Consider the following 57671-nt stretch of genomic DNA (forward strand, 5'->3'; position numbering starts at 1 on the left):
GGCCGACCCCACCACCCCCACCTTTGAAACAGAAGAAATCCTGCCAACTACTTGACGCGGGACAGGTCGACGCCGATGGCGACGAGTTCGCCGATCTCGGGCGGTGACGGCAGTGCGGACACGTGGATCGACCAGCCGACGACGTCGACGAGATAGCCGTGATCGCGGCCGGCGCCTTGCACGCGCACCCGCCCCTTGAGGCGATACGCCCCGCGGGGCGGGTGCTCGAGCAGATCGACGAGCGCCGAGGGCGACACCGGCGCGCGCAGCGGCACGGAGGCGGAGCGTGCGTGCTCATGCGCGTGGTGGCCGGGGCCGTGGTGGGCCTCGCGAGTGATGCGCGCGAGCGGCAGCTCGTCGATCGGGTCGTCGCGATCGGCCACGTCGAACACGAGGGCCGGGTCGATCGCTCCGGCGCGCGCCGTGGTCAGGTGTGCGCGGGGATTGCGTGAGCGCACACGCCCGGCGATCCGCGCGATCGTCGATGCCCGCTCGGATGCCGGCAGCAGATCGGTCTTGCCGATCACCACGAGCGACGCGGTCGCGTAGCGCGCAGGCACATCGTCGCCGGAGTCGATCGTCGTGAAGTGGTTCGGGGCGTCGATCACGTCCACCACGCCGCCCGGGCGTACGCGGGCGACGCCGCTGAAGCGGATCAGCCGGGCGAGCGCGGCGGGCTCTGCGACGCCGCTGGCCTCCACGACGATGGCGTCCAGGCGCAGCCGCGGATGGGCCAGCCGGCCCAGCGCATCGTCGAGTCCGCCCGCGTCCGGCAGGCAGCAGACGCAGCCACCGGAGATCGCGGCCGCCTCATCGACCTGACCGGTCACGAGGGCGGCATCCACGTTGAGGGCGCCGAAGTCGTTCACGACAACGCCGAGGCGAGCGCCGGGCGTGCGCAGCAGGTGGTTGACGAGGCTCGTCTTCCCCGCGCCGAGGTGGCCTGTCACGGCGACGACGGGAACGCGGCCTGCCGCGGTGCCGGCGGGTTCGCGTGTGTGCGGCATCCGTCCTCCCGCACACACCCTATCGAGAATCGTTCTCGATAGGTGCTAGACCCACCCTTGCATCCAGTTGTGCAGGCGGTAGAAGTCGTAGGGCACCTGCGTCGCAGACCACAGCGGGTACCAGAACGCCGACAGCACGACCGCCGCGACGAGGAAGACGATCACGACCCGCTGTCCGGCCGTGCGGCGCTCGTGCAGCGCGTGGGCCGCGCCAGCGACCTCCCGCAGCGCGAAGGTGAGCGCCAGCAGCAGGAACGGCCAGATCACGATCGTGTAGAACTGGAACACCGTGCGCTCGGGGTACATCAGCCACGGCAGCCAGGTGGCTGCGATGCCGACCAGCACCACCGCGTAGCGCCAATCGCGAGCGACGGCGAAGCGGTAGACCAGGTACAGCGCGGCGATGACCGAGGCGAACCACAGCAGGGGGTTCGGCATGCTGTACAGCACCTGCAGGCAGCCGTTGTCGCCGCTGCAGCCGTTCTTGCCGTCAGGGCTGGAGAACGCGTACATGGACGTCGGACGCCAGAGGAACGGCCACGCCCACGCCGCACTGGAGTAGCTGTGCGGGGAGGTCATGCCCGCCATCGAGGCGTAGATGGTCTCGTGGTACTTCCACAGACTCTGCAGGGGAAGCGGCACCCAGGAGAAGAACCCCATCGCGGGGCTGATCTCGGCGACCTTGCGGTCGTAGCCGCCGTCACTGAAGAGCCATCCGGCCCACGACCCGAGGTACACGACGAAGGCGACCGGCACGAGCAGCACGAACGAGGCGAGTCCCTGCCGCACGGCATCCATCGGCCAGAAGGTGATGCCGAGTCGTCGACGTTCGAGGGCATCGGTGACGACGAGGTAGAGCCCGATGGCCGCGAGGACCCAGACCCCCGACCACTTCACCGCTGTCGCCGCGCCGGCGGCGGCCCCTGCGGCGATGATCCACGGACGGTTCCAGAGCACGGCGCCCCATGCGGGAGGCCCGTCATCCACCCCGCGTGCGACGATCGCGGCGGCGAGGCGGTCGAGGTGGCGTCGACGATCGAGAAGGGCGAACCAGAACGCCAGCAGGATGAAGAACGCCAGGAACACGTCGAGCAGCGCGACCCGGCTCATGACGATGCCGAGGCCGTCGATCGCGAGGAGGAAGGAGGCGACGGTCGCGAACACCGTCGAGTTCGTCAGCGTCTTCGCGACGAGGAAGAGCAGCAGCACGAGGGCTGTGCCGAACAGTGCGGTCATGGCTCGCCAGCCGAAGGAGCTGTCGGGTCCGAACAGCCACATGCCGAAGCCGATGAGATACTTGCCGAGCGGGGGATGGACGACGAAACTCGGATCGCTCGTGAAGATGTTCGTCTCGCCCGCCGCGAATCGTGCATCGGCGCCGTCGGGCCAGGTCGCCGCATAGCCGAGATTCCACTGGCTCCACGCGTCCTTCACGTAGTAGGTCTCGTCGAAGACCAGCACGTGCGGATGCCCGAGGTTCCAGAAGCGAAGGATGCCGGCGAGCAGCGTCACCGCCAGCGGAGCGAGCCATCCGTACAACCGCTGGAGTCGTGGATCGTCCGCGACGCGCTCGCGCCAACGGTCGTACGCAGACCGGCGCACGGGTGGCAGCAGCGGTGGGATCGGCTCGGCGGTGGTCGACACGGCCACCAGCCTAAGCTGAAGCGGTGATCATCCTCGGTGCGACTCCCATCGGCAATCTGGGCGACGCGTCGGCGCGGCTCGTCGCCGCCCTCGAGCAGGCGAGCGTCATCGCCGCCGAGGACACCCGCACGACACAACGGCTGCTGCAGGGGTTGGGCATCGCCAATCGTCCGCGGCTGGTCGCCCTTCACGACCACAACGAGAAGCAGCGTGCGGCCGAGCTCGTCGCCCGTGCGCGTGAGGAGGACCTGCTCGTTCTGAGCGATGCGGGGATGCCGACCGTGAGTGATCCGGGGTACGGCCTCGTCGCCGAGGCCGTCGCACAGGGCGTCGCGGTCACGGCACTGCCGGGACCGAGCGCCGTGGTCACGGCGCTCGCCGTGGCCGGGTTGCCCACCGATCGCTTCACCTTCGAGGGATTCCTGCCACGCAAGGCCGGCGAGCGTGCACGCGCTCTCGCTCTGCTGTCGAGCGAGCCGCGCACGATGGTCTTCTTCGAAGCGCCGTCGCGTCTGGCCGAGACGCTGCACGCCATGGCCGCCGCTTTCGGTGCCGATCGGCCCGCCGCCGTCTGCCGGGAACTCACCAAGCTGCACGAGGAGGTCGTCCGCGACGGTCTGGCAGCCCTCGCCGACTGGGCCCGCGAGGGGGTCCGCGGCGAGATCGTCGTCGTCGTCGGCGGAGCGCCGGCTCGCGACGTGTCGGCCGAGGACGCTGTCGCGCAGGTGCAGGCCCTCGTGGCCGACGGCGTCCGTTTGAAGGACGCCGCTGCCGAGGTCGCGGCAGCGACCGGCTTGTCCAGCCGCGACCTCTACCAGGCGGTGCTCGCCTCGCGGTGATGCCCGCTCAGACGGCGGGACCGCCCAACTGCGCGAAGGCCTCCGGCGTTGCGACGGACCGCTCCGCACGCGCGGGCGGAGCGGTGACGCCCGGCAGCGTCCAGACGGCGAAGCTCGCTCCTCTGCCGTGCAGGCGCACCGCGCCGTCATCCGCGACGAGTTCGACCGTCCCTGCCGCATAGCGCGCGGCCCTGGCCGTCGCCGCGCCGACCAGGGCCATGTTGAGACGGATCTCGACGTCGGTACGAGCGGCGAGGACCAGCACCGCCTCGTCCGCGTTCTCGCGGATGAACACGAGCGCATCGTCGTCCGCGTGCAACCAGCGCAGGCCGCCCGTCGAGAGCGCCGCGTGCGCGCGACGAAGGCCGATGAGCTCACGGTAGAGGCCGATGCGGGCGGCGATCTCGGGTTCGCCGATGTGCTCCCAGGGGAGTGGGGTGCGGCTCATCTCACCGTCCACGGCCTCGAGTCCGAACTCGTCGCCGGCGTAGACGACGGGGATGCCGGGCAGCGTCATCGACAGACCGACGGCGAGCGGGATCATCTCCGCCGCGGCGTAGGTGGCGAACCGGGCGGTGTCGTGGGTGTCGAGGGCCGACATCGTCCCGCGCTGCACACGCCACGGAATCTGGCTGGTGAAGAGCCGGAGCTGGCGCACGAACTGCTGCGCGGTGTACCGCGGCATCCCGGTGGGCAGTCCGAAGAACCACATCTCATCGCTGACGCGGCCGTCGAAGCCGCGGTGAGGGATGCGTCGGGGCTCCGCGAGCCACGACCACACGCCGCGAGTGAACGCCGGGTAGGTCATGCCGCCGTGCCAGGCATCTCCCTGCAGGTCGCTGGCGGCATCGTTCGTCGACTCGGCGAGCAGGAGCGTGTCGGGCGAGACCTCGATCATCGTCCGGCGCACCGTTTGGCGCACGACGGCGTTGAGGTCTTCGGCGCCGAGTCGACCGGTCATGTTGGCGACGTCGATGCGCCATCCGTCGATTCCGTACGGCTGCGCGAGCCAGCGGGCGACGACGGAGTCGGGTCCCTCGATGAACCGGCGCCGCAGTTCGGCGCTGTTCCAGTCGAATTTCGGCAGCGTCGCCGCATCCAGCCACGTCTCGTAGGTGGTGTGGGCCGCATCGTGGAAGTAGTAGAAGTCGGCTTCCGCCGCATCGGGCCGGCCGTACGCGTTGCGGAACCACTCATGGGCGACGCCGGAATGGTTGGTGGTGAGATCGCCGATCACGCGGATGCCGCGCGCGTGCGCTGCCTCGATGAGACGTCGGTAGGACTCGTCGCCGCCGAGGAGTTCGTCGACGTGATCGAAGCTGGCGGCGTCGTATCGGTGATTCGACTCCGCGGGGAAGATCGGCGTGTGGTACAGCGCGTTCACACCCAGATCGACGAGGTGGTCCAGCCGGTCCACGACGCCGTCGAGGTCTCCGCCGTAGAGCTGCCGGCTGCGACCCGGGTGGGAGGGATCCAGCGGGTCATCCCAGGCTGCGGGGATCGCCCACTGCGGAAGCGGGCGGTCGGCTGCGGCATCCGATCGCGCGAAACGATCGGGGAAGATCTGGTACAGCACGGTGTCGGCCATCCACGGCGGCGGCGGGTTGCCGGCGACGAGGGCGAAGTCCTGCGCGTCGAGGACGTCGACGTCGCTGAGCCCGCCCTGGTTGAGGATCTGCACCGTCGCGTCGCTGCGGACGAGATGGAAGCGGTAGCCGTGGCGCGGGTTGGCGACGACGATCCGCGCCGACCACCATTGCCACCCGTCCCGTTCGCCGTCGCACTCGGCCTCCACCCACGCCGGCTCGTGGTCGGGGTTGCTGCGCACCACGACCCGGTCGACTCCGCCGTAGGCGCGGGGCACGCGGAGGCGGACGGTCACCTCGTCGCCGAGAGCCGGATCGGGGTGCGAGACGTACAACGGCGAGCCGTCGTGGTGCGGGCAGGTGGGATCGATCATGAGAACCTCCGTGGAACGCCGACAACACGTCGGCACTGGTGCGACGTGGTTGCACGGACATCCGTGGCAGAGCCCTCTGATTGTGTGATGTGCGGCGCGGGTCGGGTCGTGCGCTACTTGACCGAGCCGGCCGTGAGGCCGCCGACGATGAAGCGCTGGAGGCCCAGGAACAGTGCCATCGGCAGGATCGCCGCGAGCACGGCGCCGGCAGCGAACACGCTCCAGTTGCGCGCCGTCTCCTGGGAGACGAACTGGTACAGCCCCACCGCCAGCGTCTGCTTGTCGGGATCGACGAGGACGACGGACGCGATGAGGAAGTCGTTCATGGTGCCGATGAACGACAACAGGCCGATCACAGCCAGCACGGGGGCGACCAGGCGCAGGATGATGGTGAAGAAGATGCGAGCGTGCCCGGCGCCGTCGATCTTCGCCGCCTCGTCGATCGAGGCCGGCACGGTGTTGAAGAAGCCGTACATGAGGAACGTGTTCACGCCCAGCGCGCCGCCGAGATAGACCATGATCAACCCGATCTGGGAGTTCAGACCCAGTGCCGGGAAGATGTCGCCGATCGCCGACATCAGCAGGAAGATGGCCACCACGGCGAGCAGCTGAGGGAACATCTGCACGAGCAGCAGCGTCAGCAGTCCGAAACGGCGGCCGGTGAAGCGCATGCGCGAGAAGGCGTAGGCGGCGAGCGCGCAGAGCACGACGGTGAAGAACGACGTCGTCAGCCCGATGAACACCGAATTGACGAACCAGTTGCCGTACGGGCGCAGCGGGTCTTGGAACAGGGCGATGTAACTGCCGATGTCGACCGTGGCGAACAGGCTGTTGGCCGTCAGCAGCGTCCCGCCCGGGTTGAGCGAGGCCGAGAGCACGTAGACGAGCGGGAACGCCGAGAAGACGAGCATCGCGAGGCCGACGAGGTGGCGCCAGCCGGTCTCGCGGAACCACCGGCCGAACCGGCGACGCGTCTCGTGGGCGACGGTCGGGCTCGGCGGGGTCGCTGCCGTGCCGGTGACGGGGAGGGTCTCAGCAGTGGTCATGTCAGTTCAGCTCCTCGAGCACCTTGGTCTGGCGGAAGCTGAGGTAGGAGATGACCGCCACCAGCACGAAGATGATGATCGAGAACGCGCTGGCCAGGCCGTAGTCGCGTTCGGCTCCCACGAAGGCCACCTTGTAGACCATCGAGATCAGAATGTCGCTCGCGCCGACGTTGATCGACGCGTCGGCGAAGCGCGGGCCGCCGCCGGTGAGCATGTAGATCAGATTGAAGTTGTTGAAGTTGAACGCGAACGAGGAGATCAGCAGCGGCGCCACCGACACCAGCAGCAACGGGAACTTGATGTGGCGGAAGATCTGCCATACACCGGCGCCGTCGACACGCCCCGCTTCCTGGATGTCGTCGGGGATCGCCTGGATGGCACCCGTCGTGACGAGGAACATGTAGGGGAAGCCGAGCCAGAGGTTCACGACGAGAATCGACACCTTCGCCAGCAGGGGATCCTGCAGCCAGGGGATCGACGCACCTCCGAGGATGGACTGGTTGATGAAGCCGAAGTCCTGGTTGAACATTCCCTGCCAGACCAGCGCCGACAGGAACGCAGGGAAGGCGTAGGGCAGGATCATGATGACCCGGTAGTACTTCTTGCTCTTCATCCGCGGATCGTTGAACACGATCGCGAGGAACAGGCCGAGCGCGAAGGTCGTCGCCACCGAGAGGATGGCGAACACGAACGTCCAGATGAGCACGGCGAGGAAGGGCCCACGGATCGACTCGGTGGAGAACGCCCGGACGAAGTTGTCGACGCCGACCCAGACCTGCCATCCCGTGGCGAGGGTCTGCCCATCTGCGGAGGCGAAGGAGCCGTTGCCGTTGTCCGTGTAGACGACGCCCGTCTGCGTGTTCGTCATGGTGCCTGCGGCGGCATCCCACACGAGCGTGGAGACGTACTGGTAGGCCGTCGAGCCGTCGCGGGTTTGGAGCGTGCCGTCGTTGGGATCGGTGGAGAACGGCACCGCCATCGACGAGATCGTCGCCTGGTTGGCCACGAGCTGAGCGAAGTTCAAGGTGGTGTACCCGGGAAGCGCCGCCGCGCGGCCGCCCGTGAACTCGGCATCCGATGCCGCCTCGAGCGGCTGGTCGGCGCTGCCGATCTCGGCGGTGCCGTCGGGAGTGGTCACGAGGAAGAAGAGGGCGCCGTCCTTCTCGAGGACCGACATGGGATAGGCGGCCGAGTCCTCGACGCGCTGCTGGTTCTGGATGAGCAGCGCGTTGACGGCGTCGTCCTTCGTCGACACGTGTCCCGAGCCGTAGTTCGTGAACGCGATGTAGATGCAGTACAGGACCACGAAGATCTGGAAGACGAAGAGGAAGACCAGGCCCGGCGTCAGGTACTTGGCAGGCAGAAGGCCCGGCTTCAGGTAGACGACGTTGATCGCGAGGATGCCGAGGGCAACGACCGCTGCGATGACGACGCTGTCCTTGGTCAGCAGGACGAGGATCGCATAGACGGCCATCGCGTCGATGACGCCCAGGCACACGATCTTGACCAGCCAGACCTTCCACCCGGCGCCTGCGGCTTCCGCCCAGGCCTCGGCGCGTCGGCGGCGCCGTGCCGCGGCGCGGTCTTCGGGCGCGCGCGTGGGCGGCGCGGCGATCGTGGGGCCAGTCATCTTCGACTCCTGTCGGAACGTGGGGGGATCGGGGTGCGGAGGGGTGAGCGTGAGCCCACCCCTCCGCACGGGGTCAACCGAGCTTGGCGGCGATCGAGTCGGCCATCTGGGTCCACTGGGCGGCGGGGTCGCCGCCGCCCTTGATCAGGGCGGCCTCCGTCTTGCCCCAGTCGTCCCACACCGAGCCCATCTGCGGGATCGACGGCATCGGCACCGCGTTCGCGCCGACCTCGGCGAAGCCGGCGACGATCGGGTCGGACTTGGCGGCGTCGAACGCGGCGGTCAGTGCCGGGGGACGCCCGCCGGCCTTGAAGAGAGCCGTCTGCACGTCGGCGGTGGCGATGTAGTTCACGAGGAACTCGTTCGCGATCAGCGCGTTGGCGCTCTTCGCGCTCACGAAGAACGTCTGCACGCCGGCGAAGGGCTGTGCGTCACCGCCGCCCGCCGTCGGAATCGCGTCGACCGCGACGTCGATGCCGGCCTTCTGGGCGTCGGCGACGTTCCACGGGCCGGTGAGGAAGTACGGCGACTTGCCGGCGTTGAAGGCTTCCTTGGCCAGGTCGCCGGAGAGGTTGAGGTTCAGCACCTTGGTGCCGGTGTCTCCCTGCGCGGTGAGCCACGCGGCGAACTTCTGCCCGCCCTCGTCGCCGATCGTCAGCTTGCTCGCGTCGTACGAACCATCGGCGTTGCGTCCGAAGACCGAGGTGCCGAAGGACGTCTGGAACGGGTACAGGTGGTACGGGTCGGACGCCTGCGGGTCCAGGCCCACGACGAACGGGTACTCCGTGCCGGCGGCGCGGCCCTTCGTGATCATCTCGTCGTAGGTGGCCGGGGTGGAGTCGGCCAGCGCGGTGTTGCGCAGCACGGCGATGTTCTCGATGGCGTACGGAAGGCCGTAGGTCTTGCCGTCGTAGGTGACCGCCTCGATGGCGACCTTCTCGAAGTCGGCTGCCTTGTCGCCCAGTTCGACCGGCGCCACGATTCCGTCCTTGACGAACGCGCCGATCCAATCGTGCCCGCCGATCGTGATGTCGGGTCCCTTGCCCGTAGGCACCTGTGCGGTGAACTCGTCGCGGATCTTGCCGTAGTCCTTGACGACGAGGTTGACCTTGACGCCCTTCTCCTGCTCGAACTTCTTCGCCACATCCTCGAGCGCTCGAGCACGGTCGGCGTCGACCCACACGGTCAGCTCGCCGCTGGTGGCGGCCTGTGCGTCGCCGCTGGTCGTCGGTTGTGCGGTCGTACTGCCGGAGCAGCCGGCGAGCGCCAGGATGCCGGACGCCACGAGCAGTCCGAGGGCGACGGCGCCCTTCTTCTTCACCTTCATCGGTGTGCCTCTCTCTGGGATCACAGGGGGAGAGGGGCCGTAGCTCGGCTGCTCCGCCGCCCTGTCGTGATGTCGCACCGGGTGCGAACGCCTCCATTGTGCGGTCGAAAAGCGCGCGATCACGGGTTCGTTATGGAACTGTGACCGGTTACAGTCATTGGACTGTGATCGGTTACAGTGAAGGGTGCTGTTGTGGCCGGATTCGTTGTAGACACCGGTAGAGTCGGCTCTCGTGACACCCAGCGATGTGCCGAAGAAGCCGACCATCCGCGACGTCGCCGCCGCGGCCGGCGTCTCGTACGGAACGGTCTCGCGCGTGCTCAACGGAGGGCACTGGGTGTCGCCCGAAGCCCGCGCCGCCGTCGATGCCGCGATCGTCTCCACGGGCTACACGACCAATCAGGCTGCGCGCAGCCTCGCGACCGGAAAGACCGGCTCGCTCGCGTTCCTGCTCACCGAGTCCCAGCACGTCCTGCTGTCGGATCCGAACATGGCGCTGCTGCTGCGAGGGGCGACCGATGCGGTCTCCGAGCGCGGGATGACGCTCGTGCTCCTCATCGCCGACACCGAGCGCGAACAGGCCAACGCGGCCCGATACGTGCGCGCCGGTCACGTCGACGGCGTTCTGCTCGTCTCCTCTCACGAATCCGACGATCTGCTCGGCTCGCTGGTGAACGCGGGCGTGCCGACCGTGTGCTCGGGCATCCCGCTGTGGGAAGGGCGCACCGTTGCGCACGTCGCCATCGACGAGGTCGGCTCGGCACGCACCATGACGCGGCATCTCATGGATGGCGGGCACCGCCGCATCGCGCTGATCACCGGACCGCTCGACACCCCCAGCGGCCGCTTCCGCCTCGACGGCTTTCGCGACGAACTCGGCGACCGCTTCGACGGGGACCTCGTCGAAGTGGTGCCTTTCACCCGTGAGGCCGGCGCGGAGGCGATGACTCGACTTCTCGAGCGTGCGCCCGACGTCGATGCGGTGTTCGCGGCGAGCGACCTGCTCGCCGTCGGTGCCGCCCAGATGCTCGCCGCGCAGGGGCGACGCATTCCTCAGGACGTCGCGCTGGCCGGCTTCGACGACTCGGGGCTTGCGGCGGCGCACACGCCGCCGCTGACCACGATCCGCCAGCCGTGGGCCCAGATCAGCGCCACGATGGTCGAGATGGTGCTGGATGCGATCGCCGGCGGCGATCCGGATGCCGTCGTGCTGCCGACCACGCTCGTCGTCCGCGAAAGCGCCTGAGAAGCGCACCGACGCACCGACGGCTCGACGTCACACGCGGGAGTCGGCGCGTCGCCCGGAACTAGACTCGTCGGGTGACATCTGGTCAGTCCTTCTACATCACGACGCCGATCTACTATCCGAGCGACCTGCCGCACATCGGACACGGGTACACGACGGTCGCCGTCGATACGCTCGCGCGCTGGCACCGCCAGGCGGGGGACGACACGTGGATGCTCACGGGCACCGACGAGCACGGGCAGAAGATGCTGCGCGCCGCGGCCGCGAACGGAGTGACTCCGCAGGAGTGGGTCGACAAGCTCGTCACCGAGTCGTGGTTCCCGTTGCTGAAGACCCTCGACGTCGCGAACGATGACTTCATCCGCACGACGCAGCCGCGCCACGAGGAGCGCGTGCAGCAGTTCGTGAAGGCGCTCTACGACCGTGGCTACATCTATGCCGGCGAGTACGAGGCGCTCTACTGCGTGGGCTGTGAGGAGTTCAAGCCGGAGGCGGAGATCGTCGACGGCACCGGTGCGTTCGAGGGGCTCAAGGTCTGCGCGATCCACTCGAAGCCGTTGGAGCTGCTGCAGGAGAAGAACTACTTCTTCAAGCTCAGCGAGTTCCAGGACCGCCTGCTCGAGCTCTACAAGACGGAGCCCGACTTCGTGCGCCCGGAGTCGGCGCGCAACGAGGTCGTCTCGTTCGTGCGTTCGGGGCTGAAGGATCTGTCGATCTCGCGCTCGGCGTTCGACTGGGGCATCACCGTGCCGTGGGACCCGTCACACGTGATCTACGTATGGGTGGATGCGCTGCTGAACTATGCGACCGCGGTGGGCTACGGCACCGATCCCGTGCAGTTCGAGCGACGGTGGCCGGCCTTCCACGTCGTGGGCAAGGACATCCTCCGCTTCCACGCGGTGATCTGGCCCGCGATGCTGATGGCTGCCGGTCTCGACGTGCCCCGCGGTGTCTTCGCGCACGGCTGGCTGCTGGTCGGCGGTGAGAAGATGTCGAAGTCGAAGCTCACCGGCATCGCCCCGACCGAGATCACCGATGTGTTCGGTTCGGACGCCTACCGCTTCTACTTCCTGTCGGCGATCGCGTTCGGCCAGGACGGCTCGTTCTCGTGGGAGGACCTCTCGGCGCGCTACCAGGCGGAGCTCGCGAACGGATTCGGCAACCTGGCGTCGCGGACGACGGCGATGATCGAGAAGTACTTCGCGGGCATCGTGCCGCCGCCTGCCGCGTACACGGAGGGCGATCTCGGCATCCAGAGGACCGTGGCGGATGCCGCGTCGGCGGCCGATGCGGCGATGGAGCGCTTCCGTCCGGACGAGGCGATCGCGGCGATCTGGACCATCGTGGATGCGCTGAACGGCTACATCACCGAGAACGCCCCGTGGGCGCTGGCGAAGAACGACGCTCAGCGTGCCCGTCTTGCGACGGTGCTCTACACGGCGGCGGAGGGTCTGCGTGCGCTCGCGGTGCTGCTGAGCCCCGTGATGCCGATCGCCACCGAGAAGCTGTGGGTCGCGCTCGGGCACGCGGGGCGTCTGCAGGATCAGCCGCTGCGCGAAGCCGGGAGCTGGGGAGTCCTTGTGCCCGGCACCAGCGTCAACGGCATCGAGCCGCTGTTCCCGCGGATCGAGCAGCCCTGACCCGTCCCACCCGTCCCCTCCATCGTGTCCCACTTGCGGGGCGGCATGTCCCCAAAGGTGCTGTGCGCAAGTGCTCTATTCGACAGAGAGTGGGACACGGAGGCGCGGGGGGAACAGCGCGCCGGATCGAAGAGGAGAGGGGATGCCGGTGAGCGACGCCGTTGATCCGTCGACGTACGTCCGCGTGCGCGAGAAGAGCTCACGCGACGTGTCATATCCGCCGGCGCCCGAGCCGCTGCCGGTCGCCGTCTACGACAATCACACGCATCTCGAGATCGAGGACGGCGAGGGTCTCCCGCTCGACGAGCAGATGCGTCGGGCCGCAGAGGTGAACGTCATCGGTGCCGTCCAGGCGGGCGGCGACATCGCGTCGAGCCGGTGGTCGGCGTGGGCCGCGGCATCCCACCCGCGCGTCCTCGCGGCGGTGGCGATACATCCCAACGAAGCACCCGCGTATGCCGAGCAGGGCATGCTCGGCGAGGCCATCGCCGTGATCGACGAACTCGCCGCGCAGCCGCGCGTGCGGGCGATCGGTGAGACGGGGTTGGACTTCTTCCGCACCGACGAGACGGGCCGTCCAGCGCAGTTCGAGAGCTTCGAGGCGCACATCGCGTTGGCGAAGAAGCACGGCATCGCGATGCAGATCCACGACCGCGACGCCCACGACCCCGTTCTGGAAACCCTCGATCGGGTCGGGGCTCCCGAGCGCACGGTGTTCCACTGCTTCTCCGGCGACGCCGACATGGCGCGCATCGCCGCCGACCGCGGCTATTGGCTGAGCTTCGCGGGCAACATCACGTTCAAGAACGCGCAGAACCTGCGCGACGCGCTGGCGGTGACGCCGCGCGAGCGGATCCTCGTCGAGACCGACGCACCGTTCCTCACCCCGACGCCGCTTCGCGGTCGGCCGAATGCGCCGTACCTGGTTCCGGTGACGGTGCGCTTCATGGCCGAGGAGCTGCGGATGCCGCTCGACGAGCTGTGCGCGCAGGTGGCATCCAACACCCTCGCCGTCTACGGCGCCTTCGAGGACTGACCGTGTCGGGCGAAGAGCTCTGGGATCTCACCGACGAGAGCGGCGCGCCGCTCGGGATCACTCATCGTCGTGCCGACCCGGTGCCCGCGGGAGCCTTCCACGTCGTGGCATCCGTGTGCGTCGAGCTCAGCGACGGGTCGGTGCTCATGACGCGCCGTGCGGAGACGAAGGACTGGCCGCTCGCGTGGGAGCTTCCGGCCGGCAGCGCCCTCGCAGGTGAGACGAGCGTCGAAGCCGCGTCGCGTGAGCTCGCCGAGGAGACCGGTCTGCGGGTCGCGCCCGAGGATCTCGTTCTCGTCGGGAGGGTCGTCGAGGAATCCGCCCTCTTCGATCTCTACGCCGCCCGGATCGCTGACGACGACGATCTCGACCTCGATCCGCTCGAGGTGTGCGAGAGCGAATGGGTGAGTGTCGAGGAGCTCTTCCGCCGTGCGGCGCGCCGCGAGATGGCAGGCCCCTGGGCGGACCGCCTCGACGAGCTCGGTCGCGACCTCGTGCAGCGCATCGAGGAGCGGCGGATCCACCGCACCCGCTGAGGCGTCGGATGCTGACGCGTCGGATGCTGACGCGTCGGATGCTGACGAGATGACGGATCTCGAGGATTCCTGGGCCGGAACTCGTCCTCAGGAAGGTGCGTTCTCCTCAGGAAGCTGCGCGTCGTCGAGCACGGGCCGTGCCGCGGCGATCGATGAGATCGAGCGCCAGACGAGGAGGAGCGTCAACGCCGATCCGCCGAACGCGAACCACCAGGGCGCCGTGAGGCCCCAGGTCTGAGCGATCACGCCGCCGAGGGCCTGACCGATGACGAGCCCCGCGAAGACGCCGACCATGTTCACCGACGCGATGCGGCCCTGCAGCGTCAACGGTACGAGGCGCTGGCGGACGGTGGTCGAGATCGTCGCCCAGACGAACGCGTACACGCCGAAGCCGAACATGATCACGAACGCGATCGCGGGCACCGTCGTCAGCGCGAAGGCGAGGTGCATGATCACTTCGAGCGTCAGACACACCCGCATGAGCGTCGCGAACGAGACGCGCCTCTCGAGCGCGCCGAAGATCCCGACACCGACGAGCCCACCCAGAGCCGATGCCGTCGTCAGCGCTCCGTAGCCGACCGGACCCATGCCGAGATGGTCGGTGGCGTACAGCACGAGAATGCCCCAGGGTGCCGCCCACGTGATGTTGAAGACCAGGATGATCATGACCAGCGTGCGGACGGGCGGGTTCGCCCGCAGCCACCGCAGACCCTCGCGGATCGGCTGCGCCGGCCGCTCGGCATCCGCCGCGTCGCGATCCGGGACCGGCGTGCGGGCGATGCGTGCGATGAGCACGATGGCCAGTGTCACGCAGATGATCTGGGTGACGAACGGCCAGAACGATCCCACCGCGAACAGGAACGCGCCCAGCGGTGGACCGGCGAGTTGGTTCGCCACCAGATAGCCGGCCTGAAGTCTGGCGTTGCCGAGACCGAGATCCGCGGGACGCACGAGCATGGGCAGCAGCGTGCTGCCGGCCGTGTCGGCGAACACCTCCGCCGTTCCGTACAGGAACGCGGCCACCAGCACGATCCACACGCTCACGGCGCCGGTCACGAGGAACACGACCAGGCCGGCGACGACGAGGGCGCGCAGGGCGTTCGCGACGATGACGAGCCGGCGGCGGTCGTGATGGTCGGCCACAGACCCCGCGAACAGGCCGAAGAGCAGCCATGGCAGGTACTGCATCATGGCACCGCCGGCTACGAGGATCGGCGAACTCGTGAGCGAGGCGATGAGCAACGGGGATGCCGACAGGGCGATCCCGTCGCCGAGGTTGCTCGTCCAGGACGAGCTCAGCAACCAGCGGAAGTCACGCCCGAGGCGGCGCGGAGCGATGATCTCGCCGACGGAACGGGGACGGTCGGCGACGGGCACCACGCCATCGTAGGCGGCGCGGGGCGAGCAGGGGGGCGGGGCGGGTGGGCTCAGCGGGTGGTCGAGCCGCGTACCAGCTCGTAGGGCAGCTCGATCGCGCGCGGCGCCTCGCCGGCATCGAGCGCGGCGAACATCACCTCGGGGGCTTTCTCCGGGTGCAGGCACAGGTGGGTGATTCCCAGGCGGGCGTTCATCTCGCAGTCGATCGTGCACAGCACCAGCAGTTGCAGATCGCGCGGCATGACGGTATCGATCTGCTCGAGATGCAGATAGATCTCGGGCCCTTCCTCGCAGTAGGCGAAGACGGCGTCGACGTCGGTGTCCAGCAGCTCGTGCAGGGCGGGCACGAGCCGCCGGCGCCCGGCATCCACCCGCGCCACGAGCGGCGTGCGGCCGTTCACGGCGCTCCAGGCGAGGTAGGCGCTCTCGCCGAGCTGGTCGCGCGGCACCTCGCTCTCGTCGACGAGGAAGCCGATGCGCTGCGCTCCGGCCTCCGCGAGGTGCGCGAGTCCGGCCCGGACCGCCGCGGCGTAACCGGTGCGGATCGTCAGCACGCCGCCGGGGACGGTGAGGTCGTTCGCCGCGACGGGGATGCCGGCGGCCACCGCGTCGCGCAGGATCGTGCGATCGTCGGCCGGATCCGGAAAGTAGAGCGCGTCGATCTGGGCGCCCGCCAGCAGGTCGGGACGGCTGTCGGGCAGCACGGTCACGGTGAATCCGCGCTCGGCTCCGGCCTGCACCAGCGCGTCGAGCTGGCGTGCCCGCTGCAGCGCCCGCCGACCGTCCTGCAGCGAGTTGGCCGCCATCACGAAGCCGATCGACATCGTGCGGCCGCTGCGCAGTGCGCTCGCATGCTTGTTCGGGGCGTAGCCGAGCTCAGCAGCGACCGCCTTGATGCGCTCGCGCGTCTCCGCGCTGAGGTTGCCGCGACCGTTCAGGGCTTGGCTGATCGCCGCCGTCGACACTCCCGCCCGCGCGGCGACGTCGCGGAGCGTGACGCGCGTCATCCGCGGTCGCCGTCCTCGTCGCCGTCGGCGGGCGGAAAGACGATGTCCACCGCACTCGTCCACTGCGAACCCGAACCTGCGGCGGCGAGGGTGTGGCCCTGCGAGATCAGACCGTGCAGCAGCGCACCGGAGAAGTGGCGGAGAGCGGCTTCGGTCTCGGCTCCCGCGCCGCGGGAACGTGCGCGTTCGATCTCGCGGTCGAGCACGGCGTGCACATGCGCGCGCATCTGGACGACCGCGGGGGCCACCTCGTGCACGCGGCGCGCCATCGCATGACGCTGCGCGGCGGTCTGCACGATGAGGCGGGCCTCGCCGATGGTCGCGAACTCGTCGATCGGCGCGTGGACGCGGATGGTGTCGAGGTCGAGCAGTTCGATGTCGGGGAGCGAGCGCAGCCCCGGATCCACGTTGCGCGGCATCCCGAGGTCGATGATCAGCTGCGGCGTCGACACCGCAGCACGGGCCGCACCGTGGCTCTCGAGATCGAGGGCGAAGGTGTCGGTGGTCGTCGTGCAGGTGACGATGACGTCCGCGCGGGCGGCCTCGGCGGCGAACGCGTCGGCCGAAACGGTCGTCAGGTGCTCGCGCTTCGCGAAGCGGTCGCGCCCCGATCGCGAGTGCACGCGGATGTCGACGGCGCCGACGTCGCGCAGCGCCGCCAGGGATGCCGCGGCGTAGCGCCCGGTGCCGACGAGGAGGACCCGCGCCTCCTCCCACGACCCGAGGCGCGAGCCGGCGAGCTCGACCGCAAGGCGGACCAGGGAGCGCCCCGACTCGCCGAGCTTTGTCGAGTTCTTGACCGCGCGGGACGTCTCCGTGGCGCGCTGGAACAGGTGCTCGAGGGGAGCGGTGGTCACGCCTTCCCGGCGTGCGGCATCGAGCGCGCGCCGCACCTGCCCGGCGATCTCGTCCTCGCCGACGGCGACGGAATCGAGCCCCGACGCGACCGAGAACAGATGGCGCGCCACGTGGTTGCCGTGCGCGAACTCGACGGTCTCGCGGACGTCGCGGAAGGGCAGCGCCGACAGCTCTGCGAGGCGCTCCATCGCGGCATCCATCGCCGGCAGGGGCGAGGCGTCGTCGGGATTGTCGGCCAGATCGAAATAGGCCTCGAAGCGATTGCAGGTGGCCAGGACCACGGCTCCGCGAATGCTCTCGTGCGCCGCCGTCAGGTCGGTTGCGACGGTGTCCCCGACCACCGATAGCCGCTCCAGCGCTTCGAGAGGCGTGGTGCGCTGATGGGCGGAGAGGCAGACGAGCACGCGGGTCCAGTCGTGAGTCGAACGGAAGGGAACGAGGTTAGTATAACGATTAACGCCCACTCGAGTCCGTCCCACGGGAGCATCATCATCGCCTCTGCCACCGCCGCCGCTCATCCCCTGACCGCGCACGGCACCTCCGCCTCACGGCTGGTCCGCGCCCTCCGCGGCGATCGTCCGGAGATCACCCCCGTCTGGTTCATGCGGCAGGCCGGGCGCTCGCTTCCCGAGTACCGGGCGCTGCGTGCCACCGGGACGATGCTCGACGCCTGTCTGAGCCCGGAGCTGGCCAGCGAGATCACGATGCAGCCGGTGCGCCGGCACGGAGTGGATGCCGCGGTGTTCTTCAGCGACATCATCGTTCCGCTCCACCTCGTCGGGGTGGAGGTCGAGATCGCCGCCGGCCGCGGCCCGGTCTTCCGCAACCCCGTGCGCACCGCCGGCGAGATCGCCGCGCTCGTGCGGATCGATCCGGCACTCGTGGAGGAGCGCGGCGAGGCGGTCGTCGAGGCCGTCCAGCGCACGGTCGCCATGCTGGCGGAGGAGGGCGAGCAGCGCGGCGAGCCGCTGCCGCTCATCGGTTTCGCCGGCGCCCCGTTCACCCTCGCCGCCTATCTCGTGGAAGGCGGCCCGTCGAAAGACCACCTCGGCGCCCGCAGCCTCATCCACTCCGACCCCGCGGCCTGGGCCGACCTCACGGCCTGGCTCGCGGGGGGGACCGGGCGCTTCCTCGCCCTGCAGGTGCGTGCCGGCGCGAGCGCCGCGCAGCTGTTCGACTCGTGGGCCGGAGCGCTCGCTTCCGCCGACTACCGGCGCGCCGTGCTGCCGGCATCCGCGGCCGCCCTGGAGCCCGTTCGCGCGCTGCGCGGCGAAGGTCTCGATGTGCCCCTGATCCACTTCGGCGTCGGCACCGGCGAGATCCTCGCCGACATGGCGTCGATCGGCGTCGATGCGATCGGCGTCGACTATCGCGTCGACCTCGATGACGCCGTGACCCGCATCGGCCGCGATCTCACGGTGCAGGGCAACCTCGATCCCGCGCTGCTGTTCGCCCCCGAGGATGTGCGTCGCCGGGCGGCCCACGCCGCCCTCGCCTCGGGGCTGGCGGCGCGAGCACATGTCTTCAACCTCGGCCACGGTGTGCCGATGAACACCGACCCCACCGTGCTCACCGACCTGGTGCGCACCGTTCACGACTGGCGCGCACCCGCGGAGTCCGCGCGGTGACCACCTCTCGTACGAGCGCGCCGGCAGCCGCGACCGGCGCCGATGTCGTCGTCGTCGGCGCCGGTATGGGCGGGCTCGTCGTGGCACACGAGCTGGCGCGTGCCGGACGTGACGTGGTCGTGGTCGACGCGGCGGAAGAGGTGGGCGGGCTGCTGCGCCGCGGCACGCTCGCGGGGGTCGACATCGATCTCGGCGCGGAGTCGTTCGCGACGCGTACCGATGCGGTGGCCGCTCTCGTCGCGGATGCCGGGCTCCCGCTCGAGCTGGTCGCGCCGCGCCCCCAGGGAGCCTGGCTCGCCGTCGCGACGGATGACGGCGTGCGCCGCGCTCGCCTGCCGCGGCGGACCGTTCTCGGCATCCCCGCCGATCCCGATGCCGACGACGTCGTCGCGATCATCGGCGCCGACGGCGCCGCCCGCGCGCGCGATGAGCGACGGGTGCCCACCATCGCCGACGCCGAGCCGTCGCTGTACGACCTGGTCGCCGAACGTCTCGGTGTCCGCGTCGCCGATCGGCTTGTCGACACGCTCTGCCGGAGCGTCTACTCGCGACCCGCCGCCGAGGCCCGCTTGTCGCAGCTGCACCCCGGTCTGTGGCGCGAGTTCGTTTCCCGCGGCTCGCTTCTCGAGGCCGCGGACGCGATCGCGACCGGGCAGCGCGCCGGCGCCGCCGTCGGCGGCATCGCAGGGGGCATGTGGCGCCTTCCGACGGCGCTCGCTGAGGCCGCGGAGGCCCACGGTGCGAAGATCCGCACCGGGGTCGCGGTGCGTGCTGTGCGCTCGGATGTCGAGACGGTCACCGTCGAGACGACGAGCGGATCTCTGTCGGCGCGTCACGTCGTGATCGCGACGGGCCCCGCGGAGGCGGCGCGCCTTCTGGCGGGTGCGGGCGTTTCGACGCGCTCCGCTCGCTCAACGACCGGGAGCGCCCCCCGGTCGTTGAGCGAGGAGCGCAGCGACGAGTCGAAACGCGCATCCGCGCCGACGGCGGCGGCGGTCCGCCTCGTCGCGGCGGCCATCGCCCACCCCGCCCTCGCCGCCGAACCCGTCGGCTCGGGCGTGATCGTCGATGCCGCGCTGCCGACGGCGGCCAAGGCCCTCACGCACATCACCGCCAAGTGGGACTGGGCGCGCGCCGCGACGCCAGACGGCATCCACCTCGTGCGGCTCTCCGCTCGCGACGCCGCCGCCGGTACGCTGGCCACGGCCGACGAGGTCGCCCGCGAGGTCTCGATCCTCACCGGCGTCGACGTGGCCGCGGCCGATGTCGTCGACCTGGTCGTGCAGGAGTGGACGGATGCCGTCGTCGGCGCCGCCGCGCCCGACGACCTGCCCGCGGGCATCCACCTGGCCGGGGCCGCCGCCGCCGGTACCGGCCTCGCCTCCGTCATCCCGCACGCCCGCGACCTCGCCGCTCGTCTCGACAGCGCGCTCGCGGCATCCCTCCCGTCCTCCTCCCTCCACACCCACCCGGTTTCCTAGGAGCACCGCATGACCGAACAGATCCCGCTCGGATACACCCTCTTCGCCGTCCTGGCCGGACCCCGTCCGCGGGTGGCGCCCGACGCCGCCGCGATCGCCGAGCTGTCCGCCGCCGTCGACGCGGTCACAGCCGGCGGCGTCAGCGTGCGCGGCCTGTACGACGTCACCGGCATGCGCGGCGAAGCCGATCTCATGATCTGGCTGCACACGACGCCGGGTGAGCTCGACGACCCCGCCGTGCTCCAGAAGGCGCTGCGGGCACTGCGCCGCACCGGCGTGCTGCAGGCGTACACGGCCGTCTGGACCGCGATGGGGGTGCACCGCGAGGCCGAGTTCAACAAGCGTCACGTGCCCGGCTACCTGCGCGGGGAGAGCGCGCGCGGCTGGCTGTGCCTGTACCCGTTCGTGCGCAGCTACGAGTGGTACCTGCTGCCCGAGCAGGAGCGCGCCGGCATGCTCGCCGAGCACGGCCGCAAGGGTGCGCGCTTCACGGAGGTCGTCGCCAACACCGTCTCGACCTTCGGACTCAGCGACTACGAGTGGCTGCTGCCGCTGGAGAGCGACGACCCGATCCACCTCGTCGACATGATGCGCGACCTGCGCGCGACCGATGCGCGCCGTCACGTGCGCGAAGAGGTGCCCTTCTACACGGGCCGCCGGCTCGAGCTCGACGAGCTGGCGGAGGTGCTGAGCTGATGGCCGAGAACATCGCCCCCCGGGCCGCCGAGTTCCGTCCCAAGCCTCCCCGTGCGAGCGCCGCTCCCGTTTGCGGCGACGGATGCCGCGTGCCGGCCGCCACGGCGGCGACGTGCGCCGGCGATCCGCACGTCACCGTCCCCGTCGCCTACGACGGCGTGCTGCTGCTGGGGTTCGGCGGACCCGAGGGTCAGGAGGACGTGATCCCGTTCCTGCGCAACGTCACGGCGGGCCGCGGCATCCCGGACGAGCGCCTCGAGGAGGTCGCCCATCACTACCGTCACTTCGGCGGGGTGTCGCCGATCAACCAGCACAACCGTGAGCTGAAGGCGGCGCTGGATGCCGAGCTCGCGGCGCGCGGCCTGGAGCTGCCGGTGTACTGGGGCAACCGCAACTGGACGCCCTACATCGCCGACGCCCTGCAGGACGCCCATGACGCCGGCCACCGCCGCCTGCTCGCGATCGCGACCAGCGCGTACAGCTCGTACTCGTCGTGCCGCCAGTACCGCGAAGATCTCGCCGACGCCGTCGAGGCCACCGGCCTGAGCGGTGCCGTCGAGATCGACAAGGTGCGCCAGTTCTTCGACCACCCGGGCTTCGTCACCCCCTTCGCGGAGGGCGTCGCCGAGGGACTCGAGGCCCTCCATGGCCAGGGCTTCGCCGACGACGAGATCGAGATCCTCTTCTCTACCCACTCGATCCCCAACAGTGACGCCGACCGTTCCGGCCCGCCCGAGCGCGGATTCGGCGCCGGCGGCGCCTACGTCGCGCAGCACACGGCCGTGGCCGAGGCGATCATGTCGCGGCTGGGCTCGTCGTGTGCCTGGCAGCTCGTCTTCCAGAGCCGTTCGGGCCCGCCGCAGGTGCCGTGGCTCGAGCCCGACATCAACGACGCGATGGCCGAGCTGCCCGCCCGTGGTCGCAAGGCCGTGCTCATCGTGCCGCTCGGCTTCGTCAGCGACCACATGGAGGTGCTCTGGGACCTCGACACCGAGGCGATGGAGACGGCCGACGAGCTGGGGCTCACGGCGATCCGCACCCCGACTCCGGGGACGCACCCGGCGTACGTCGCGGGACTGGTCGACCTCATGGTCGAGCGGCTGAACGGCACCGCCGCGGCCGACCGCGCGCACGAGACGGACCTCGGACCCTGGTACGACGTGTGCCGTCCCGGATGCTGCGAGAACAAGCGACTCGGCTTCCAGCCGGCACTCGCGGGGATCGCGCCGTGACGGTGACCGACGCCGCCGCACCCGCGCCGCTGCGACTCGGAACCCGAGCGAGTCTGCTGGCCACCACGCAGTCCGGCCACGTCGCCGACGCCCTGCGGGCGGCGACCGGCCGCGAGGTGGAGCTGGTGCCGATCACGACGGCGGGCGACGTGCTCACCGGACCCCTCGCGCAGCTGGGTGGTACCGGCGTGTTCGTCGCGGCGCTGCGTGAGGCGTTGCTGCGCGACGAGTGCGACCTCGTGGTGCACTCGATGAAGGACCTTCCCACGGCCGACGTCGCGGGCCTCGCGATCGGTGCCGTTCCGCCGCGGGCCCCTGTGGCGGATGTGCTGTGCGCGCGCGGAGGCCTCACGCTCGAGGCGCTGCCGCACGGCGCCGTGGTCGGCAGCGGATCACCCCGGCGGGTCGCCCAGCTGCTGCGGCGCCGGCCCGATCTGCGGGTGCGCGGCATCCGCGGCAACGTCGATACCCGACTGCGCAAGGTCGACGAGGGGGAGTATGACGCCATCGTGCTGGCCGAGGCGGGGCTGACCCGGATCGGACGCAGCGACCGGATCACCGACCGCTTCGACGCCGACGGCTGGCCCACCTCCGCCGGCCAGGGCGCGCTCGCGGTCGAGGTGCGCACGGATTCCCCGGTCGCCGCGCAGATCGCCGCGATCACGGATACGGATGCCGAGATCACCGCGCTCTGGGAGCGCGCCGTGCTGCGGCTGCTGGAGGCCGGGTGCGCCGCGCCGGTCGGCATCTCGGCCCGGCGTGCGCCGGGCGCCGTCACGCTGGTCGCCGAGGTGTACGCCCTCGACGGTGCGCGCACCGTCCGCGTCGCGCACTCCGCGGACCCTGCCGACCTCACGACGGCGGACGGACGCGACGCGGCCGCGGCCGTCGTCGTCGCCGCCTTGATGGAGGCCGGGGCCGCCGACCTCGCCGACCTCGGTCCACGCCCCGAGGGAGAGCCCCGGTGACGGCCCTCGCCGGCGCCCGCGTCCTCGTACCGCGCGGCGGCGCATGGGGCGAGCGCGTGGCCGGCGAGCTCTCGCGTCGTGGCGCCCACCCCGTGATCGCGCCGCTCATCCGCACCGCCCCGCCGCGCGACACCACCGCGCGCGACGCCGCCTTCCGGCGGCTTGCCGACGGCGATTACGAGTGGCTGTTCGTGACGAGCGCCGCCAGTGTCGAGCAGATCGCCGTGTTCCTGTCGGCGAGTGAACGCACGGTGCCGACGTCGCTGCGAATCGCGGCGGTCGGTCAGGCCACGGCGCGCGCCGTCACCGAGCTGGGGGCGAACGTCGACTTCATCCCGCTGGGGCGCTCGTCGGCCCACGCGATGATCGCGCAGTGGTGCGCGGCGCACACGGCGACCTCGACCGGGCGCTGCCTCGTGGTGCGCTCCGACCTCGCCGGAGCTGTCGTCAGCGACGAGCTGGAGCTGCGCGGCTTCGCCGTCGACGTGTGCATCGGCTACCGCACGGTCGGCATCGATCTCGCCCCCGACGTGGCGGCCGATCTCGCCGCCGGCCGCTTCGCGATCGTGCTGCTGACCTCGCTGAGCGTCGGACGCGAGCTGCGCCGACAGGTCGGAGCGCTGCCGGCATCCACCCTCGTCGCCTCGATCGGTCCGGGCACCACCCGCGACGCGGAGCGCCTCGGCTTCGTCGTCGGTCACACCGCGCGTACACAGAGCATCGACGCACTCATCGCCGAGCTCGACACCCTTCCCCGACTCCAGGAGGTCACCCGATGACCGCGTTCCCCGTCCGCCGCCTGCGCCGCCTGCGCCGGAGCCCGGCCCTGCGACGCCTCGTCGCCGAGACCGACCTGAGCCCGCGCCGGCTCGTCCTGCCGGTGTTCGTGAAGGAGGACATCGCCGAGGCGCAGCCGATTGCGAGCATGCCCAGGGTTCACCAATACCCCCTCGCCCAGCTCGCGGCCGTGGTCGATGTGGCCGCGGAGGCCGGCATCGGCGGCATCATGCTGTTCGGTGTTCCCGCCGTGCGCGACGCCGTCGGCAGCGGCGCGACCGATCCCGACGGCATCCTCAATCGCGCGATCGCCGTGGCGGCCGCGGCGGCGAAGGGGCGACTGACGGTGCAGGCGGACCTCTGCCTCGACGAGTTCACCGACCACGGCCACTGCGGCGTGCTCGCCGCCGACGGATCGGTCGACAACGACGCGACCCTCGAGGTGTACGCGCGGATGGCGCTCGCCCAGGCCGAGGCCGGCGCCGACATCCTCGGCCTGTCGGGCATGATGGACGGCCAGGTCGCCGCGTGCCGTGCGGCGCTGGATGCCGCGGGGCGCAGCGACGTCGTGATCCTCGCCTACTCCGCCAAGTACGCCTCGGCGTTCTACGGTCCGTTCCGCGACGCCGTCGAGTCGACCCTCACCGGCGACCGTCGCACCTACCAGCTCGACGCCGCCAACGGCCGCGAGGGCGTGCAGGAGGCCCTCGCCGACATCGACGAGGGCGCCGACATCGTCATGGTCAAGCCCGCGGGCCCGTATCTCGATGTGCTCGCCGAGGTCGCCGCCGTGTCGTCCGTGCCGGTCTGGGCCTACCAGGTGTCGGGGGAGTACGCGATGATCGAGCACGCCGCCGCCGCCGGTGTCATCGACCGTGAGCGTGCGATCGGGGAGAGCATCCTCGGCATCCGCCGCGCCGGCGCCGAGGCGATTCTGACGTATTGGGCGATCGAGGTCGCCGGCTGGCTCCGAGAGGGACGCGCACTCGCATGACCGACACCAACGACGCCCTGTTCAGCCGTGCCCGCGCGGTCATCCCCGGTGGCGTGGATTCGCCCGTGCGCGCGTACGGCTCCGTCGGCGGCACGCCGCGCTTCCTCGTCGAGGCCGCGGGCGCGTATGTGACGGATGCCGAGGGCCGCCGCTACGTCGACCTCGTCGCCAGCTGGGGCCCGGCGCTGCTCGGCCACGCCCATCCGGAGGTCGTCGCCGCCGTCCAGGCCGCCGCCGCGCGCGGACTGTCGTTCGGAGCGCCGACCCCGGCCGAGGCGGAGCTCGTGGAGGAGATCGTGCGACGGGTGCCGGCCGTGCAGAAGGCGCGGCTGGTGTCCACGGGCACCGAGGCGACCATGACCGCCATCCGCCTGGCGCGCGGCGCCACCGGCCGCGACCTCCTCGTCAAGTTCGCGGGCCACTACCACGGTCACTCCGACGGTCTGCTGGCCGCCGCCGGGTCGGGGCTGGCGACCTTCGCATTGCCGGGCTCTGCCGGCGTGCCGGAGGCCGTCGCGGCGCAGACGTTGGTCGTCCCGTACAACGACCGTGCCGCGCTGGAGGAGGTCTTCGCCGCCCACTCCGGCCGCATCGCCGCCGTGATCACCGAGGCGGCGGCGGCGAACATGGGCGTTGTCGCCCCGGCATCCGGGTTCTCCACGTTCGTCGCCGAGCTCTGCCGCCGCGAGGGCGCCCTGCTGATCAGCGACGAGGTGCTCACCGGGTTCCGCGCCGCCCCGGGCGGCTACGCCCAGGTGCTCGCGGATGCGGGTGAGACGGTCGTCCCCGACCTCGTCACCTTCGGCAAGGTCATCGGCGGCGGGCTGCCGGTCGCCGCGGTGGGCGGCCGCGCCGACGTCATGGACATGCTCGCCCCGCTGGGGCCGGTGTACCAGGCCGGCACGCTGAGCGGAAACCCCGTCGCGGTCGCCGCGGGGCTCGCGACGCTTCGTCTGGCCGATGCCTCCGCGTACGCCCGGCTGGCAGCGGCGGCCGACGCGGTCGCCGACGCGGCGACGGCGGCGCTGACTGCGGCCGGGGTGCCCCACGTGCTGCAGCGGGCGGGAACCCTGTTCAGCGTCTTCTTCGGCGCCGAGGTGGTCGGCGGTGTGTCGGACTACGCGACGGCGCAGCGTCAGGACACGGCCGCCTACGGCCGCTTCTTCCACGCGATGCTGGACGCCGGCGTCTCGCTGCCGCCGTCGGCGTTCGAGGCGTGGTTCCTCACCGCCGCGCACGACGATGCCGCGGTGGCGCAGATCGTCGACGCCCTGCCCGCGGCCGCCCGCGCCGCGGCATCCGCCTGATCGCGCGCTTCGGTTGGCGCGTGCGCCGAGAACGCCGCGCGCGTTCCCGGTGCGCGCGCCAGGTGAATGCCGGCGTCGTGCGCGCAGCGATGTCGGTGGCCCGGGCTAGCGTCGGGGCATGAACACCGACGAGCTGTTTCTGCGTTCCGACGCGGCCCTGCGCGACGTGATCGACCGGATCGGTCCGGCCGATCTCACCCGGTCGGCACCCGCCGAGTGGACCTCCACGGCGAACCCCACGTTCCGTGACATCCTGCAGGCGCACACGTACGACGAGGCGTGGGTTCCCGACGTCCTGCGCGGACGTGCGGCGGCCGACGGCGACGACCTGCGCGGCGTCGATCTGCTGGGCGACGATCCGATCGGCGCCTACGACGCGCGCAACGATGCCGCGACCGCCGCCGTGCGCGCCGGCGGCTACGCCGACACGTTCCGGTTCAGCTACGGCGACTATTCGGCCGCCGAAGGGTTCGCGCACCTGGCCACGTATCGGGCATTCCAGGCGTGGCAGATCGCGAAGCATCTCGGCATCCCGTTCCACCTGTCACCCGAGCTGATCGCCGATCTCGAGGAACACGTCGTGGCGTTCGCGGACGAGTGGCGCCAGTGGGGCGTGTTCCCTCCCGCTATCGAGGCACCGGCCGATGCCGACGACGAGACGCGTCTGCTCTGCGCCGTCGGCTACTGGATCCCGTAGGGGGCGATCGCGGCGTCCCTCGAGCCGGCGGCCCCGCCGGATAGGCTGGAGCGCATGCCCGTGACCCTGCTCGGAGCCGCCGAGATCCGCGCGCTCGCCGCCGACCTCGACGTGACGCCGACGAAGAAGCTCGGTCAGAACTTCGTCGTCGACGCCAACACCGTGCGAAAGATCGTGCACGTGGCGGAAGTGACGGCCGCCGACCGGGTCGTCGAGGTGGGCCCCGGGCTGGGCTCTCTCACACTCGCGATTCTGGAGACCGGCGCTGCGGTCACCGCCGTGGAGATCGATCATCGCCTCGCCGAGCGTCTGCCGGCCACGGCCGCGTCGCACGGCGTCGCCGCCGGTGCGCTGACGGTCGTGGATGCCGACGCCCTTCGCGTCACCGCGCTTCCGGGTGATCCGAACGTGCTCGTCGCCAACCTGCCGTACAACGTCAGCGTGCCGGTGCTGCTGCACTTCATGGAGACCTTTCCGGGCCTTGAGCGCGGTGTCGTGATGGTGCAGGCGGAGGTGGGGGAGCGGCTCGCCGCTCCGCCGGGATCCAAGGTCTACGGAGCGCCCAGCGTCAAGGCCGCCTGGTACGGCCCGTGGCGGCTGGCCGGCACCGTCTCTCGGCAGGTCTTCTGGCCGGTGCCCAACGTCGACAGCGTGCTCGTCGGGTTCCGTCGCGACCTCGAGCCGCGCGGCGACGAGGCGCTTCGTCGCGCGACGTTCCAGGTGGTGGATGCCGCATTCCAGCAGCGCCGCAAGATGCTGCGGCAGGCGCTGGCACCGGTGCTCGGCGGATCGTCGAGCACCGCGTCGGCGGTGTTGGAGGCTGCAGGCGTCGACCCGACGGCGCGTGGCGAGCAGCTCACGATCGCGGACTTCGTCGCGATCGCCCGCACGCTTCGGTAAGCGCCGGTGCGCGCGCCGCGCCTCGCCGTGACCCGCTGACCGTCGGTCGGCGACATGTCGCGTCCTGTTCACCGCGCGGTCACGAAACATGCTTGTAACATTGCGCCCATGCGTATGGCCGAGCATCCTGCTCCCGAACGGGTCCTGCTCCATCTCAGCGACACCCATCTGCGCGCCGCCGGCTCGCGCATCTGGGACCGCGTCTCGGGGGAAGAACACCTCGCTCGTGCGTTGTCCGGAATCGAAGCGTCGGGCGTGCGTCCCGACGCGATCGTGGTGACGGGTGACCTCGTCGACCTCGGCGAACGTGCCGCCTATGCCACGCTGCGCGCGATGGTGGAACCCGTGGCCGCACGCCTCGAGGCGCCGGTGGTGTGGGTGATGGGAAACCACGACGATCGCGCCGCGTTCCGCAGCGAGCTCTGGGACGACGAGGATGCGGACCTTCGCCCCGTCGATCGCGTCGACGAGTTCGACGGCCTGCGCATCGTCACGCTGGACACCTCCGTGCCGGGGCATCACTACGGCGAGATCAGCGACGCGCAGCTGGCCTGGCTCGCCACCGTGCTCGTCACGCCCGCGCCGCTGGGCACGATCCTCGCCATGCATCACCCGCCCGTGCCGAGCGTGCTCGCGCTCGCGGCGAGCGTGGAGCTGCGCGATCAGGCGCGGCTCGCCCGTGTGGTGCGCGGCACCGACGTCCGCGCGATCATCGCCGGGCATCTTCACTACTCGACGTTCGCGACGTTTGCCGGCATCCCCGTCTCGGTCGCCTCATCGACCTGCTACGCGCAGGATCTCACCGTGCCGGTCGGCGGCACCCGTCCGCAGGACGGCGCGCAGTCCTACAACCTCGTCCACGTGTACGACGACACCGTCGTCCACTCCGTGGTCCCGGTCGACGTATCGCGCGTCATGGAGTACACCGACCCCGAGGCGGCTCAGCGACTCCTCGCGGACGCGGGGATCACCGGCGTCGGCGTGCAGCGGCCGTCGGCGCCGCCGACACGCCCGGTGTCCGTGCTGCACTGACCGGCGTCTCCCACGGGGCACGCACCGGGAACATCCGCTCGAGCGTCTCGCGGAGCATCCGCACGCGCAGCTCCTCCGGCACCTCCGTCTCGCCGCCGTCGTTCAGGCAGAACATGTCGGCGTCGCGGCGTTGCTCCAAACGGCGCATCTTCTTCAGTGACGAGGCCATCGTGGTCTGCACGTACTGCACGCGCGGCTCGTTCGTCGCGATCGCGCGTCCGGTCATCAGTGCGTAGTAGTGATAGAGGCTGTTGGTCACCGAGACGTCGGTCGCGCTGCGGAAGCGGGATGCCGCCGTGCGCGCGATGTCGTCGGCGAACTCGCGCTCCACCTCCGCGGCCACGCTTCGCCGCATCGGGGCCGCGCAGTGCTCGAGGTCGCGCAGGATCACCCGCCCGAAGCGCTCCCGCAGGAGCTCTCGATTGACGCGCAGCGCGTTGTCGTGGCCGGATCGTTCCGTGCGTGTGGGGCCGGCCCCGATGCGGACGTCGCACTCGACGAACTTGGTGAGACCGCCCGCGGTGAAGAACATCTCCGCCGTCACGGGGCGGCCGAAGAACATGTCGTCGTTCGAGTAGAGGAAGTGCTCGGCCAGCCCGTCGATGCGGTGCAGTTGCGCCTCGACGGCGTGGGAGTTGTGCGTGGGGAGTACGGACGGGTCGGCGAAGAACTCCTCGCTGCGCACGACCGTCACCCGCGGGTGCTCCGCCAGCCAGGCGGGATGCGGCGAGTCGGTGGCGATGAAGATGCGTCGCACCCAGGGTGCGTACATGTGGACGCTGCGCAGCGCATACCGCAGCTCGTCGACGTGACGGTAGCGGGCGGGCCCGTCGTCGCCCTTGCCGACGACGTACTCCTCTTGCTGCGCGGCGCGCTGTCGCTGGAACTCGCTGGCCGATCCGTCGACCCAGGAGAAGACCATGTCGATGTCGACGCTGACCTGGTGGGGGCGTGCGTCGAACATGCCCACCACGGTGCGCCACGACCTGCCGTAGCGCCAGACCGTCGTGGGAACGAGGTCGGATGCCGGGAAGACCCGCCGCGTGAGCGCGTTCGGTCGTGGCGTGTGGACCAGCTCGCTGGCCGTCCGCCACGTCTCCAGACGCACCCCCTGCGCGCTGCCGTAGCGCAGTGATCCGCTCTGCGTGATCCGCGGGCGAAACAGCCGCAGAGCCCACACGGCGTCGGCGTCGGGGAGGGGTAGATCGACGGCGAGGCGGGCGGGACCGCCCGGCGTCTTCGCGTACAGCGGCTCTTGCGCTCCGGCGGCGGCGAGGGCGCGCAGGGCCGCGCGTCCCTCCGCGGCATCGACCACGATCACCACGGCGCCGTGGTCGTCTTGGGCGAGCAGCGGATCGATGCCGGCGGCGACCAGGGCGTCGGCGACCAGTCCGATGTCCGCGATGCGCGCCATCTCGGGCGTGAGGTCGTCGTGGACGACGTGGAGGATGCCGTCCACCCAGCGCAGGTCGTCGCGGGCGAGCAGGCTCGACCAGGGATGCGGGTGCGGCGAGAGTGCCTCCAGTGCTGCCATTACGCGGACCGCCCTTCATCGTCGGAGAGCCTCAGCGTACGTTGCCGGCGTTTCCCGCGCGTTTCGGGAGCGACAGGCCCGGTGAGCGGTCGCGGTCGATAGCCTGGACGGGTGACCGACACCTCCGAGCGTTTCCCCGCCTCGCGCGGCGGCGACCTGCACCGTCCGTACGCCGCGGCATCCGACCGCTACTCCGCCTCCACGTTTCGTCAGGTGGGCTCGAGCGGGCTGTATCTGCCGGCGATCTCGCTGGGGCTGTGGTGGAACTTCGGCGACAACGTGCCCTTCGACAACCAGCGCGCGCTGCTGCGCCACGCCTTCGACCGCGGCATCACCCATTTCGATCTCGCGAACAACTACGGTCCGCCCTACGGCAGCGCCGAGACGAACTTCGGGCGCATGATGCGAGAGGACTTCCGGCCCTACCGGGACGAGCTGATCATCTCGTCGAAGGCCGGGTACGACATGTGGGACGGGCCCTACGGCCAGTGGGGTTCGCGCAAGTACCTGCTCGCCAGCGCCGAGCAGTCGCTGACGCGCATGTCGCTCGACTACGTCGACATCTTCTACTCACACCGCTTCGATCCGGTCACCCCGATCGAGGAGACGGTCGCGGCGCTGGACACTCTCGTGCGTCAGGGCAAGGCGCTCTACGTCGGCATCTCGTCGTACGAGCCCGAGCAGACGGCGAAGGCGGCTGCGGTGGCGCGTGAGCTCGGCACACCGCTGATCATCCATCAGCCGTCCTACTCGATCCTCGGGCGATGGATCGAAGACGGCTTGACCGGCGTGCTCCGGGAGGAGGGGATGGGGGCGATCGCCTTCGTGCCGCTCGCGCAGGGCCTGCTCACCGATCGCTATCTCGGCGACGGCACCTCGACCCGGTCGCAGGAGCGCTCGTCGCTGCCCGGGCGCCGTCTGACCGATACGGCGCTGGAGGGCCTGCGCGCGCTGAACGTGATCGCCCGTGAGCGCGGACAGAGCCTCGCGCAGCTCGCGCTGCAGTGGGTGCTGCGCGACGGCGTGGTGGCTTCGGCGCTCATCGGCGCTTCGCGCCCGCAGCAGCTCGACGAGAACCTCGCGGCCGTGCACGGTCCCGCCTTCGACGCGGAAGAGCTCGAGCGCATCGACGTCATCTCCGCCGGTATCGGCGAGGTGTGGGCGGACGCTTCGTGACGACCGCTGCGGCGGCCGGTCGCCGGGTGCACGTGCGTGCGCCCGGCAAGATCAACATCGCCTTCGACGTCGGTGACGTCCAGCCCGACGGCTACCACGACGTGGCCTCGGTGTATCAGGCGGTGTCCGCGTACGAAGACGTGTGGGCGCGGGTCGCGGACGACTTCACGCTCACGGTGACCGGCGATCTGGACGTGTCTGGTGTGCCGCTCGACGAGTCCAATCTCGCCGTGCGCGCCGCGCGGCGCGTCGCGGAGCGGCTGGGGTGGCGCGGCGGCATCCACCTCGACATCCACAAGGGCGTACCCGTCGCCGGCGGCATGGGCGGCGGCTCGGCGGATGCCGCGGCGGCTCTCGTGGCCGTCAACGAGCTGCTCGGCGGAGCTCTCACGACTCTCGAACTGCAAGAACTCGCGGCGCCCCTGGGCGCGGACGTGCCGTTCGCGGTGCTCGGGGGGACGGCCATCGGCACGGGGTGCGGCGACGAGCTCGCTCCGGCGCTGGCACGGGGCCGCTTCGACTGGGTGCTCGTGACGAGTGAGGACGGACTGTCGACCCCCGCCGTGTACCGGGAACTGGACCGGTTGAGAGAGCTGCCCGACATCGCGCCCGCCCACGGTGTACCCGCCGCCGACCCTGTCGTGATGCAGGCGCTGCGTGCGGGCGATCCCGCCGCACTCGCCGTGGCCGTGCGCAACGACCTGCAGGACGCCGCCCTCTCGCTGCGGCCGTCGCTGGCCGAGACGCTGCGCGCAGGTCATCGCGCGGGCGCGCTGGCCGGGCTCGTCTCGGGGTCCGGACCGACCGTCGCCTTCCTCGCCGCCGATGAGCGCGGGGCGTCGGCGCTGGCGTCCGAACTCGCCGCTTCGGCGGCGCCGGGATCGCGTGTGCTGCACGTGCACGGACCCGTCCCCGGCGCGCGCGTGATCACCTCCTGACCATTGCGCGTCTGCCGCATCGGGCAGACACCGACCGAAGAGCGTCCTCACGAACGGAGACCGCATGTCCGATCGCCACCCTCACCACGATGCGTCGCTGGATCGCACCATGACAGACGATCTCGCCGGCCGCGGGCTCGTCGTGCGTCGGGTCGACGATGCGCTGCGCACCGAGACCGACCCCTGGTTGGAGGCCGTCTCCCGCGGCTTCCTGGGCGGTGAGCGCAACGACGTGCAGCGTGATGCGTTCTTCGCGCACACGGCGTACCGGCGCAAGATCGGCGTGTTCGATGAGACCGCGCCCCAGCCGGACGTGCCGGTGGCGACCTTCGCCTCGTGGGCGGCGGAGCTGACCCTTCCCGGAGGGACCGTTGCGGCCTGTGCGATCAGCTCGGTGACCGTCGACCCCACCCATCGCCGCCGCGGCATCCTGCGCTCGGTGATGACGGGGGAGCTGCGTACCGCCGTGGAGCGCGGGCTTCCCGTCGCGATCCTCACCGTGAGCGAGTCGACGATCTACGGCCGCTTCGGCTTCGCGCCGGCCGCGCTCGCCGCGCAGTGGACGATCGACGCCCGTCGGGCGCGGTGGGTGGGCCCCGACGCGCCGGGACGCATCGACTTCGTCACTCGCGCGCAGGGGCGTGAGATCGCTGCGGCGCTGCACGAGCGCGTGCGCGCGCAGACGCCGGGTGAGATCGACATGCCCGGTGGGCACTGGGACCGCTTCTTCGGCACCCGAGCCGACGTCGAGAAAGCCGAGGAGCTGCGGGTGGTCCAGTACCGCTCCGCAACGGGAGACGTCGACGGCGTCGCCCTGTACAAGGTCACGGAGAACGAGCACGACTTCGCGGCGTCCACTGTCGATGTCCTGCTGCTGGTCGCGGCGACCGACGAGGCGTACGCGGGGCTGTGGCGCTTCCTGCTGACGATGGACCTCATCGCCACGGTGCGCGCCGGCGAACTGTCGGTCGACGAGCCGCTGTGGTGGATGATCGCCGACCAGCGGGCCGCGACCGTCACCGTGCGCGACCACCACTACACGCGGATCCTCGATGTACCGGCCGCCCTGTCGGCGCGCACCTACGACGTCGCCGACACGGTCGTGCTCGACGTCGCCGATCCGCTGGGCATCGCCTCCGGGGTGTTCCTGCTGACGACGGATGCCGACGGCACCGCCGCGGTGGAGCTGGTCGACGAGCCGCCGGTCGGCGTGCCGACGGTCACGCTCGGGGTGGCCGCGCTGTCCGCGCTGCTGCTGGGCGGCGTGTCGCCCGTGACGCTGGCGCGCGCGGGCCGTCTGGTCGCCGACGACGCCCCCGCGCTCGCACGGCTGTTCGCCTCCACGGTGCCGCCGCGCCTGAGCTTCTGGTACTGAGCGCCGGGACCTCTCGCGTAGCCTGGAGCGGATATGGCGCATCTGCTCGGGGCTGAGGGCCTCCACCTGGAATTCCCCACGAAGGTCGTCTTCGACGGCGTCTCTCTCGGCGTCGACGAGGGGGATCGCATCGGCATCGTCGGCCGCAACGGCGACGGCAAGTCATCCCTCATGGCCATGCTGGCCGGCCGCCTCGCGCCGGATGCCGGGCGCGTGACGGTGCGCGGCGGCGTGCGCGTGGGCGTGCTCGACCAGGGCGACACGCTCGATGACACGTTGACCATCGCGCAGAGCGTCGTCGGCGACCGTGCCGAGCACGACTGGGCCGGGGATGCCGGGGTGCGCGACGTGATCGCGGGCCTCGTGGGTGATCTCGACTGGGACGGCCCGGTCGCCGGACTCTCCGGAGGGCAGCGGCGACGGGTCGCGCTCGCGCACCTGCTCGTCGGAGACTGGGACGTGCTGGCGCTCGACGAGCCCACGAACCACCTCGATGTCGAAGCGGTGGCCTGGCTCGCCGCGCACCTCACGCGGCGCTGGTCGGCATCCCAGGGTGCGCTCCTGGTCGTCACCCACGATCGATGGTTCCTGGACGAGGTCTGCACCAAGACGTGGGAGGTGCACGACCGCATCGCCGAGCCGTTCGAGGGCGGCTACGCGGCCTACGTGCTGCAGCGCGTCGAGCGCGACCGCCAGTCGGCCGTGATCGAGCAGCGTCGACAGAACCTCGCTCGCACAGAGCTCGCGTGGCTGCGCCGCGGCGCGCCGGCGCGCACCAGCAAGCCGCGGTTCCGCATCGAGGCGGCCAATGAACTCATCGCTGACGTCCCCGAGATCCGCGACAAGGTGCAGTTGCAGTCGCTCGCCGTGTCCCGGTTGGGCAAGGACGTCGTCGACCTGCTCGACGCCGGCGTGACTTACGGCGATCGACTGGTGCTGCAGGACGTCGAGTGGCGCATCGCGCCGGGGGAGCGCACCGGCATCCTCGGCGTCAACGGCGCCGGCAAGTCCACGCTCCTCGGTCTCATCGCCGGCACGGTCGAGCCCACCCACGGTCGGGTCAAGCGCGGAAAGACCGTGAAGGTCGCGACGCTCACGCAGCGGATGGACGAGCTCGACCAATACCTGGACGATCCGGTGCGCGTGGTCATCTCGGGGCTGCGCACGAGCTACACCATCGGAACGGGCTCCAAGGCATCCGAGCTCACGCCGGGCCAGCTGCTGGAGCGCATGGGCTTCAGCTCGGCGCAGCTGTCGACGCCCGTGAAGGATCTGTCCGGTGGCCAGCAGCGTCGCCTGCTGCTGCTGCTGATCCTGCTCGATCAGCCCAACGTGCTGATCCTCGACGAGCCGACCAACGACCTCGACACCGACATGCTCGCTGCCATCGAGGACCTCCTCGACTCGTGGGCCGGAACGCTGCTGGTCGTCTCCCACGATCGCTACTTCCTCGAGCGTGTCACGGACCAGCAGTACGCGGTCATGGGCGGACGGCTACGGCACTTGCCGGGAGGCATCGACGAATACCTGAGGCTCCGCGCCGTTCAGCGCGACCAGCCGGCTGCGCCCGTCGTGGCCGGCTCGGAGGGCGACACTGCTCCGGCGCTGGCCGGCGCCGACCTCCGCGCCGCGCAGAAGGAGCTCGCCGCGGCGGAGCGGCGCATCCAGAAACTGACGGCCCAGGTGGATGCCGCCCGCACCGCCCTTGCCGACCACGACCAGTCCGACTATGCGGGGCTGGGCGAGAAGATGCGCGCGATCGGCGAGCTCGAGGCAGAGATCGCTGCGCTGGAGGAGCGCTGGTTCGAGCTCTCCGAGCTCATCGGCTGAGCCGGCTGTCAGGAGTCGAAGCCCAGCGACAGCTTTCGCAGCAGGCCCGCGAGTCGCTCGCGATCGGAGCGTGACAGCACGCTGAGCAGCAGGGCTTCGGCGTCGACGAGGCGTGTGATCGCGGCATCCACGCGGGTCTTGCCCTCGTCGGTGATCGTCACCAGAACGCTGCGTCCGTCACCGGGATCGGCCTCGCGGCGCACCAGGCGGCGTCCGACGAGGCGATCGATGCGGTTCGTCATCGTGCCGCTGGAGACCAGCGTCTGCTGCAGCAGCTGCTTGGGACTGAGCTGGTAGGGCTCGCCGGCCCGTCGCAGTGCCGACAGCACGTCCCACTCCCAGGGTTCGAGGTCGCTGCGACGAAACGCCTCGCGTCGCGCCCGGTCGAGATGACGCGACAGGCGATCCACCCGCGAGAGCACCTCCAGCGGCGAGAAGTCGAGATCCGGTCGCTGGGCGCCCCACGCGCCGACGATGCGGTCGACTTCGTCGTGCTCGGTGGACATGCCTCCATTATCGTCACGGCGGCGCTCGGAGTTGCGTCAAAATACCCCTAGGGGTATCGTGTGAATACGCGTTCGAGAAGGAGAACAGATGCGCATCGTGATCGTCGGGGGAGTGGCCGGAGGCATGAGCTGTGCCGCGCGTGCGCGCAGGCTCGATGAGGCGGCCGAGATCATCGTCCTCGAGCGGGGCGCGCACGTCTCGTTCGCGAACTGCGGCCTGCCCTACTACGTCGGCGGAGAGATCGCCGATGAGTCCGCTCTGCTCGTGCAGACCCCGGCCTCGCTGAAAGCGTCTCTCGCGCTCGACGTGCGCCCCGGTCACGAGGTGACGGCGGTGGATGCCGCGGCCAAGACCGTGACCGTGATGAGCGCAGACGGTGTCGACACCCTGCACTACGACGCCCTCGTGCTGGCTCCGGGCGCCGCCGCGGCGACGCCGCCCATCACCGGACTGGACTCGCCGCGGGTGCGGACGCTGCGCAGCGTCGAAGACGCGGTCGCGTTGCGTGATCGCGTCCAGGCCGGTGCGCGCCGTGCCGTCGTGCTCGGAGCGGGCTTCATCGGCATCGAGGCCGCCGAAGCGCTCGCCCAGCGTGGGCTGCACACCACCGTCGTCGAGTTCGCGCCGCACGTGCTGCCCCCGCTCGAGGACGAGCTGGCCGCCCTCGTGACCGCGGAACTGCGGACGCTCGGCATCGAGGTGCGCGCCGGCACCGCGGCCACCGCGGTCGAATCCGGTGAGGACGGCGACGTCGTCGTCCTCGACGACGGCACCCGCCTGGACGCCGACATCGTCGTGCTCTCGGTGGGTGTTCGTCCCGACACGGCGGTCTTCGAGGCCGCGGGCGTCGCATGCGTGCGTGGGGCGATGATCATCGACGAGCACGGACGTACCTCGCTGCCCGACGTCTACGCGGTCGGTGATGCGACGGCATCCGTCGACGCCGTCACCGGGGCCGTGCGTCCCGTCGCGCTCGCCGGACCCGCCAACCGCGCCGGACGGCTCGTCGCCGACGCGATTCTCCGTCCGGAGCACGCTCGTCCGCTTCCGCGCCCCGTCGGGACGGCGATCGTCCGTGTCGGTGCGCAGACGGTGGCGATGACCGGCGCGAACCGCGCCGCGCTCGCCGCCGCCGGGATCGACGCGGACACGCTGCACCTTCATCCGGGCCAGCACGCCGGCTACTTTCCCGGCGCTTCGCAGATCCATCTGGTCGTCCACATCCGTCGGAGTGACGGGTTGCTGCTGGGAGCGCAGGCCGTCGGCGCCGACGGGGTCGACAAGAGGATCGACGTGCTCGCGACGGCCATCCGTGCGGGCTGGGCGGTGGATGAGCTGATCGACCTCGACCTGGCCTACGCACCGCCGTACGGCTCTGCGAAGGACCCCGTCAACATGGTGGGGATGGTCGGCGAGAACGTCCGGGGCGGGGCCCTCCGCCTCTGGTACGCGCAGGACGTCGACGCGGTCGCCGAGACCGCGCTGATCCTCGACGTGCGTACACCCGCAGAACTGTCCACCGGGCACCTTCCCGGCGTGCTCGCCATCCCGCACACCGCGCTGCGCGGCCGGCTCGACGAGGTGCGAGAGGCTGCCGCCGGGCGACCCGTGCGCGTCATGTGCCAGTCGGGCGTGCGCTCCGCGATCGCGCACCGCGTGCTCGCGCAGGCCGGGTTCGACTCGGCGTCCCTGTCCGGCGGCATGCTGACGCTGCGCGCCGTTCTCGGTGAGCGGGCGGATGCCGTGCTCGTCTCCGACCGCACACGCGTCTGAGGCGCGCGGACTCTTCCCCTCCCTGGCACGACCGACGAACAACGAACAGGAGAACTCCCATGTGCTCAGCAGTGACCTGCCGAACCTGCGGCAAGACGACGTGGGCCGGCTGCGGCCAGCACGTCGACCAGGTGATGAAGAACGTGCCGGCATCCCAGCGCTGCCCCGGCCACGAGCAGGCAGCCGGCGGCGGCTTCCTCGCCCGCGTGTTCGGGCGGTGACGACGAACGTGTCCGCATCCGACGCGGCGACGGCGCACGACGGCGCCGCGCAGCGCAAGATCGCCAACCGTCTGCGCCGTGCGCGGGGCCAGCTCGATGCGGTCATCGCCGCCGTTGAGGAGGGAAAGCCCTGTCGCGACGTCGTGACGCAGTTGGCTGCCGTCTCCAGCGCGCTGGACCGCGCCGGCTTCGCCATCGTGTCCACGGCGCTGCGGGAGTGTCTTTCCGATCCGGAGGGTGCAGCCGCGGAAGACGGCGTCACCGCCGACGAGCTGGAGAAGCTCTTCCTCATGCTCGCCTGAGCACGGCGATGCGGTCATCCGGGGTCGGGACTGGCAGACTGGAGCGGCACACCCGCCGTCTCGTGGGGTGCGGTCCGCCGTAGTGTAACGGCAGCACGACAGCCTTTGGAGCTGTGAGGTTCAGGTTCGAATCCTGGCGGCGGAGCATGACAGAGAACAGGTTGGATGCATCCCTCGCCGTCGTGATCCTCGCCGCGGGGCAGGGTACGCGCATGCGCTCGTCGCTGCCGAAGGTGCTGCACCGCATCGGGGGCCGCCCCCTCGTCGGGCACGTTCTCGACACGGCGCGCGACCTGTCGCCCGCCCACGTTCTCGTCGTCGTCCGGCACGAAAGGGATCTCGTCGCCGATGCGGTGACCGGTATCTCGCCCGAGGTCGTCGTGGTCGACCAGGACGAGATCCCGGGCACGGGTCGCGCCGTCGAAGTCGCCCTGGACGCCGTCCCCGATTTCGACGGCGACGTGCTGGTGCTTTCCGGTGACGTCCCCCTGCTCGATGCCGAGACGCTGAGCGCCCTCATCCGAGACCACCGCTCGTCCCGGGCTGCGATCACACTGCTGTCGGCCGTGCTCGACGACGCGACCGGCTACGGCCGTGTCGTGCGCGCCACCAACGGCGGCGTGGAGCGCATCGTCGAGCAGAAGGACGCCACGGCCGCGGAAGCGGCGATCACCGAGATCAACGCGGGCGTCTACGTCTTCCAGGCGGAGATGTTGCGTTCGCAGCTGGCGCGTGTGGGCACCCAGAACGCGCAGGGCGAGAAGTATCTGACCGACGTCGTGGGCCTGGCCCGCACCGCGGGGCTCGCCGTCACGGCATCCGTCGTCTCCGACGTCTCGCTGACGCTCGGCGTCAACGATCGCGCGCAGCTCGCCGAGGCCGGGCGCCTGCTCAACGCGCGCACCGTGCGCCGGTGGCAACTCGACGGCGTCACGATTCAGGATCCGGCGACGACCTGGATCGATGTCACCGCGACCCTCGCGCCCGACGTGACGGTGTTGCCCAACACTCACATCCTGCGCGCCACCGCCGTGGCTGCCGGCGCCACGATCGGACCCGACACGACGCTGGAGGACTGCGAGGTGGGCGAGAACGCCGTCGTCCGCCGCACTGATGCGACTCTCGCCGTCATCGGGGCGGGCGCCTCGGTCGGACCGTTCGCCTATCTGCGGCCGGGTACCGTGCTGGCCGACGGAGGCAAGATCGGAACGTTCGTGGAGACGAAGAACTCCACCATCGGCGCAGGCAGCAAGGTTCCCCACCTGTCCTACATCGGCGACACGACGATCGGACGCGGCGTCAACCTCGGCGCCGGCGCGATCACCGCGAACTACGACGACATCGCCAAGCATCGCACCGAGATCGGTGACGAGGTGCACTCCGGCTCGCACAACGTCTTCGTCGCGCCCGTTAGGATCGGAGATGGCGCCAAGACCGGTGCCGGTGCGGTGATCCGGAAGGACGTCCCGCCCGGAGCTCTCGCCTTGAGCGTTGCCCCCCAGCGCAACGTCGAGGGGTGGGTCGAGAACCACCGACCGGGAACGGCCGCGGCCGCGGCCGCGGCACGTTCCCGCACTGCACAGGAAGCGGACCATGGCGCGCAAGAAGCACACGGTTGACCTGGACGTCGAGCGCGGGATCGCCCCCGGACTCGTCGCCAAGACCAAGAAGCGTCTGGTCGTCGCCAGCGGCAGCTCGCATCCGACCCTGTCGCATGACGTCGCCCAGGCGCTCGGCACCGAGCTGGTACCGACCGAGCATCGTACGTTCGCCTCCGGCGAGATCCTGACCCGCTTCGAGGTGTCGATCCGCGGCTGCGATGCCTTCATCATCCAGTCCTTCGGCCCCCCGGTGAACGAGTGGCTCATGGAGCTGCTGATCATGCTGGATGCCGCCAAGCGCGCCTCCGCGAAGCGGATCACCGTCGTCGCGCCGTATTACCCGTACTCGCGTCAGGACAAGAAGGGTCGCGGTCGCGAGCCGATCAGCGCGCGTCTCGTCGCCGATCTGCTGAAGACGGCGGGTGCCGACCGCGTGATGAGCGTGGACCTGCACGCCGCTCAGATCCAGGGGTTCTTCGATGGACCGGTCGATCACCTGTTCGCCAAGCCCGTGCTGCTCGAGTACTTCCAGAACAGCCTTTCGACCGACGACCGTGCCAAGCTCACCGTCGTCTCGCCCGACACCGGGCGCGTGCGCGTGGCCGACCAGTGGTCCGACTCGCTCGGAGCGCCTCTCGCGATCATCCACAAACGCCGCGACCCGAACGTCGCCAACCAGGTGACCGTCAACGAGATCGTGGGACACGTCGAGGGTCGCGTCTGCCTGCTCGTCGACGACATGATCGACACCGGCGGCACCATCGTCAAGGCGGCGCAGGCGCTGAAGACCAACGGGGCCGAACGGGTCATCGTGGCGGCCACGCACGCGGTGTTCAGCGCTCCGGCGACCGAGCGCCTGCAGGATGCCGCGATCGACGAAGTCGTCGTGACCGACACGATTCCCCTTGCGGACGAGAAGCGCTTCCCGGGGCTGACGATTCTGCCCATCGCTCCGCTGCTCGCGCGCGCGATCAAAGAGGTCTTCGAGGACGGGTCGGTCACAAGCATGTTCGACGGCGCCGCCTGAGACAGGGAAACGCCGAGGACGGGCCGGAGATATTACCGGTCATCCGGCCTGCGGGTGGATCCGCATCGTGCCTAGGATCGCGGTATGACCCCTCCGATGCTCGAGGCGGACCTGACTGTCGCCGCACCTCATGCTCGACCGATCGATGACCTGCGCAGCGCGCTGCGGGTCGACGGCGATGGCTTGAGCGCGGCCGACGTCGCGGAACGGCTCGAGATCGCCGGTCCCAACCTGCTGCCGGAGCCGAAACGCACGCCGGGGTGGCTGCGGTTCCTCTCCCACTTCAACGACACTCTGATCTACATCCTGCTGGCCGCCGCCGCCATCAAGGCCGTGATGGGCGACTGGCTCGATTTCTGGGTCATCATGGCCGTCGCCATCATCAACGCGGTGATCGGGTATGTCCAGGAAGGGCAGGCGGAAAAGGCTCTCGCGGGCATCCGCGGCATGCTCTCCCCCGAAGCCACCGTGCTCCGCGACGGTCGCTGGGCCACGGTGCCTGCCGCCGACCTTGTACCGGGTGACATCGTCCGGCTCATGCCCGGCGACAAGGTCCCCGCCGACGTCCGCCTCGTCGAGGCGACGCAGTTGCGCATCGACGAAGCCGCGCTGACGGGGGAGTCGGTGCCGTCGTCCAAGGATCCGGCGCCCGTTGCCCACGGAGCCGGCGTGGGAGACCGTGCGTCGATGGCATTCTCCGGCACGATCGTCACCGGCGGTCAGGGCGCGGGCATCGTCACCGGAACGGGCGCGGCGACCGAGATCGGGAAGATCCAGGCCCTCGTCGGGGAGGCGGGCTCGCTCGATACACCGCTCACGATCCAGCTGGCATCTTTCGGCAAGAAGCTCACCCTCGTCATCCTCGGGATGGCGCTGGCCATGATGGTCATCGGCCGATACCTGCACGACATGCCCCTGCCCGACCTCGTCTCGGCGACGATCGGTTTCGCCGTGGCGGCGATCCCGGAGGGGCTTCCCGCGCTGGTGACGATCACTCTGGCGATCGGCGTGCAGCAGATGGCCCGACGTCACGCGATCACCCGTAAGCTGCCCGCCGTCGAGGCGCTCGGCTCGGTCACCACCGTCTGCTCCGACAAGACGGGCACGCTGACCAAGAACGAGATGACGGTGCGCACGATGCTCACCCCGGTCGGACGCTATGAGGTTTCCGGCCTCGGCTACGACCCGACGGGCGAGATCACGCCGGCCGGCGGCTCAGACCTGGCGGCGCTGCTGGCCGTGGCCGACCTCTGCAACGACGCCTCGCTCGAGCGCGTGTCGGCGGGGGCCGATGTCGACAGCGCCCGGACGCTCGGCTGGGCGCTCGTCGGCGAGCCGACCGAGGGGGCGTTGAAGGTCGTCGCCATGAAGGGGGGATCGGATGCCGGGGGAGCGCGTCGCATCGGTGTCGTGCCGTTCGATTCCGCCCACAAGTTCATGGCGACCCTGAACGAGAGCCCCGACGGCTCCCGGGCAATCCTTGTGAAGGGCGCCCCCGACCGTCTGCTCGATCGCGCGCTCACCCAGCGCGGTGCCGACGGGTCCGAGCCGCTGGACCGCGCGTTCTGGGAGAACGCGGTGGACGAACTCAGCGGACAGGGGCTGCGAGTGCTGGCCGCGGCGCGCAAGCCGACGCGCGCCGACACCGTGAGCGCTGATGAGCTCATCGACCTCGAACTCCTCGGGCTGTGGGGCATCGTGGATCCGCCGCGCCCGGAGGCCATCGAAGCGATCGCGGACTGCCACGCCGCCGGCATCCGCGTGAAGATGATCACGGGCGACCACGCCGGCACCGCCATGGCGATCAGTCGCGAGATGGGTCTGGTCAGCAGCGACGACGCTCCCGTGCTCACCGGTGCCGAGCTCGAAGCGCTGAGCCAGGAGCAGCTGAAGGGCGTCGTGCAGGGGGTCGACGTCTTCGCGCGAACGAGCCCCGAGCACAAGATCCGGATCGTACGTGCACTGCAGTCCCACGGCGAGGTCGTCGCGATGACCGGCGACGGCGTCAACGACGCACCGGCGCTGACCCGGGCCGATATCGGCATCGCAATGGGCATCAAGGGAACCGAGGCCACGAAGGAGGCCGCCGAGATCGTCCTCACCGACGACAACTTCGCCACGATCCGCAGCGCGATCGCCGAGGGACGGCGGATCTACGACAATCTCCGCAAGTCGGTCGTCTTCCTGCTGCCGACCAACGGTGCGCAGTCGCTCGTGATCCTGGTGGCGGTCGTCTTCGGCCTCACCCTGCCGCTCACACCCGTGCAGGTGCTGTGGGTCAACATGGTCACGGCCATCACCCTCTCGCTTGCGCTGGCCTACGAGCCCGCCGAACGGGGCATCATGAACCGACCACCGCGGCCGACCGGCGGATCCATCGTCTCGATGCGTGAGCTCGGCTTCATCCTGGCGGTCTCGGTGCTCATCGGCGGCGCGACCCTCGGTGTGTTCGCCCTCGCGCTCGCCCGCGGGGTCGATCTCGATGTCGCGCGCACCGAGGCTGTCGCCATGCTCGCTTTCGGTCAGCTCGCCTTCCTGCTCAACTGTCGCTTCCTCGGCCGCTCGAGCCTGACGCTCGACGTGCTGCGCGGAAACCGTGTGATCTGGTGGTCGGCGGCGGCCCTGCTCGTGCTCCAGGCGCTCTACACCTACGTCCCCTTCCTCAACGACCTGTTCGGCTCCGAGCCCCTGGATGCTGTGGGCTGGCTGATGCCGATCGCCGCCTCTGTGGGCGTCTTCTTCGCGGTCGAGGGCCTGAAAGCGCTTCGCCGCGAGCGCGAAGCGCGCGTGTGAGGCCGGCCCGACGGGCGATTCGTGCCCGCGCGGTGAGGACGGTTCTCAATGCGAATGCATAGGTGATACGCGGGGGTGGCGCAGAAGGGCCCCAGTAGCGTGGAGGGGCGCCACCGCGATGCGCCCCCCCCCGCATCTGAAGCGGCAGGGCACGACAGAAGGAGGACCATCATGATCCGCACCACCGCCGTACCCCGTTCCGTCCGCACCGGCGCTGCTGCCGCCTCGGTGTTCGGAATGATCGCCCTCGCGGGCTGCTCGGCCACCACGACGAGCACCGCGTCGCCGTCGGCCGCCCCCGCCGACGAGTCCACCCCCTCGACGGCGTCCTCGGCTCCTGCCACCGGCAGCACCGGGGCCGCCGCCTCCGGCAGCGTGTACAAGGACGGCACCTACTCGGCCGACGGTTCGTACGCGACCCCCGAGTCGGTCGAGACCATCTCGGTGACGGTCACGCTCGCCGGCGACGTCATCACCGACGTGCAGGTCAGCGGAAATCCGACCAAGAGCGAGTCGAAGCAGTATCAGAGCCAGTTCATCGGCGGAATCAGCTCCGAGGTCGTCGGCAAGAAGATCGAGGACATCTCGGTGTCGCGCGTCGCCGGTTCGTCGCTGACCAGCGGTGGATTCAACAAGGCGATCGAAGAGATCAAGACCGAAGCGAAGGCGTGACCGCGCCCGACGCGCCCGACTCGTCCACGCCCCCCGCTTTCCGCTGGGAGTTCGAGGCGATCGGCACGCGCTGGCGCATCGACACGGCCGTGGAGTTGTCCGCCACGGTGCGCTCCGAGGTCGGTGTTCTGATCGACGCGTTCGACCGCGCGTGGTCGCGATTTCGGCCCGATGCCGAGATCGCCGCGCTCGCGACGGCGGCAGGATCCATCCCGGCGCCCGTCGACGCGGCGCCGATGCTGGATCTGTTCCTCGCGCTGAGCGAGGCCACGGCCGAAGCCGTCAACCCGCTCATCGGCGACGCGCTCGCGCGCCGTGGCTACGACGCCCAGTACGGGCTCGTGGACCACGGCGCGCAAGCCGCTCCGGCGGGATGGTCGCAGCTGCTGACATGGGGCGGCGATCGGCTCACCCCGCGCACGCCGGCGACGATCGATGTCGGAGCGCTCGGCAAAGGGCGCCTCGTCGACCGCGTGCTGCGTCGCGTCGCGGCGCACGTGGAGGGTGCGGTGACGGTCGACGCCGGCGGCGACATCGCTCTGCGCGGCAGCGAGACGATCGCACTCGAGCACCCCTTCGACCCGACGCGCGCGATCGGGGTGTGGCGGGTGACGGATGCCGCGCTCTGCGCGTCCGCGATCCAGCGCCGCGCCTGGCCGGCCGCGGACGGCGGGGGACTGCATCACGTGCTGGACGCGCGCACCGGAGAGCCGGTGCGCACGATCGCCGCGACGTGGGTGGTCGCTGCCGACGCCATGACCGCCGATGCCGCCGCCACCGCGCTCTTCTTCGACGGCGGACCCGCGTTCGCCGACGCTCACGCCGCGGCGTGGGTGCGTATGATCACCGACGGCCGCGTGGAGTGGTCGCCTGACAGTAAGGCAGAGTTGTTCCTGTGATGAGCTCACTCACCGCGGCATGGAGTCGCACCCTGGCGGTGCTCGGTCGCGTATCGATGTACCGCCTGGTCGTTCTCGCGCTCGTCGTCCTGGCCGCGATCGCTCTCGTGCTGTCCTTCGCGGGAGCGGTCGGACCCTCGCCGTGGGAGCTGCTGGTTACCCTCCTCGTGCTCGCGTTGGTCTGTGCCGCGACCGATGCGATCGCGCACCGCGTGCTCGGCAAGGACTGGCGGTGGGAGTCGTCGCTCGTCACCGTGCTGATCCTGCTGTTCGTCCTGCGCCCCACGGTGGAGCCGGCGGCGCTCGTGGGCATCGCCGTCGCGGGACTGGTGGCCTCGGCATCCAAGTACCTGCTGGTCTGGCAGGGACGCCACATCTTCAATCCCGCTGCGGTCGGCGCGACGGTGCTCACGGTGTTGAGCGTGTGGCTGCCGGACCTGGGCTCGTCCGCATGGTGGGTGGGTTCCCCCTTCCTCGCCGGACCCGTCATCCTGCTCGGCCTCGTCGTGCTCGTTCGCACCGAGAAGGTGCGCATCATCGCGCTCTTCCTCGTCGTCGCGGTGGCGGTCGCCTTCGTGCGCACCACGCTGCAGTACCAGCAGGCGGGGCTCGCACTCGATGCGGGGACGGTGTTCTGGAACATCCTCTGGTCGTCGCCGTTCCTGTTCCTCGGCGCTTTCATGCTCTCCGAGCCGCTGACGCTGCCCCCGCGCCGGTGGCAGCAGTTCGTGGTCGCGGCGGTGGTCGGCGTCCTCGCCGGCTGGCCCGTCGACGTCGGCGACGTCAGTCTCGGTCAGGAGCGCGCGCTGCTGGTCGGCAACCTCATCGCCTTCGTCTTCGCCCTACGTACGGCGGTGCGCCTCACCTTCCAGGAACGTGTCGCCCTCACGCCCACCGTGCGCGAGCTGTCGTTCCGGGCGGAACGGCGCTTCCGTTTCGTCGCGGGGCAGTATCTCGAGCTCGAGGTGCCGCACCCCCGCCCCGATGCGCGTGGCACGCGCCGGGAGTTCAGCATCGTCTCGGCCCCGGAGGAGCTGCCGGAGGTGCGCATCGCGCTGCGCGAAGGATCGCAGTCCAGCTACAAGAAGGCGCTCGCGCTCGTCGAGCCGGGCCAGCAGCTCGCGGTGACCGGCGTGTGGGGCGACTTCGTCCTGCCGGCGCGCGCGTCGGCGCCGGTGCTCATGGTCGCCGCCGGCATCGGCGTCACGCCCTTCGTCTCGCAGCTGCGCCACCTGCGCCTGTCGGGGGAGCAGCGTGACGTGGTGTTCGTCTACGTCGCCGCGGATGCCGAAGAGCTCGCGTTTCGCGACGAGCTCGAACACGCCCGCATTCCGGTGATCGTCTTCACTCGCACCGAGCCCGACACGCTTCCCGGGCACTGGACGTGGGCGCAGGGCGTCCGTCTGGATGCCGCGGGACTGCTGCAGATGGTGCCCGATCTCGCGTCGCGGCATGCCTACGTGTCGGGTCCGCCGCGTCTCATCGCGGACCTCGCCCCCGCCCTCGAGAAGGCTCGGACACTCACGACGGACGCCTTCTCGGGTTACTGATCGGCACCGCACCCGTGGTGCGGGGGCCGCGTGCGCCCGGTCGTCGGGGCGGTCTCGGCCCCGGTCGCGCGCAGCCCGGGTCAGGCCGGCGCGTCGGCCGCGTGCGGGGCCGCCGGGCGCGCCGGCAGTCGTACCTCGAACTCGGTGTGTCCCGGTTCGCTGTTGACGGAGATCGTGCCGTGGTGCGCGGTGACGATCGCCTTCGCGATCGACAGGCCCAGGCCGGTTCCTCCGGTCTGGCGTGCGCGGGAGGTGTCGCCGCGCGCAAACCTCTCGAACAGCTCGCCGGCGACCACCGGATCGATGCCGGGACCGTTGTCGGTGACGCGCACGACGGCGTCGCCCCCCTCGACGGCGACGCTCGCGGTGACCGTCGTTCCTGCCGGCGTGTGCACGCGGGCGTTGGTGAGCAGGTTCGCCACGACCTGATGCAGACGCATCGTATCTCCGGCGACGACGACCGGTTCTTCGGCGGCATCCAGCTGCCATTCGTGTCCTGAGCCGGCGACCTGTGCGTCGGCGACACTGTCGACGACCACTCGCGTGAGGTCGACGGCGCCGTACACGAGTTCCTTGCCCTCGTCGAGTCGAGCCAGCAGCAGCAGGTCTTCGACGAGCGCCGTCATCCGCAGGGAGGCGGACTGGATGCGCTCCAGGCTCTGCTCCGACTGCTCGGCGCTGATCGCGACCTGGGCCGGTGTGGCCGCGTCGCCGGCGGCGTTCACGGTTCGCAGCGACCGCAGGGAAAGCTCGGAGTAGCCGCGGATCGCCGCCAGGGGAGTGCGCAGCTCGTGGCTGGCGTCGGCCACGAACGAGCGCATGCGTTCCTCGTTGCGTTGCCGGGCGGCCAGTGACACGTCGATGTGGTCGAGCAGAGTGTTCAGTGCCGCACCGACACGCCCGATCTCATCGCTCGCATCGGCTTCGGATGCCGGGACGCGCTCGGAGATGGTGACGTCGCCCGAGTCCAGCGGCTGCGCAGCGACGCGTGTCGCCGTGGCGGCGACGGCCCGAAGCGGCCGAAGGGAGTAGCGGATCACCACGGCGATGACGGCCGCCAGCAGCAGCAGCCCTCCGGTGGTGACGAGGGCGACGGTCGTCAGGATCTGCGCAATGGTCGTGTTCACGGTCGACACCGGCAGCCCGACCGCGATCGCGTAGGGACCGGCGCCGGTGGTGAACAGCCGGTAGGTGCCGATGTCGTCCACCGTCCCCGTCGCGGAGGGACCGGAGCCGAATGCGTTGGCGATCTCGAGTACCTGTGCGTCCGTCAGCGGCTTCACGCTGTTGCCGTCGAGGTACGCCCCGTCGAAGCCGCTCGCGGACCTCACGATCAGCAGCACTCCGGGAGTTCGCACGCGCGCCTCCTGCAGCACGGTGTACGCGGACTGCACGGTGCCGAAGTCCACCTTCTGCGAGAGCAGTTGCGCGCTGACACTGGCTGCCGCATCGCGCACTTGTGTGTCGAGCTGGCCGGACAGGATGTTGCCGAGAAGCGCGCTGGTGGCGACGCCGATCATCGCCAGAATCAGCGTGACCATGCCGACGACGGCCGCGATCAGTCGCGTCTGCAGGCTCCATTGCGGTCGCCGTCGGACCTTTTTCGGCGCAGGCGCTGCGCTCACTGCGGAGCTTTGATCATGTAGCCCACGCCGCGCACCGTGTGGATGAGCGGGTCACGGCCCGCGTCGATCTTCTTCCGCAGGTAGGAGATGTACAGCTCGACCACCGAGGAGCGCCCGCCGAAGTCGTAGTTCCAGACGCGGTCCAGGATCTGGGCCTTCGACACGACGCGACGCTGGTTGCGCATGAGGAAGCGCAACAGCTCGAACTCCGTCGCCGTCAGCTCGATCTCGGTGTCGCCGCGCATGACCTCATGGGAGTCCTCGTTCAGCGTCAGCTCACCGACGCGCAGGACGGGGTCGGCGCCGCCCGCTGTCGCGGTGCCGGCGCGGCGCATCAGACCGCGCAGACGCGCGACGACCTCTTCCAGGCTGAACGGTTTGGTGACGTAGTCGTCGCCGCCGGCGGTGAGGCCCGCGACGCGGTCGGCGACGGCATCCTTCGCCGTGAGGAAGAGTACCGGCACATCGTTGCCGGCGTGACGCAGTCGCTGCAGCACCGACATGCCGTCGAGGTCGGGCATCATGATGTCGAGCACCATGGCGTCGGGATCGAACTCGCGCGCCTGCGCGAGCGCGTCGAATCCCGACCCCGCCGTGCGGACCTCCCAGCCCTCCATGCGCAGCGCCATCGAGAGCAGGTCCGTGAGCATCTGCTCGTCGTCGACGACGAGGACGCGAAGGGCCGACCCGTCTGGGCGGTGCAGGACAGGGGAGGCGGCGAGAGCGGTCATGGCTCCATTGTGCTGCCGGTGCTGTGAAGAACCTATGCGCCGCGCTATGAGCCCGCTGTGGATTGCAGCAGGCTCTGCCGAGTGGCTCATAGCCACTTCCTCAGTCGCCCTTCGATCGCGCATCGAAACCGCTCGTACGTTCGTCGCGTCGGCGCACCGAGCACCCGGGCTCGCTCGCCAGAAGGAGACGCGATGTATTGGACGTATCTGCGCCGTGAGCTGTCCGGCCGAAAGAAGCAGACCACGATCGTGGCGATCGGCCTGGCCGTCGCGGTCGCGCTGGTCATCATGGTCAACGCGCTGTCCGCGGGCGTGCGCGACGCCCAGTCGGAGGCCCTGGCCTCGGTATACGGCGTCGGCACCGACCTCACCGTCACCGGCGCGCAGGCCCAGCCCGGCTCGAACACGCGCGGTGGTCGCTTCGACTTCGAAGGCGGCGGCGGCCAGACCGGCGCGGACGGGACGACCACCCTCAACCAGTCGCGCCTGGTCACCGGGTTCGGTCGCAGCACGCTGGACGCGTCGGTGCTCGATACGGTGCGCGCCGTCGACGGGGTGTCCGAGGCGACCGCTGCTCTCAGCCTCACGAACATGACCTTCACCGGTTCGCTGCCGCAGCGCCAGTCCGGCACCGCGGAGGGCGGCACGCAGACCGCGCCGCAAGAGGGCGAGGGCAGCCGCGGTCAGGGCGGCGAGGGCGGTGGCGGGGGATTCCAGGGGGCTCCTTCGGCGTGAATTCCTTCAGCGTGCTCGGCGTCGACCCGGGCGCCACCGCCGCGGGGCCGTTGACGGCTGCCACCGTCAGCGGTGGACGCGCGCTCACCTCTTCTGACGCGGGTACGGATGTCGCCGTGGTCGACGCGACCTACGCGGCCAGTGCCTCTCTCGCCGTGGGCGGCACCATCGATGTGGCGGGGACGCCGTTCCAGATCGTCGGGATCGTCGCGTCCGCGTCCTCGTCCGCCGACACCGCCGCCAACGTCTACATTCCGCTCGATGTCGCACAGAAGCTCTCCGGCGCGGGCGACGTCGTCTCCACGGTGTACGTGCAGGCCAGCTCGAGCGATCGCATCGCCGCGATCCAGTCCGCGCTCACGGCCGCCCTCCCCACGGCGACCGTCAGCTCGCAGTCGGACCTTGCCTCGACCGTCTCGGGCTCGCTCGCCAGCGCGAGCTCGCTGATCACGAACCTGGGCACGTGGCTGTCGATCATCGTCCTCGTGGTGGCCGTCGCTCTCGCGGTCCTGTTCACGATCTCGGGTATCTCCCGACGCACCCGTGAGCTGGGCACGCTGAAGGCCATCGGGTGGTCCAACGCGCGTGTGGTCGGCCAGGTGGCGGGGGAATCCGTGGTCCAGGCCCTCATCGGCGGTGTCATCGGCGTGGCGCTCGGCCTCATCGGCGCGCTGATCATCAACATCATCGCCCCCACGGTGTCGGCCTCCGCGGGCGCGACCGCCGGCCGAGGTCCGGGCGGGGGTGGTCGCGGCGGGGGAAGCGGGTTCGGCGGTCAGCTGGCGCAGACGACAACCGAGATCGCCCTTCACGCGCCGCTGTCGCTCTGGATCGTCGGGCTCGCTCTCGTGCTCGCCGTCCTCGGCGGACTGATCGCCGGCGTGTTCGGTGGCTGGCGTGCCGCCCGTCTCAGCCCCGCAGAAGCACTACGGGCGGTCTCGTGAGCGCCCCGGCCCCCACTGACGTCCACCATCTCGAAGGAATGACCGACATGACCGTGATCGATGACACCATCGCTACCCCTGCGCCGACCGCGGCGGGAGCGGCCTATCGCTTGACGTCCGTGACGAAGACCTACCGTCAGAAGCTCAGGGAGGTGACGGCCTTGACGGGGGTCGACCTGCAGATCGAGGCAGGAGAGTTCGCGACGATCCAGGGTCCCACGGGTGGGGGCAAGTCGACCCTGCTTCAGATGCTCGGCGCGCTCGACGTCCCGACCAGCGGAACGGTGCTGCTCGGCGACACCGACCTCGCGGCGGCATCCGCGACGGACCTGCAGAAGGTGCGCGCGCACGAGATCGGCTTCGTGTTCCAGGCCTTCAATCTCATTCCCACGCTCACCGCGGCAGAGAACGTCGCCATGGGGTTGGAACCGCTGCGTCTGGACAGTGCCGACCGTCACACCCGTGTCGAGGAGGCCCTCGCGCACGTCGGCCTCTCCGATCGCGGCAGCCACCGTCCGGGGGAGCTCTCCGGCGGGCAGCAGCAGCGGGTGGCGATCGCGCGGGCCATCGCCAAGCGCCCGCGCGTGCTGCTGGCGGATGAGCCGACCGGGAATCTGGATGAGTCGATGCGCGACGAGATCCTCGTGGTGCTCGAACGTCTCTCCGCCGAGGGGCTGACCCTCGTCGTCGTCACCCATGACTCGGCCGTCGCGCGCCGCGCCCGTCGCCGGCTGCGGCTCGACAAGGGCACCGTCACCGACATCACGGCATGAGAGCGATGAGGAGCGGGGCCGCCCAGCGGGCCTAGGGTTGCTCTCATGGCTCAGCCCCAGTGCGTCGTCTACGACGACGGCATCGCCCACCCCACCGACGCGGCACCGGCCGACGCGCTCGCCGAGGCGCGTCGGCGGGGCGGGATGCTCTGGGTCGGGCTGACCTCCCCGAGCGACGAGGAGGTGAACGCGCTCGCCGAGGTGCTCCAGCTGGAGCGGCTCGGCGTCGCGACGGCGCTGCGCACCCATCAGCGTTCGAAGCTCGAGCGCTTCGGCGACCACCTGTTCGTGGTCGTCCAGCCCTCCCAGTACGACGAGCCGACCGAGACGGTGCAGTGCCGCGAAGTCGACCTCTTCGTCGGCCCCGACTTCTTCGTCGCCATCTCCGGCGACGGCGCGGTCGACATCGATCGCCTGCGAACGCTGCTCGACGAGCATCCCGACATCGCCGCGCGCGGGCCCCTGGGCGTGCTTTGGGGAACCTTCGAGTACGTCACGCGGGCGTACCGGGCCGTCATGGACGAGATCGAGCACGACATCGACGAGATCGAGGAGCAGCTCTTCGCTGAAGACGAGGGCGTCTCCCGTCGCATCTTCGCGCTGCAGCGCGAAGTCATCGACCTGCGCCATGCGACGGCTCCGCTGCCGGCGATGATGGACCGCCTGGAGCACTACGTGAGTACACGGATGCCGAGTGGCGAGGCCCCCGGATATCGGGAGATCGCCGATCGTGCCCGCTACATCGATGCGCGAGTGGCGTCGTTTCGCGAAACCCTCGACAATGCGCTGACGATCCACGCGACGATCGTCGACCAGCGACGCAACGACCAGATGAGCGAGATGACGCGCACGAGCATCGAGCAGAGGCGGATTCAACCGGTGGTCGCAACGAGTTCTGTGAACTTCTCCGATGGTGTCAGATAGCCGAGCGTTTTGCGTGGTCGTCCGTTGAGCGAGTCCTGGATCGCGGTCAGCTCAGCGCGGGTGACGATGCTCAGATCGGTGCTCTTCGGCAGGTACTGGCGTAGCAGTCCGTTGGTGTTCTCGTTGCTTCCGCGCTGCCACGGGGAGTGCGGGTCGCAGAAGTAGATCGGGATGCCGGTCGCTGTCGTGAACTCGGAATGCTTGGCCATCTCGGCGCCCTGATCCCAGGTGATCGTCCGCGCCAGCGACGCCGGCAACGCGGTGATCGCCTCGCGCATTGCGGCCTCCACCTTGTCGGCGCTCTTCCCGTCGGGCAGGTGCAGCAGAAGTGTGAGGCGGGTGCTGCGTTCAACGAGGGTTCCCACGGCGCTGCGACTGTTCTCACCGAGGATCAAGTCGCCTTCCCAATGCCCCGGCACGGCGCGGTCTTCGACCTCCGCGGGGCGCTCGCTGATCATCACCATCCCTGGCAGCCGGCCTCGCCGGTCCGTCGCGGTCCGCGACTTCCGTGCCGCACGCCCTGACCGCAGGCAGCGGGCAAGCTCGCGGCGCAACTGCCCGCGTCCCTGCACGAACAGGGACTGGTAGATCGTCTCGTGACTCACGTGCATCTCCGGGTCGTCGGGATGCTCCAACCGTAGGCGGGCGGCGATCTCCTGCGGAGACCACAGTTGCTCCAGCTGCGTCGCGACAACCTCGAGCAGCCGTCCACCGTCAAGCTTGAACGGCTTCGGTCGGCGGGCCTGCTCTCGCGCGTCCTCATGCGCCCGCCACGCCGAGTACCCCTCCCGCCCGCCGCCGCGCTTGACCTCGCGGCTGACCGTCGACACCGCCCGTCCCAGGGCGAGCGCGATCGCGGTCAACGTGTCACCGCGCGCGAGACCAACCAGGATCTCCTCACGATCGAAGACCGTCAGATGCCCCTCGCGCGGCTCCCAGCCGAACGGCTTCCCGTCGAGGTGACGCCCTTCCCGCGCCATGCGGCCGACCATCGGGGCCGTGCAGCCGATCTCGCGGGCGATATCGATGAGCCGCCACCCCTTCGAGTGGAGACGGAGCGCGAGCTGCTTCTGCTCACGACTGAGATGACCATGCTTGCCCTGCAACGAATGCCTCCCGAGATCAGCGTCTGCTTCATCTCACAGCACTCATTGCGCTGACCGGTTGAATCCGCCAGAACGATCAGGTCAAGAAGATCTCGTCCTGGGCCGCCATCGGCTTCGCGCCGACGCTCGTCGCCGGCATCTACGGTATGAACTTCCACGACATGCCCGAACTGTCATGGCCGTGGGGGTATCCCTTCGCCATCGCGCTCATGGCGGCCGTCAGCACGGGACTGTATCTGGTCTTCAAGAAGAAGGACTGGATCTAGGCCTTTCGACTCGCGGCTGAGCAGAGCGCGTCGAAACGCCCCTGCTCAGCCGCGCCGCGGGCGGTCAGTGGGTGTCTTCGGCCTCGACCTCGGTGCGGTCGCCCGACCACAGCGTGTGGAAGGTGCCGTCCTTGTCGATGCGCTTGTAGGTGTGCGCACCGAAGAAGTCGCGCTGGCCCTGGATCAGGGCGGCGGGCAGGCGCCGCGCGCGCAGTCCGTCGTAGTACGCCAGCGACGACGAGAAGGCGGGAGCGGGGATGCCGGCGGCGGCAGCCAGCGCGACGATGTTGCGCCACGCGTCCTGTGCGCGCGTCAGCGCGTCGACGAAGTACGGCGCCGTCAGCAGAACGGCAAGGTCCGGCTCGGCTTCGTACGCGTCGGCGATCCGGTTGAGGAACTGGGCGCGGATGATGCAGCCGGCGCGCCAGATCTTGCTGACCGCGCCGAGGTCGATCGACCAATCGTAGTGCGCGGCGCCGGCGCGGATCTCGTCGAATCCCTGCGAGTACGCGACGATCTTCGACGCGTAGAGGGCCAGCCGCACCTGCTCGATGAAGGCGTCCGCGTCGGCGCCGGTGAGGTGCTCGCCGGTCGAGTCGTCGGGACCCGGCAGTGCGCCGGAGATGGAACGCTGTTCGGGGTGGCTCGACAGCGATCGGGCGAAAACGGCCTCGGCGATGCCCGAGACGGGAACTCCCAGGTCGATCGCGGTCTGCACGGTCCACCCTCCGGTGCCCTTCGCGCCGGCCTGGTCGAGGATGACATCGACCAGCGGCGTGCCGGTCTCGGCGTCGACCTGGCGCAGCACCTCGGCGGTGATCTCGATCAGATAGCTCTCCAGCTCGCCCGTGTTCCACTCGGCGAAGACATCGGCGATCTCGGCGGGCGACGTGCCCGTGGCGCGACGGATGAGGTCGTAAGCCTCCGCGATCAGCTGCATGTCGGCGTACTCGATGCCGTTGTGCACCATCTTCACGAAGTGGCCGGCACCGTCGTGTCCGATGTGGGTGACGCAGGGCTCGCCTTCGGCGACCGCTGCGATCGAGCGCAGGATGGGACCGAGCGTGACCCAGGCCTCGTCGGGGCCGCCGGGCATGAGCGACGGGCCGAGGAGCGCGCCCTCCTCACCGCCGGAGACACCCATTCCCACGAAATTGAAGCCGCGCTCTCGCACGGCCTTCTCGCGACGGATGGTGTCCGTGAACAGCGCGTTTCCGCCGTCGATGATGATGTCGCCGGGCTCGAAGACGTTCATGAGCTCATCGATGACGGCGTCGGTGGGGCCGCCGGCCTTGACCATGATGAGTGCCGTGCGCGGCTTCTGCAGGCTGGCGGCGAACTCCTCGTAGGAGAAGGCGGGGACGAAGCCGGCCTCGGGGTGCTCCGCGACGAGCTCGTCGGTCTTCGAGCGCGAACGGTTGTACACCGCGACGGTGTTGCCCTCGCGCGACGCCAGATTGCGGGCCAGGTTCGAGCCCATCACCGCGAGTCCGACGACTCCGATGTTGGCCGTGGGCGACACGGGCGTTGTGGTCTCGGCAGCGGTCTGTTCGGGCACGTCGAACTCCTCAGGGTCGGTCGGGGATTCCGTTCTCAGCGTAGTCCGCCCCGGGTGTGGCGGGCGTCGGATGACGCCGCGCCGTCAGTCGCCGTGTGACCGAGATGTCACGGTCGCCGAGACCCGCAGTGAGGATCTCGTCGAAGACCGTGCGCAACGCGGGCAACAGGGCGGTCGTGGTGTGTGTGGATGCCGCGACGTCGGCGGCGAAGCCCAGATCCTTCACCATGTAGGCGGCGGCCCCCGACGGGCTGTCGTCACCGGCGACGAGGCGGTCCTTGCGGCTGGACAGCAGGTTCGAGCCCGCATAGCCGCCCGCCAGCAGTAACCACAGGGCGTCGAGGTCGAGCCCCGAGCGTGTGGCCAGTTCGGTGGCCTCCCCGAGGGCGACGATGGTCGCGGCCACGACGAGCTGATTGCAGGCCTTCGCCACCTCTCCGGCACCGAGCGGGCCGAGGTGGACGGCAGTGCCGCAGGGGGAGAGGATTTGCGCGGCCAGCGCGGCGTCGGCATCCGCTCCGCCAAGCATGATCGACAGCGTCCCCGCGCTCGCCCCGTCGACGCCCCCGAAACCGGGCAGTCCACGACCCGCACACGACCGCTGCTCTGCCGGCCGAGTCGTTCGGCCATCGCGCGCACGCCCGTGGGTGACGAGGTCGACCCGATCAGCAGGAGCAGGTCCTCGGCGCCGGCGAGCAGGCCGTCATCGCCGTCGAGGATCCTCTCGAGGTCGGGGAGGTCGGGGAGCATGACGAGCACGGCGTCGCTGTGCGCAGCCAGTTCGCCGGGGGTGTCCACGGGACTCGCGCCGAGCTCGACGAGATCGGGCCGCGGCATCCGCGACCAGATCGCGAGACGCCCGCGGGCGCGGATGAGATGGTGAGCCATCGCCGTGCCCATGGCGCCGGTGCCGATCATTCCGAGGCGGACGTCCTCGGCCGCAAGAGGCGATGTCATGACGACACTGTAGATAGAATTCAACAGGATGAACAGGTTTCAGTAAAGTGGACGTGCGGTAGAGTAGTCGCCGACCACGTCCACCCGATGGAGGGAAACGAATGTCGGATCACGCCGTCCGCACACTGCGGGCCGTCGCTGCCGTACCGCTGCGGGAGGACCTGTGCCGACTGATCGAGCAGCTGGAGCCGCGCGTCCAGATGGTTCGGGAGCCCGAGCTGCTTCCGCCCATGCGCGGCGCCGCCGACTGGTCCGGCGACCCCGCGTTCCGGCGCACGCCCGCCCAGCAGCGCCGCTTCGACGAACTGGTCGACTCGGCCGACGCCTTGTTCGGCATCCCGGATGTCGATCCGGCGGCGCTCGCACGCACGGTCGCGGCCAATCCGCGGCTGCGGTGGGTCATGACCACGGCGGCCGGTGGCGGCGCGCAGGTGCGGGAAGCGGCGCTTGCGCCCGAGGCGCTGCGGCGCATCGTCTTCTCGACCACCGCCGGCGTCCACGGGGGAGCGCTCGCCGAGTTCGCGGTGTTCGGCGTGCTCGCCGGTGCAAAGGACCTGCCGCGTCTGCGCGCCGACCAGGACTCCCGCACGTGGCCCCTGCGGTGGCAGATGCGCCAGCTCGACGAGATGACGGTGCTGATCGTCGGGCTCGGCGGCATCGGGTCGGCATGCGCGCGGCGGTTCGCCGCTCTCGGCGCGACGGTGTGGGGCACGACGCGTTCGGGGGAACCGGTCGAGGCCGTGGACCGCCTCGTCCCTCTCGAGGAACTGCCGTCCGTGATCGCCGAGGTGGATGCGGTCGTGGTGACGCTGCCGGGCACGACGCAGACGCACCACCTCATCGGCGCGGCCCTGCTGTCGAGGGCGCGTCCGGGCCTGATCCTCGCCAGCGTCGGACGCGGCAGCGTCATCGACGAGGCGGCACTGCTGCGGGCTCTCGACGACGGCACCGTCTCCTTCGCCGCGCTGGACGTCTTCGAGGTGGAGCCG

General features: G+C 70.2%; 50 protein-coding genes, 1 tRNA gene and 2 pseudogenes (1 of these 53 running past the window's edge). 36 read left to right on the plus strand and 17 right to left on the minus strand.

From position 1 onward, the window contains the following. Positions 1-47 precede the first annotated feature (47 nt). Together AS96_RS01005 and AS96_RS01010 are read right to left on the minus strand one after the other, a co-directional pair. Complete coding sequence (locus tag AS96_RS01005) at positions 48-1007, minus strand: CobW family GTP-binding protein (protein WP_231477030.1); 960 nt, start codon at positions 1005-1007, stop codon at positions 48-50. 45 nt (positions 1008-1052) lie between these two features. After that, on the minus strand, positions 1053-2651 hold the full coding sequence (locus tag AS96_RS01010) for a dolichyl-phosphate-mannose--protein mannosyltransferase (protein WP_036284867.1): 1599 nt from the start codon (positions 2649-2651) through the stop codon (positions 1053-1055). A gap of 23 nt (positions 2652-2674) precedes the next feature. Here AS96_RS01010 and rsmI point away from each other — a divergent pair, with 23 nt between their 5' ends. After that, positions 2675-3490 (plus strand): 16S rRNA (cytidine(1402)-2'-O)-methyltransferase, encoded by an 816-nt coding sequence (gene rsmI / locus AS96_RS01015; protein ID WP_036284668.1) that lies wholly within the window; start codon positions 2675-2677, stop codon positions 3488-3490. 7 nt (positions 3491-3497) lie between these two features. Here rsmI and AS96_RS01020 read toward each other — a convergent pair whose 3' ends face one another. From AS96_RS01020 to AS96_RS01035, 4 genes are all read right to left on the minus strand, one after another. After that, positions 3498-5450: a glycoside hydrolase family 13 protein gene (locus AS96_RS01020; RefSeq protein ID WP_036284671.1), complete on the minus strand. Its 1953-nt coding sequence runs from the start codon at positions 5448-5450 to the stop codon at positions 3498-3500. Between the two features lie 113 nt (positions 5451-5563). After that, the gene (locus AS96_RS01025; RefSeq protein WP_036284674.1) at positions 5564-6496 is read right to left on the minus strand and encodes a sugar ABC transporter permease; all 933 of its coding nucleotides are present in this window, start codon (positions 6494-6496) and stop codon (positions 5564-5566) included. 1 nt (position 6497) lies between these two features. Further along, complete coding sequence (locus AS96_RS01030) at positions 6498-8126, minus strand: ABC transporter permease subunit (protein ID WP_036284677.1); 1629 nt, start codon at positions 8124-8126, stop codon at positions 6498-6500. A 73-nt stretch (positions 8127-8199) separates the two neighbouring features. After that, on the minus strand, positions 8200-9453 hold the full coding sequence (locus tag AS96_RS01035; RefSeq protein ID WP_036284680.1) for a sugar ABC transporter substrate-binding protein: 1254 nt from the start codon (positions 9451-9453) through the stop codon (positions 8200-8202). A 232-nt stretch (positions 9454-9685) separates the two neighbouring features. Between AS96_RS01035 and AS96_RS01040 the strand changes: the two genes are divergently transcribed. The 4 genes from AS96_RS01040 (at position 9686) to AS96_RS01055 (ending at position 13911) form a co-directional block, all read left to right on the plus strand. Beyond that, positions 9686-10699: a LacI family DNA-binding transcriptional regulator gene (locus AS96_RS01040; protein WP_036284683.1), complete on the plus strand. Its 1014-nt coding sequence runs from the start codon at positions 9686-9688 to the stop codon at positions 10697-10699. A gap of 74 nt (positions 10700-10773) precedes the next feature. Beyond that, complete coding sequence (gene metG / locus AS96_RS01045) at positions 10774-12339, plus strand: methionine--tRNA ligase (RefSeq protein ID WP_036284685.1); 1566 nt, start codon at positions 10774-10776, stop codon at positions 12337-12339. 142 nt (positions 12340-12481) lie between these two features. Then, entirely contained in the window at positions 12482-13375 is an 894-nt protein-coding gene (locus tag AS96_RS01050; protein WP_036284688.1) for a TatD family hydrolase, read from the plus strand. Between the two features lie 2 nt (positions 13376-13377). Then, positions 13378-13911, plus strand: a complete 534-nt coding sequence (locus AS96_RS01055) for an NUDIX hydrolase (protein WP_051498709.1) — start codon at positions 13378-13380, stop codon at positions 13909-13911. A gap of 87 nt (positions 13912-13998) precedes the next feature. On the opposite strand, the gene AS96_RS01060 is transcribed toward AS96_RS01055, so the two are convergent. The 3 genes from AS96_RS01060 to AS96_RS01070 are packed head-to-tail and all read right to left on the minus strand — an operon-like array spanning position 13999 to position 17557. Then, the gene (locus tag AS96_RS01060; protein WP_036284691.1) at positions 13999-15288 is read right to left on the minus strand and encodes an MFS transporter; all 1290 of its coding nucleotides are present in this window, start codon (positions 15286-15288) and stop codon (positions 13999-14001) included. 50 nt (positions 15289-15338) lie between these two features. Continuing rightward, a complete protein-coding gene (locus AS96_RS01065; RefSeq protein ID WP_036284694.1) occupies positions 15339-16295 on the minus strand; it encodes a LacI family DNA-binding transcriptional regulator in 957 nt (318 codons plus the stop codon). Beyond that, positions 16292-17557, minus strand: a complete 1266-nt coding sequence (locus AS96_RS01070) for a glutamyl-tRNA reductase (protein ID WP_051498710.1) — start codon at positions 17555-17557, stop codon at positions 16292-16294. Before AS96_RS01070 ends, AS96_RS01065 begins: the two co-directional genes overlap by 4 nt. A gap of 12 nt (positions 17558-17569) precedes the next feature. On the opposite strand from AS96_RS01070, the gene hemE reads away from it, so the two are divergent. The 11 genes from hemE (at position 17570) to AS96_RS01125 (ending at position 28865) form a co-directional block, all read left to right on the plus strand. Then, positions 17570-18781: a uroporphyrinogen decarboxylase gene (hemE, locus tag AS96_RS01075; protein WP_442921698.1), complete on the plus strand. Its 1212-nt coding sequence runs from the start codon at positions 17570-17572 to the stop codon at positions 18779-18781. Next, positions 18778-20262: an FAD-dependent oxidoreductase gene (locus AS96_RS01080; RefSeq protein ID WP_036284700.1), complete on the plus strand. Its 1485-nt coding sequence runs from the start codon at positions 18778-18780 to the stop codon at positions 20260-20262. The genes hemE and AS96_RS01080 overlap by 4 nt, the downstream gene beginning before the upstream one ends. A gap of 9 nt (positions 20263-20271) precedes the next feature. Beyond that, on the plus strand, positions 20272-20958 hold the full coding sequence (gene hemQ, locus AS96_RS01085) for a hydrogen peroxide-dependent heme synthase (RefSeq protein ID WP_036284703.1): 687 nt from the start codon (positions 20272-20274) through the stop codon (positions 20956-20958). Continuing rightward, positions 20958-22190: a ferrochelatase gene (locus AS96_RS01090; RefSeq protein ID WP_036284706.1), complete on the plus strand. Its 1233-nt coding sequence runs from the start codon at positions 20958-20960 to the stop codon at positions 22188-22190. Before hemQ ends, AS96_RS01090 begins: the two co-directional genes overlap by 1 nt. Continuing rightward, complete coding sequence (gene hemC, locus AS96_RS01095; RefSeq protein ID WP_036284710.1) at positions 22187-23158, plus strand: hydroxymethylbilane synthase; 972 nt, start codon at positions 22187-22189, stop codon at positions 23156-23158. The genes AS96_RS01090 and hemC overlap by 4 nt, the downstream gene beginning before the upstream one ends. Continuing rightward, positions 23155-23937: a uroporphyrinogen-III synthase gene (locus AS96_RS01100; protein WP_036284713.1), complete on the plus strand. Its 783-nt coding sequence runs from the start codon at positions 23155-23157 to the stop codon at positions 23935-23937. Before hemC ends, AS96_RS01100 begins: the two co-directional genes overlap by 4 nt. Beyond that, positions 23934-24929, plus strand: coding sequence for a porphobilinogen synthase (gene hemB / locus AS96_RS01105; protein ID WP_036284716.1), 996 nt, complete (start codon positions 23934-23936; stop codon positions 24927-24929). Before AS96_RS01100 ends, hemB begins: the two co-directional genes overlap by 4 nt. After that, positions 24926-26236, plus strand: coding sequence for a glutamate-1-semialdehyde 2,1-aminomutase (gene hemL, locus AS96_RS01110; protein ID WP_036284719.1), 1311 nt, complete (start codon positions 24926-24928; stop codon positions 26234-26236). Before hemB ends, hemL begins: the two co-directional genes overlap by 4 nt. A 118-nt stretch (positions 26237-26354) precedes the next feature. After that, entirely contained in the window at positions 26355-26933 is a 579-nt protein-coding gene (locus tag AS96_RS01115; protein ID WP_036284722.1) for a hypothetical protein, read from the plus strand. A gap of 54 nt (positions 26934-26987) precedes the next feature. Next, on the plus strand, positions 26988-27833 hold the full coding sequence (rsmA, locus tag AS96_RS01120) for a 16S rRNA (adenine(1518)-N(6)/adenine(1519)-N(6))-dimethyltransferase RsmA (RefSeq protein ID WP_036284724.1): 846 nt from the start codon (positions 26988-26990) through the stop codon (positions 27831-27833). A 108-nt stretch (positions 27834-27941) separates the two neighbouring features. Further along, positions 27942-28865: a phosphodiesterase gene (locus tag AS96_RS01125; RefSeq protein WP_036284726.1), complete on the plus strand. Its 924-nt coding sequence runs from the start codon at positions 27942-27944 to the stop codon at positions 28863-28865. Here AS96_RS01125 and AS96_RS01130 read toward each other — a convergent pair. Then, positions 28801-30399, minus strand: coding sequence for a stealth conserved region 3 domain-containing protein (locus AS96_RS01130; protein ID WP_036284729.1), 1599 nt, complete (start codon positions 30397-30399; stop codon positions 28801-28803). The genes AS96_RS01125 and AS96_RS01130 overlap by 65 nt on opposite strands. 111 nt (positions 30400-30510) lie before the next feature. Between AS96_RS01130 and AS96_RS01135 the strand changes: the two genes are divergently transcribed. The 4 genes from AS96_RS01135 (at position 30511) to AS96_RS01150 (ending at position 35718) form a co-directional block, all read left to right on the plus strand. Then, complete coding sequence (locus AS96_RS01135) at positions 30511-31575, plus strand: aldo/keto reductase (protein ID WP_036284731.1); 1065 nt, start codon at positions 30511-30513, stop codon at positions 31573-31575. After that, positions 31572-32513 carry a 4-(cytidine 5'-diphospho)-2-C-methyl-D-erythritol kinase gene (locus tag AS96_RS01140; protein WP_036284876.1) on the plus strand — a complete coding sequence of 314 codons (942 nt, stop codon included), beginning with the start codon at positions 31572-31574 and terminating at the stop codon, positions 32511-32513. The genes AS96_RS01135 and AS96_RS01140 overlap by 4 nt, the downstream gene beginning before the upstream one ends. Before the next feature lie 109 nt (positions 32514-32622). Further along, entirely contained in the window at positions 32623-33888 is a 1266-nt protein-coding gene (locus AS96_RS01145; RefSeq protein ID WP_231477031.1) for a GNAT family N-acetyltransferase, read from the plus strand. Positions 33889-33921: 33 nt separating this feature from the next. Further along, complete coding sequence (locus AS96_RS01150; RefSeq protein ID WP_036284735.1) at positions 33922-35718, plus strand: ABC-F family ATP-binding cassette domain-containing protein; 1797 nt, start codon at positions 33922-33924, stop codon at positions 35716-35718. A gap of 8 nt (positions 35719-35726) precedes the next feature. On the opposite strand, the gene AS96_RS01155 is transcribed toward AS96_RS01150, so the two are convergent. After that, a complete protein-coding gene (locus tag AS96_RS01155; protein WP_016464639.1) occupies positions 35727-36224 on the minus strand; it encodes a MarR family winged helix-turn-helix transcriptional regulator in 498 nt (165 codons plus the stop codon). A gap of 88 nt (positions 36225-36312) precedes the next feature. Here AS96_RS01155 and AS96_RS01160 point away from each other — a divergent pair, with 88 nt between their 5' ends. The 10 genes from AS96_RS01160 (at position 36313) to AS96_RS01200 (ending at position 47063) form a co-directional block, all read left to right on the plus strand. Next, positions 36313-37998, plus strand: a complete 1686-nt coding sequence (locus tag AS96_RS01160; RefSeq protein ID WP_036284743.1) for an FAD-dependent oxidoreductase — start codon at positions 36313-36315, stop codon at positions 37996-37998. Between the two features lie 59 nt (positions 37999-38057). After that, positions 38058-38219 (plus strand): hypothetical protein, encoded by a 162-nt coding sequence (locus AS96_RS15400; RefSeq protein WP_005052456.1) that lies wholly within the window; start codon positions 38058-38060, stop codon positions 38217-38219. Continuing rightward, on the plus strand, positions 38216-38521 hold the full coding sequence (locus AS96_RS01165; RefSeq protein WP_016464641.1) for a metal-sensitive transcriptional regulator: 306 nt from the start codon (positions 38216-38218) through the stop codon (positions 38519-38521). The genes AS96_RS15400 and AS96_RS01165 overlap by 4 nt, the downstream gene beginning before the upstream one ends. A 73-nt stretch (positions 38522-38594) precedes the next feature. Then, a tRNA-Gln gene (locus tag AS96_RS01170) sits at positions 38595-38666 on the plus strand. 1 nt (position 38667) lies between these two features. Continuing rightward, positions 38668-40140 carry a bifunctional UDP-N-acetylglucosamine diphosphorylase/glucosamine-1-phosphate N-acetyltransferase GlmU gene (glmU, locus tag AS96_RS01175; RefSeq protein ID WP_016464642.1) on the plus strand — a complete coding sequence of 491 codons (1473 nt, stop codon included), beginning with the start codon at positions 38668-38670 and terminating at the stop codon, positions 40138-40140. Continuing rightward, on the plus strand, positions 40115-41149 hold the full coding sequence (locus tag AS96_RS01180; RefSeq protein ID WP_036284745.1) for a ribose-phosphate diphosphokinase: 1035 nt from the start codon (positions 40115-40117) through the stop codon (positions 41147-41149). The genes glmU and AS96_RS01180 overlap by 26 nt, the downstream gene beginning before the upstream one ends. Before the next feature lie 84 nt (positions 41150-41233). After that, the gene (locus AS96_RS01185; protein WP_036284749.1) at positions 41234-43942 is read left to right on the plus strand and encodes an HAD-IC family P-type ATPase; all 2709 of its coding nucleotides are present in this window, start codon (positions 41234-41236) and stop codon (positions 43940-43942) included. 171 nt (positions 43943-44113) lie between these two features. Beyond that, positions 44114-44614 carry an FMN-binding protein gene (locus AS96_RS01190; protein ID WP_036284750.1) on the plus strand — a complete coding sequence of 167 codons (501 nt, stop codon included), beginning with the start codon at positions 44114-44116 and terminating at the stop codon, positions 44612-44614. Next, positions 44611-45513 (plus strand): FAD:protein FMN transferase, encoded by a 903-nt coding sequence (locus tag AS96_RS01195; RefSeq protein ID WP_036284752.1) that lies wholly within the window; start codon positions 44611-44613, stop codon positions 45511-45513. Before AS96_RS01190 ends, AS96_RS01195 begins: the two co-directional genes overlap by 4 nt. Then, on the plus strand, positions 45513-47063 hold the full coding sequence (locus tag AS96_RS01200) for an FAD-dependent oxidoreductase (RefSeq protein WP_036284754.1): 1551 nt from the start codon (positions 45513-45515) through the stop codon (positions 47061-47063). Before AS96_RS01195 ends, AS96_RS01200 begins: the two co-directional genes overlap by 1 nt. Positions 47064-47143: 80 nt before the next feature. Here the strand turns inward: AS96_RS01200 and AS96_RS01205 are convergent, their stop codons facing one another. Then, a complete protein-coding gene (locus AS96_RS01205; protein ID WP_036284756.1) occupies positions 47144-48688 on the minus strand; it encodes a sensor histidine kinase in 1545 nt (514 codons plus the stop codon). Continuing rightward, positions 48685-49419, minus strand: a complete 735-nt coding sequence (locus AS96_RS01210) for a response regulator transcription factor (RefSeq protein WP_016464648.1) — start codon at positions 49417-49419, stop codon at positions 48685-48687. The genes AS96_RS01205 and AS96_RS01210 overlap by 4 nt, the downstream gene beginning before the upstream one ends. 192 nt (positions 49420-49611) lie before the next feature. Between AS96_RS01210 and AS96_RS15945 the strand changes: the two genes are divergently transcribed. The 4 genes from AS96_RS15945 to AS96_RS01225 are packed head-to-tail and all read left to right on the plus strand — an operon-like array spanning position 49612 to position 52795. Beyond that, the gene (locus tag AS96_RS15945) at positions 49612-50154 is read left to right on the plus strand and encodes a hypothetical protein (RefSeq protein ID WP_331280292.1); all 543 of its coding nucleotides are present in this window, start codon (positions 49612-49614) and stop codon (positions 50152-50154) included. After that, positions 50151-51098, plus strand: coding sequence for an ABC transporter permease (locus AS96_RS15950; RefSeq protein ID WP_331280293.1), 948 nt, complete (start codon positions 50151-50153; stop codon positions 51096-51098). Before AS96_RS15945 ends, AS96_RS15950 begins: the two co-directional genes overlap by 4 nt. A 47-nt stretch (positions 51099-51145) precedes the next feature. After that, the gene (locus AS96_RS01220; RefSeq protein WP_051498714.1) at positions 51146-51871 is read left to right on the plus strand and encodes an ABC transporter ATP-binding protein; all 726 of its coding nucleotides are present in this window, start codon (positions 51146-51148) and stop codon (positions 51869-51871) included. Positions 51872-51916: 45 nt separating this feature from the next. Next, positions 51917-52795 carry a CorA family divalent cation transporter gene (locus tag AS96_RS01225; RefSeq protein ID WP_081767943.1) on the plus strand — a complete coding sequence of 293 codons (879 nt, stop codon included), beginning with the start codon at positions 51917-51919 and terminating at the stop codon, positions 52793-52795. Here the strand turns inward: AS96_RS01225 and AS96_RS01230 are convergent. Further along, complete coding sequence (locus AS96_RS01230) at positions 52744-53901, minus strand: IS30 family transposase (protein ID WP_036284757.1); 1158 nt, start codon at positions 53899-53901, stop codon at positions 52744-52746. The two genes, AS96_RS01225 and AS96_RS01230, sit on opposite strands and share 52 nt — an antisense overlap. Positions 53902-53969: 68 nt before the next feature. Between AS96_RS01230 and AS96_RS01235 the strand changes: the two are divergent. After that, positions 53970-54167, plus strand: a pseudogene (locus AS96_RS01235) (CorA family divalent cation transporter); the annotation flags it as partial. A gap of 64 nt (positions 54168-54231) precedes the next feature. Here the strand turns inward: AS96_RS01235 and gndA are convergent. The 3 genes and pseudogenes from gndA to AS96_RS15580 all read right to left on the minus strand — a co-directional run. Next, positions 54232-55725, minus strand: coding sequence for an NADP-dependent phosphogluconate dehydrogenase (gene gndA, locus AS96_RS01240; RefSeq protein ID WP_036284767.1), 1494 nt, complete (start codon positions 55723-55725; stop codon positions 54232-54234). Between the two features lie 10 nt (positions 55726-55735). After that, positions 55736-56254: an NAD-binding protein gene (locus AS96_RS15575; RefSeq protein ID WP_353681716.1), complete on the minus strand. Its 519-nt coding sequence runs from the start codon at positions 56252-56254 to the stop codon at positions 55736-55738. Next, a pseudogene (locus AS96_RS15580) lies at positions 56243-56682 on the minus strand (NAD(P)-binding domain-containing protein); the annotation flags it as partial. The pseudogene AS96_RS15580 and the gene AS96_RS15575, both read right to left, overlap by 12 nt. Before the next feature lie 101 nt (positions 56683-56783). Here AS96_RS15580 and AS96_RS01250 point away from each other — a divergent pair. Further along, positions 56784-57671: the 5' portion of a D-2-hydroxyacid dehydrogenase gene (locus AS96_RS01250; RefSeq protein WP_036284769.1), read on the plus strand. Its footprint extends 174 nt past the window's final position; only the first 888 of its 1062 coding nucleotides appear in the window; it begins with the start codon at positions 56784-56786; its stop codon lies beyond the right edge, outside the window.

This window comes from Microbacterium sp. MRS-1, assembly GCF_000585455.1.
Lineage (GTDB): Bacteria > Actinomycetota > Actinomycetes > Actinomycetales > Microbacteriaceae > Microbacterium > Microbacterium laevaniformans.

Coding starts and splice junctions, on each gene's coding strand:
- AS96_RS01050 (WP_036284688.1), top strand. CDS start 12,482: ATGCCGGTGAGCGACGCCGTTGATCCGTCGACGTACGTCCGCGTGCGC.
- AS96_RS01030 (WP_036284677.1), bottom strand. CDS start 8,126: ATGACTGGCCCCACGATCGCCGCGCCGCCCACGCGCGCGCCCGAAGAC.
- AS96_RS01065 (WP_036284694.1), bottom strand. CDS start 16,295: ATGACGCGCGTCACGCTCCGCGACGTCGCCGCGCGGGCGGGAGTGTCG.
- AS96_RS01200 (WP_036284754.1), top strand. CDS start 45,513: ATGAGCTCACTCACCGCGGCATGGAGTCGCACCCTGGCGGTGCTCGGT.
- AS96_RS01210 (WP_016464648.1), bottom strand. CDS start 49,419: ATGACCGCTCTCGCCGCCTCCCCTGTCCTGCACCGCCCAGACGGGTCG.
- hemL (WP_036284719.1), top strand. CDS start 24,926: ATGACCGACACCAACGACGCCCTGTTCAGCCGTGCCCGCGCGGTCATC.
- hemB (WP_036284716.1), top strand. CDS start 23,934: ATGACCGCGTTCCCCGTCCGCCGCCTGCGCCGCCTGCGCCGGAGCCCG.
- AS96_RS01005 (WP_231477030.1), bottom strand. CDS start 1,007: ATGCCGCACACACGCGAACCCGCCGGCACCGCGGCAGGCCGCGTTCCC.
- hemQ (WP_036284703.1), top strand. CDS start 20,272: ATGACCGAACAGATCCCGCTCGGATACACCCTCTTCGCCGTCCTGGCC.
- AS96_RS01220 (WP_051498714.1), top strand. CDS start 51,146: ATGACCGTGATCGATGACACCATCGCTACCCCTGCGCCGACCGCGGCG.
- AS96_RS01125 (WP_036284726.1), top strand. CDS start 27,942: ATGCGTATGGCCGAGCATCCTGCTCCCGAACGGGTCCTGCTCCATCTC.
- AS96_RS01020 (WP_036284671.1), bottom strand. CDS start 5,450: ATGATCGATCCCACCTGCCCGCACCACGACGGCTCGCCGTTGTACGTC.
- glmU (WP_016464642.1), top strand. CDS start 38,668: ATGACAGAGAACAGGTTGGATGCATCCCTCGCCGTCGTGATCCTCGCC.
- AS96_RS01225 (WP_081767943.1), top strand. CDS start 51,917: ATGGCTCAGCCCCAGTGCGTCGTCTACGACGACGGCATCGCCCACCCC.
- AS96_RS15400 (WP_005052456.1), top strand. CDS start 38,058: ATGTGCTCAGCAGTGACCTGCCGAACCTGCGGCAAGACGACGTGGGCC.
- AS96_RS01130 (WP_036284729.1), bottom strand. CDS start 30,399: ATGGCAGCACTGGAGGCACTCTCGCCGCACCCGCATCCCTGGTCGAGC.
- AS96_RS01180 (WP_036284745.1), top strand. CDS start 40,115: ATGGCGCGCAAGAAGCACACGGTTGACCTGGACGTCGAGCGCGGGATC.
- AS96_RS15945 (WP_331280292.1), top strand. CDS start 49,612: ATGTATTGGACGTATCTGCGCCGTGAGCTGTCCGGCCGAAAGAAGCAG.
- AS96_RS01150 (WP_036284735.1), top strand. CDS start 33,922: ATGGCGCATCTGCTCGGGGCTGAGGGCCTCCACCTGGAATTCCCCACG.
- AS96_RS01145 (WP_231477031.1), top strand. CDS start 32,623: ATGACAGACGATCTCGCCGGCCGCGGGCTCGTCGTGCGTCGGGTCGAC.
- AS96_RS01190 (WP_036284750.1), top strand. CDS start 44,114: ATGATCCGCACCACCGCCGTACCCCGTTCCGTCCGCACCGGCGCTGCT.
- AS96_RS01160 (WP_036284743.1), top strand. CDS start 36,313: ATGCGCATCGTGATCGTCGGGGGAGTGGCCGGAGGCATGAGCTGTGCC.
- AS96_RS15575 (WP_353681716.1), bottom strand. CDS start 56,254: ATGCTTGGCGGAGCGGATGCCGACGCCGCGCTGGCCGCGCAAATCCTC.
- AS96_RS01115 (WP_036284722.1), top strand. CDS start 26,355: ATGAACACCGACGAGCTGTTTCTGCGTTCCGACGCGGCCCTGCGCGAC.
- AS96_RS01025 (WP_036284674.1), bottom strand. CDS start 6,496: ATGACCACTGCTGAGACCCTCCCCGTCACCGGCACGGCAGCGACCCCG.
- rsmA (WP_036284724.1), top strand. CDS start 26,988: ATGCCCGTGACCCTGCTCGGAGCCGCCGAGATCCGCGCGCTCGCCGCC.
- AS96_RS01035 (WP_036284680.1), bottom strand. CDS start 9,453: ATGAAGGTGAAGAAGAAGGGCGCCGTCGCCCTCGGACTGCTCGTGGCG.
- AS96_RS01185 (WP_036284749.1), top strand. CDS start 41,234: ATGACCCCTCCGATGCTCGAGGCGGACCTGACTGTCGCCGCACCTCAT.
- AS96_RS01090 (WP_036284706.1), top strand. CDS start 20,958: ATGGCCGAGAACATCGCCCCCCGGGCCGCCGAGTTCCGTCCCAAGCCT.
- AS96_RS01155 (WP_016464639.1), bottom strand. CDS start 36,224: ATGTCCACCGAGCACGACGAAGTCGACCGCATCGTCGGCGCGTGGGGC.